Source organism: Streptomyces sp. ID05-39B, from assembly GCF_033794725.1.
Lineage (GTDB): Bacteria > Actinomycetota > Actinomycetes > Streptomycetales > Streptomycetaceae > Streptomyces > Streptomyces bobili.
Genome location: NZ_JARGEF010000018.1, coordinates 1 through 54,771, shown reverse-complemented (window position 1 = coordinate 54,771; position 54,771 = coordinate 1). Strand labels below are relative to the sequence as shown.

General features: G+C 72.2%; 57 protein-coding genes and 1 pseudogene. 34 read left to right on the top strand and 24 right to left on the bottom strand.

Features of this window, described 5'->3' with window-relative positions:
- Positions 1-86: 86 nt before the first annotated feature.
- Positions 87-839, bottom strand: a complete 753-nt coding sequence (locus P1P75_RS07215) for a Sir2 family NAD-dependent protein deacetylase (RefSeq protein ID WP_319252667.1) — start codon at positions 837-839, stop codon at positions 87-89.
- A gap of 77 nt (positions 840-916) precedes the next feature.
- Here P1P75_RS07215 and P1P75_RS07210 point away from each other — a divergent pair, with 77 nt between their 5' ends.
- Positions 917-1,117 (top strand): type II toxin-antitoxin system VapB family antitoxin, encoded by a 201-nt coding sequence (locus P1P75_RS07210; RefSeq protein ID WP_319252665.1) that lies wholly within the window; start codon positions 917-919, stop codon positions 1,115-1,117.
- Positions 1,118-1,196: 79 nt separating this feature from the next.
- On the opposite strand, the gene P1P75_RS07205 is transcribed toward P1P75_RS07210, so the two are convergent.
- Both P1P75_RS07205 and P1P75_RS07200 read right to left on the bottom strand, forming a co-directional pair.
- Complete coding sequence (locus P1P75_RS07205) at positions 1,197-1,688, bottom strand: NUDIX hydrolase (protein ID WP_319252663.1); 492 nt, start codon at positions 1,686-1,688, stop codon at positions 1,197-1,199.
- A gap of 147 nt (positions 1,689-1,835) precedes the next feature.
- Positions 1,836-2,912 (bottom strand): ADP-ribosylglycohydrolase family protein, encoded by a 1,077-nt coding sequence (locus P1P75_RS07200; protein WP_319252661.1) that lies wholly within the window; start codon positions 2,910-2,912, stop codon positions 1,836-1,838.
- Between the two features lie 246 nt (positions 2,913-3,158).
- On the opposite strand from P1P75_RS07200, the gene P1P75_RS07195 reads away from it, so the two are divergent.
- Positions 3,159-4,316, top strand: a complete 1,158-nt coding sequence (locus tag P1P75_RS07195; protein WP_319252659.1) for a glycerate kinase — start codon at positions 3,159-3,161, stop codon at positions 4,314-4,316.
- Between the two features lie 328 nt (positions 4,317-4,644).
- Here P1P75_RS07195 and pssA read toward each other — a convergent pair whose 3' ends face one another.
- The 9 genes from pssA to P1P75_RS07150 form a co-directional block, all read right to left on the bottom strand.
- Positions 4,645-5,463: a CDP-diacylglycerol--serine O-phosphatidyltransferase gene (gene pssA, locus P1P75_RS07190; protein WP_086767005.1), complete on the bottom strand. Its 819-nt coding sequence runs from the start codon at positions 5,461-5,463 to the stop codon at positions 4,645-4,647.
- Between the two features lie 22 nt (positions 5,464-5,485).
- The gene (locus P1P75_RS07185) at positions 5,486-6,142 is read right to left on the bottom strand and encodes a phosphatidylserine decarboxylase (protein WP_319252657.1); all 657 of its coding nucleotides are present in this window, start codon (positions 6,140-6,142) and stop codon (positions 5,486-5,488) included.
- Positions 6,143-6,312: 170 nt separating this feature from the next.
- Complete coding sequence (locus tag P1P75_RS07180) at positions 6,313-7,518, bottom strand: acyl-CoA dehydrogenase family protein (RefSeq protein ID WP_319252655.1); 1,206 nt, start codon at positions 7,516-7,518, stop codon at positions 6,313-6,315.
- A gap of 2 nt (positions 7,519-7,520) precedes the next feature.
- Positions 7,521-8,033, bottom strand: a complete 513-nt coding sequence (locus tag P1P75_RS07175; RefSeq protein ID WP_319252654.1) for a MaoC family dehydratase — start codon at positions 8,031-8,033, stop codon at positions 7,521-7,523.
- Between the two features lie 5 nt (positions 8,034-8,038).
- Entirely contained in the window at positions 8,039-8,998 is a 960-nt protein-coding gene (locus P1P75_RS07170; protein ID WP_319252652.1) for a CoA ester lyase, read from the bottom strand.
- Positions 8,995-11,058: a protein meaA gene (locus P1P75_RS07165; RefSeq protein WP_319252650.1), complete on the bottom strand. Its 2,064-nt coding sequence runs from the start codon at positions 11,056-11,058 to the stop codon at positions 8,995-8,997. The genes P1P75_RS07170 and P1P75_RS07165 overlap by 4 nt, the downstream gene beginning before the upstream one ends.
- Before the next feature lie 8 nt (positions 11,059-11,066).
- On the bottom strand, positions 11,067-12,410 hold the full coding sequence (ccrA, locus tag P1P75_RS07160; protein ID WP_319252648.1) for a crotonyl-CoA carboxylase/reductase: 1,344 nt from the start codon (positions 12,408-12,410) through the stop codon (positions 11,067-11,069).
- A gap of 435 nt (positions 12,411-12,845) precedes the next feature.
- Positions 12,846-13,676, bottom strand: coding sequence for a TetR family transcriptional regulator (locus tag P1P75_RS07155; protein WP_319252681.1), 831 nt, complete (start codon positions 13,674-13,676; stop codon positions 12,846-12,848).
- 118 nt (positions 13,677-13,794) lie between these two features.
- Complete coding sequence (locus P1P75_RS07150; RefSeq protein WP_319252646.1) at positions 13,795-15,600, bottom strand: 3-hydroxybutyryl-CoA dehydrogenase; 1,806 nt, start codon at positions 15,598-15,600, stop codon at positions 13,795-13,797.
- Positions 15,601-16,000: 400 nt separating this feature from the next.
- On the opposite strand from P1P75_RS07150, the gene P1P75_RS07145 reads away from it, so the two are divergent.
- The gene (locus tag P1P75_RS07145; RefSeq protein WP_319252644.1) at positions 16,001-16,576 is read left to right on the top strand and encodes an adenylosuccinate lyase; all 576 of its coding nucleotides are present in this window, start codon (positions 16,001-16,003) and stop codon (positions 16,574-16,576) included.
- A 57-nt stretch (positions 16,577-16,633) separates the two neighbouring features.
- Here the strand turns inward: P1P75_RS07145 and P1P75_RS07140 are convergent, their stop codons facing one another.
- The 4 genes from P1P75_RS07140 to P1P75_RS07125 all read right to left on the bottom strand — a co-directional run bounded on the left by P1P75_RS07140 (position 16,634) and on the right by P1P75_RS07125 (position 20,396).
- The gene (locus tag P1P75_RS07140) at positions 16,634-17,158 is read right to left on the bottom strand and encodes a GNAT family N-acetyltransferase (RefSeq protein ID WP_319252642.1); all 525 of its coding nucleotides are present in this window, start codon (positions 17,156-17,158) and stop codon (positions 16,634-16,636) included.
- Complete coding sequence (locus P1P75_RS07135) at positions 17,155-17,553, bottom strand: RidA family protein (protein WP_319252640.1); 399 nt, start codon at positions 17,551-17,553, stop codon at positions 17,155-17,157. Before P1P75_RS07135 ends, P1P75_RS07140 begins: the two co-directional genes overlap by 4 nt.
- Before the next feature lie 71 nt (positions 17,554-17,624).
- The gene (locus P1P75_RS07130; protein ID WP_319252638.1) at positions 17,625-19,205 is read right to left on the bottom strand and encodes an alpha/beta hydrolase; all 1,581 of its coding nucleotides are present in this window, start codon (positions 19,203-19,205) and stop codon (positions 17,625-17,627) included.
- A gap of 135 nt (positions 19,206-19,340) precedes the next feature.
- On the bottom strand, positions 19,341-20,396 hold the full coding sequence (locus P1P75_RS07125; RefSeq protein ID WP_319252636.1) for an Rv2578c family radical SAM protein: 1,056 nt from the start codon (positions 20,394-20,396) through the stop codon (positions 19,341-19,343).
- Positions 20,397-20,575: 179 nt separating this feature from the next.
- On the opposite strand from P1P75_RS07125, the gene P1P75_RS07120 reads away from it, so the two are divergent.
- The 13 genes and pseudogenes from P1P75_RS07120 (at position 20,576) to P1P75_RS07060 (ending at position 33,922) form a co-directional block, all read left to right on the top strand.
- Positions 20,576-21,019, top strand: a complete 444-nt coding sequence (locus P1P75_RS07120; protein ID WP_319252634.1) for an SRPBCC family protein — start codon at positions 20,576-20,578, stop codon at positions 21,017-21,019.
- 127 nt (positions 21,020-21,146) lie between these two features.
- A pseudogene (locus tag P1P75_RS07115) lies at positions 21,147-21,875 on the top strand (collagen binding domain-containing protein); the annotation flags it as partial.
- Between the two features lie 156 nt (positions 21,876-22,031).
- The gene (locus tag P1P75_RS07110) at positions 22,032-24,527 is read left to right on the top strand and encodes a SpoIIE family protein phosphatase (protein WP_319252632.1); all 2,496 of its coding nucleotides are present in this window, start codon (positions 22,032-22,034) and stop codon (positions 24,525-24,527) included.
- A gap of 158 nt (positions 24,528-24,685) precedes the next feature.
- Entirely contained in the window at positions 24,686-25,411 is a 726-nt protein-coding gene (locus tag P1P75_RS07105) for a class I SAM-dependent methyltransferase (protein ID WP_319252630.1), read from the top strand.
- A gap of 181 nt (positions 25,412-25,592) precedes the next feature.
- Entirely contained in the window at positions 25,593-26,255 is a 663-nt protein-coding gene (locus tag P1P75_RS07100; RefSeq protein ID WP_319252628.1) for a hypothetical protein, read from the top strand.
- Between the two features lie 173 nt (positions 26,256-26,428).
- A complete protein-coding gene (locus tag P1P75_RS07095; protein WP_319252626.1) occupies positions 26,429-27,061 on the top strand; it encodes a sigma-70 family RNA polymerase sigma factor in 633 nt (210 codons plus the stop codon).
- A 108-nt stretch (positions 27,062-27,169) separates the two neighbouring features.
- Positions 27,170-28,003, top strand: a complete 834-nt coding sequence (locus P1P75_RS07090; protein WP_319252624.1) for a M55 family metallopeptidase — start codon at positions 27,170-27,172, stop codon at positions 28,001-28,003.
- Positions 27,996-29,300, top strand: a complete 1,305-nt coding sequence (locus P1P75_RS07085; RefSeq protein WP_319252622.1) for a M20/M25/M40 family metallo-hydrolase — start codon at positions 27,996-27,998, stop codon at positions 29,298-29,300. Before P1P75_RS07090 ends, P1P75_RS07085 begins: the two co-directional genes overlap by 8 nt.
- Before the next feature lie 207 nt (positions 29,301-29,507).
- Complete coding sequence (locus P1P75_RS07080) at positions 29,508-31,499, top strand: prolyl oligopeptidase family serine peptidase (RefSeq protein ID WP_319252620.1); 1,992 nt, start codon at positions 29,508-29,510, stop codon at positions 31,497-31,499.
- Positions 31,496-32,419: an LD-carboxypeptidase gene (locus tag P1P75_RS07075; protein WP_319252618.1), complete on the top strand. Its 924-nt coding sequence runs from the start codon at positions 31,496-31,498 to the stop codon at positions 32,417-32,419. The genes P1P75_RS07080 and P1P75_RS07075 overlap by 4 nt, the downstream gene beginning before the upstream one ends.
- A gap of 306 nt (positions 32,420-32,725) precedes the next feature.
- On the top strand, positions 32,726-32,986 hold the full coding sequence (locus P1P75_RS07070) for a DUF1049 domain-containing protein (RefSeq protein WP_319252617.1): 261 nt from the start codon (positions 32,726-32,728) through the stop codon (positions 32,984-32,986).
- A gap of 20 nt (positions 32,987-33,006) precedes the next feature.
- Positions 33,007-33,588, top strand: a complete 582-nt coding sequence (locus P1P75_RS07065) for a GNAT family protein (protein WP_319252615.1) — start codon at positions 33,007-33,009, stop codon at positions 33,586-33,588.
- Between the two features lie 145 nt (positions 33,589-33,733).
- Positions 33,734-33,922: a hypothetical protein gene (locus P1P75_RS07060; protein WP_319252613.1), complete on the top strand. Its 189-nt coding sequence runs from the start codon at positions 33,734-33,736 to the stop codon at positions 33,920-33,922.
- Positions 33,923-33,946: 24 nt separating this feature from the next.
- Here the strand turns inward: P1P75_RS07060 and P1P75_RS07055 are convergent, their stop codons facing one another.
- Positions 33,947-34,297, bottom strand: a complete 351-nt coding sequence (locus P1P75_RS07055) for a VOC family protein (RefSeq protein WP_319252611.1) — start codon at positions 34,295-34,297, stop codon at positions 33,947-33,949.
- Between the two features lie 104 nt (positions 34,298-34,401).
- Here P1P75_RS07055 and P1P75_RS07050 point away from each other — a divergent pair, with 104 nt between their 5' ends.
- Entirely contained in the window at positions 34,402-34,896 is a 495-nt protein-coding gene (locus P1P75_RS07050) for a phage holin family protein (protein WP_319252609.1), read from the top strand.
- Positions 34,897-34,944: 48 nt separating this feature from the next.
- Here P1P75_RS07050 and P1P75_RS07045 read toward each other — a convergent pair whose 3' ends face one another.
- Positions 34,945-35,898, bottom strand: coding sequence for an LLM class F420-dependent oxidoreductase (locus P1P75_RS07045; RefSeq protein ID WP_319252607.1), 954 nt, complete (start codon positions 35,896-35,898; stop codon positions 34,945-34,947).
- Between the two features lie 224 nt (positions 35,899-36,122).
- On the opposite strand from P1P75_RS07045, the gene P1P75_RS07040 reads away from it, so the two are divergent.
- The 13 genes from P1P75_RS07040 (at position 36,123) to P1P75_RS06980 (ending at position 46,244) form a co-directional block, all read left to right on the top strand.
- The gene (locus tag P1P75_RS07040; protein WP_319252605.1) at positions 36,123-37,901 is read left to right on the top strand and encodes an FAD-dependent oxidoreductase; all 1,779 of its coding nucleotides are present in this window, start codon (positions 36,123-36,125) and stop codon (positions 37,899-37,901) included.
- A 4-nt stretch (positions 37,902-37,905) separates the two neighbouring features.
- The gene (locus P1P75_RS07035) at positions 37,906-39,762 is read left to right on the top strand and encodes a transketolase (RefSeq protein WP_319252603.1); all 1,857 of its coding nucleotides are present in this window, start codon (positions 37,906-37,908) and stop codon (positions 39,760-39,762) included.
- Between the two features lie 58 nt (positions 39,763-39,820).
- Positions 39,821-40,765 carry a non-homologous end-joining DNA ligase gene (gene ligD, locus P1P75_RS07030; RefSeq protein ID WP_319252601.1) on the top strand — a complete coding sequence of 315 codons (945 nt, stop codon included), beginning with the start codon at positions 39,821-39,823 and terminating at the stop codon, positions 40,763-40,765.
- Positions 40,766-40,905: 140 nt separating this feature from the next.
- Positions 40,906-41,304: a gas vesicle protein gene (locus tag P1P75_RS07025; protein ID WP_319252599.1), complete on the top strand. Its 399-nt coding sequence runs from the start codon at positions 40,906-40,908 to the stop codon at positions 41,302-41,304.
- A gap of 77 nt (positions 41,305-41,381) precedes the next feature.
- Positions 41,382-41,810, top strand: coding sequence for a gas vesicle structural protein GvpA (locus P1P75_RS07020; RefSeq protein ID WP_319252597.1), 429 nt, complete (start codon positions 41,382-41,384; stop codon positions 41,808-41,810).
- On the top strand, positions 41,807-42,559 hold the full coding sequence (locus tag P1P75_RS07015; RefSeq protein WP_319252595.1) for a GvpL/GvpF family gas vesicle protein: 753 nt from the start codon (positions 41,807-41,809) through the stop codon (positions 42,557-42,559). Before P1P75_RS07020 ends, P1P75_RS07015 begins: the two co-directional genes overlap by 4 nt.
- A 28-nt stretch (positions 42,560-42,587) precedes the next feature.
- Positions 42,588-42,851 (top strand): gas vesicle protein GvpG, encoded by a 264-nt coding sequence (locus P1P75_RS07010; protein ID WP_319252593.1) that lies wholly within the window; start codon positions 42,588-42,590, stop codon positions 42,849-42,851.
- The gene (locus P1P75_RS07005) at positions 42,848-43,495 is read left to right on the top strand and encodes a DNA primase (protein ID WP_319252591.1); all 648 of its coding nucleotides are present in this window, start codon (positions 42,848-42,850) and stop codon (positions 43,493-43,495) included. Before P1P75_RS07010 ends, P1P75_RS07005 begins: the two co-directional genes overlap by 4 nt.
- Positions 43,492-44,619 (top strand): SRPBCC family protein, encoded by a 1,128-nt coding sequence (locus tag P1P75_RS07000; protein WP_319252589.1) that lies wholly within the window; start codon positions 43,492-43,494, stop codon positions 44,617-44,619. Before P1P75_RS07005 ends, P1P75_RS07000 begins: the two co-directional genes overlap by 4 nt.
- Positions 44,616-44,957: a gas vesicle protein gene (locus tag P1P75_RS06995; protein WP_319252587.1), complete on the top strand. Its 342-nt coding sequence runs from the start codon at positions 44,616-44,618 to the stop codon at positions 44,955-44,957. Before P1P75_RS07000 ends, P1P75_RS06995 begins: the two co-directional genes overlap by 4 nt.
- Positions 44,954-45,775 carry a GvpL/GvpF family gas vesicle protein gene (locus tag P1P75_RS06990; RefSeq protein WP_319252585.1) on the top strand — a complete coding sequence of 274 codons (822 nt, stop codon included), beginning with the start codon at positions 44,954-44,956 and terminating at the stop codon, positions 45,773-45,775. The genes P1P75_RS06995 and P1P75_RS06990 overlap by 4 nt, the downstream gene beginning before the upstream one ends.
- Complete coding sequence (locus P1P75_RS06985; RefSeq protein WP_319252583.1) at positions 45,772-45,960, top strand: gas vesicle protein; 189 nt, start codon at positions 45,772-45,774, stop codon at positions 45,958-45,960. The genes P1P75_RS06990 and P1P75_RS06985 overlap by 4 nt, the downstream gene beginning before the upstream one ends.
- A complete protein-coding gene (locus P1P75_RS06980; protein WP_266464683.1) occupies positions 45,957-46,244 on the top strand; it encodes a gas vesicle protein K in 288 nt (95 codons plus the stop codon). Before P1P75_RS06985 ends, P1P75_RS06980 begins: the two co-directional genes overlap by 4 nt.
- Before the next feature lie 62 nt (positions 46,245-46,306).
- Here P1P75_RS06980 and P1P75_RS06975 read toward each other — a convergent pair whose 3' ends face one another.
- Together P1P75_RS06975 and P1P75_RS06970 are read right to left on the bottom strand one after the other, a co-directional pair.
- Entirely contained in the window at positions 46,307-46,477 is a 171-nt protein-coding gene (locus P1P75_RS06975; protein WP_319252581.1) for a hydrophobic protein, read from the bottom strand.
- Positions 46,478-46,520: 43 nt separating this feature from the next.
- On the bottom strand, positions 46,521-47,342 hold the full coding sequence (locus P1P75_RS06970; protein ID WP_319252579.1) for a class I SAM-dependent methyltransferase: 822 nt from the start codon (positions 47,340-47,342) through the stop codon (positions 46,521-46,523).
- 381 nt (positions 47,343-47,723) lie between these two features.
- On the opposite strand from P1P75_RS06970, the gene P1P75_RS06965 reads away from it, so the two are divergent.
- Positions 47,724-48,380 carry a histidine phosphatase family protein gene (locus tag P1P75_RS06965; protein WP_319252577.1) on the top strand — a complete coding sequence of 219 codons (657 nt, stop codon included), beginning with the start codon at positions 47,724-47,726 and terminating at the stop codon, positions 48,378-48,380.
- 71 nt (positions 48,381-48,451) lie between these two features.
- Positions 48,452-50,071, top strand: coding sequence for an ATP-binding cassette domain-containing protein (locus P1P75_RS06960; protein WP_319252574.1), 1,620 nt, complete (start codon positions 48,452-48,454; stop codon positions 50,069-50,071).
- A gap of 35 nt (positions 50,072-50,106) precedes the next feature.
- Here the strand turns inward: P1P75_RS06960 and P1P75_RS06955 are convergent, their stop codons facing one another.
- Positions 50,107-50,472, bottom strand: coding sequence for a hypothetical protein (locus tag P1P75_RS06955; RefSeq protein WP_319252683.1), 366 nt, complete (start codon positions 50,470-50,472; stop codon positions 50,107-50,109).
- A gap of 57 nt (positions 50,473-50,529) precedes the next feature.
- Between P1P75_RS06955 and P1P75_RS06950 the strand changes: the two genes are divergently transcribed.
- On the top strand, positions 50,530-50,862 hold the full coding sequence (locus tag P1P75_RS06950) for a DUF6158 family protein (protein ID WP_319252572.1): 333 nt from the start codon (positions 50,530-50,532) through the stop codon (positions 50,860-50,862).
- Positions 50,863-50,984: 122 nt separating this feature from the next.
- Here P1P75_RS06950 and P1P75_RS06945 read toward each other — a convergent pair whose 3' ends face one another.
- From P1P75_RS06945 to P1P75_RS06935, 3 genes are all read right to left on the bottom strand, one after another.
- Complete coding sequence (locus tag P1P75_RS06945; RefSeq protein WP_319252570.1) at positions 50,985-51,527, bottom strand: type 1 glutamine amidotransferase domain-containing protein; 543 nt, start codon at positions 51,525-51,527, stop codon at positions 50,985-50,987.
- 50 nt (positions 51,528-51,577) lie between these two features.
- The gene (locus tag P1P75_RS06940) at positions 51,578-51,958 is read right to left on the bottom strand and encodes a DUF2795 domain-containing protein (protein ID WP_319252568.1); all 381 of its coding nucleotides are present in this window, start codon (positions 51,956-51,958) and stop codon (positions 51,578-51,580) included.
- 94 nt (positions 51,959-52,052) lie between these two features.
- The gene (locus P1P75_RS06935) at positions 52,053-53,852 is read right to left on the bottom strand and encodes a thiamine pyrophosphate-requiring protein (protein WP_319252566.1); all 1,800 of its coding nucleotides are present in this window, start codon (positions 53,850-53,852) and stop codon (positions 52,053-52,055) included.
- A gap of 351 nt (positions 53,853-54,203) precedes the next feature.
- Between P1P75_RS06935 and P1P75_RS06930 the strand changes: the two genes are divergently transcribed.
- On the top strand, positions 54,204-54,635 hold the full coding sequence (locus P1P75_RS06930; RefSeq protein ID WP_319252564.1) for a hypothetical protein: 432 nt from the start codon (positions 54,204-54,206) through the stop codon (positions 54,633-54,635).
- Positions 54,636-54,771 lie beyond the last annotated feature (136 nt).

The window sequence follows — 54,771 nt, the reverse complement described above, 5'->3', positions numbered from 1 at the left end:
GTAGGGGCCGCATGTCCGCGCGCACAGCGGGCTTTCAGGAACCGTTTTCGACGCCCGGGGCACCCGGACCACGGGGGCCACCCAGCTCACTCACTCGCTCCCTCCAGCCCGCCCGGCATGCCCAGCCCGCCCAGCACCGAGGGCAGGGCCGTGCCGATGGGCTGCCGGATCACCTCGTCGGCGATCTCGTCGTACGGTGTCGGCTCGGCGTTGACGATGACCAGCCGGGCCCCGTGGTCGGCGGCGACCTGGGCGAGGCCCGCCGCCGGATGCACCTGGAGGCTGCTGCCGACGGCGATGAAGACCTGGCAGGCCTTGGTGATGGCGAGAGCCTCGCCCAGCACCACCGGGTCGAGGCGCTCGCCGAACATCACGGTCGCCGGCTTCAGGACGCCGCCGCAGCCCCGGCACGGCGGATCGTCCTCGCCGGCGTCGAGGCGGGCCAGGGCGTTCTCCATGGGCCCGCGCGCATGGCAGCGCGTGCACACGAACTTCCGTGCGCTGCCGTGCAGTTCGACGACCTTGCGGGCGGGCAGCCCGGCGAGCTGATGCAGCCCGTCCACGTTCTGGGTGACCACCCGCACCGGCACCCCCGAGCGCTCCAGCTCGACGATCGCCCGGTGCGCGGCGTTCGGCTCGGCCGCCAGTACGCCGTTCTGCCGCCGCATCCGCCAGGACCGGCGGCGGATCTCCGGATCACCCATGTAGTACGCGTAGGTGACGAGCTTCTCCGCCTCCGGGTCCCGCCGCCACAGCCCGTCCGGGCCGCGGTAGTCGGGGATGCCCGAGTCCGTGGAGATACCGGCTCCGGTGAGGAGGGCGACGAGGGGCTTGGTCATGACGGCGAGGGTAGGCCGGGCGATCCGGTGCCCGCGAACGGATATCGCACGGCCCGCGCCGGTGCTACCGTCCCGGCATGGCTAAGGTCACCATCTCCCTCGATGCCGATCTCGTCGTCGAGGTCATGGTGCTCACCGGTGTGGGCAGCCCTCAGGACGCCGTCGAACTCGTGGTGCGCGACTACATCGAGCGCGGTCACCGCACCGAGGCGCGGACCGCGACCCGCGACGAGGCGTTGCGCGCGGTGGACGTCAAGCCGCGTGACGTGGAGGGATGAGGCAGGCCCCGCACGGAGCCGCCGCCGGCAAGCCCGCCGCCCCCACGCCCGCCGCCGGCAGGCGCACCGCGCCCCCGGATCACACCACCCGTTGGCCGTTCTCCAGCTCCGCCGTCCCCGAGCCGGCCGCCAGGACGTCCAGCGCGGCCAGCACCCGATGACCGAGGGAACCCAGGAGGTGGTCGGTGATCTCCTCGCGTGGCACCAGCCGCCAGGACAGCAACTCCTCATCCTGCAGCCGGATGGACTTGAGCTCCTCCTCGTCGAGGACTCCGCCGTCGTACACGTATGCCACCAGCGGCGGCCGGTTCGGGCCCTGCACCCAGTCGACGGCGAGCAGCCGGCCGGGTTCGCGATCGAGGCCGATCTCCTCCAGCGTCTCGCGGCGCGCGCCCTGGCGCGGGGTCTCACCGTCGTCGGACTCGACCGTGCCGCCCGGAAGCGCCCACCCGGCACGGTAGTTGGGCTCGACCAGCAGCACCCGCCCCCGCTCGTCGCGGAAGAGCGAGGCGGCGCCGGCCAGGACGCGGGGCAGCGAGGCGATGTACGTGGCGTAGTCAGCAGTGGTCACCCTCGCAGGCTATCCAGTACCCGTGCGGCATGCGGAAGCGACCGGAACCCCAGGAAGCGGCCGGAAGTGATGGAAGCTAGAAACACGAAGTAACAGAATGGAAGCCGGATGGAGCCGGATAGCGGCGGATGGCGGCGACCGGCGTGATCATGGAACGTCCGCCCCCACCAGCCGCAGCGTGCGCTCCGCCAGCTCGCTGATCCGCACCCCGTCGAAGCCGAAGACGGCACTGCGCACGGTGTCCCGCAGCGGTTCGGTCCACTGCGCGGGGATCGCCGCCGCCCCCGTCAGCACCCCGGCCACGGAACCGGCCGTCGCCCCGTTGGAGTCGGTGTCCAGGCCGCCCCGCACGGTGAGGGCGATGGTGCGGGTGAAGTCCCCGTCGCCGTAGAGCAGTCCGGCGGTGAGGACGGCGGCGTTGGGGACCGTGTGGATCCAGCCCAGGCCCGCCGTCTCGCGAGCCACCGTGCTGAGGGTGTCCTCCCAGCTCAGGCGGGTGCCGTGGAGGGAGGTGACCCGGCGTACCGTCCGGGCGAGGCGGCTGCTCGCCGGTATCACCGCCAGCGCCTCGTCCACGGCTTGCCGCACCGTGGGCGCGGTGAACGCCGCCGACACCAGCGCCGCCGCCCACATGGCGCCGTAGACCCCGTTGCCTGTGTGTGAGAGCACCGCGTCCCGGCGGGCGAGGCCGGCGGCGCGGCGGGGGAGACCGGGACTGGTCCAACCGTGGATGTCGGCCCGGATCAGGGCGCCGATCCACTCCTGGCAGGGGTTGTCGTACGTCGCCGTCAGCGGCGGCTTCAGCCCGTTCGCGAGATTGCGGTACGCCGCGCGCTCCGCGGTGAACGTCTGCAGATACGGCAGCCGCAGCAGCCACAGGTCGCCGACCTGCTCGGTGCTGAAGCCGAAGCCGTGGGTCTCCAGGAGGTCAAGGCCGAGGATGGCGTAGTCGATGTCGTCGTCGCGGCAGCTGCCGTGGACGCGGCCGCGTACGCACTGGCGCCACTCGGGGCGCAGGGGCGGGCCGTCGTGGTCGGCGGCCGGTTCGGGCAGGTAGTCGGTGAGCGGGAGGGCGTCGGCCCGCCGCAGATAGCGGTCGATGCGCTCGCGCGTCCACAGGTCGCCCTCCTCGACCGGCTTGCCCAGCATGTTGCCGGCGATCCGGCCCAGCCAGCCGCCGAGGACGCGGTCGGGGAGTCCGGGCGCGTTGCCCACAGGGGTCATGCTTGCGGTCTACCCATTCCGCGGCGGCCCGCGCCACGCCCAGCCGCCACGCTCAGCCGCCACGCCCAGCCGCCGCGCCAGCCGTCGGCGCCCCCACGCCCGCCCCGGTCCAGGCGCGCTCAAGGCCACAGGGGAGGCCCTTCGCCGCTGTTCACGGCGCGGACAGGGCATGACGGAGGGGGCGTCCTGCGGTTAAGGTCGCAGCGGCGCGACTGGCCCCGATGTGCGGGCCCGGAGAGCAAGGGGATGCAAGTGGCGGACGCCGGAGGGCAGGGCACTCGCAGGGTGCTCGTGGCCGCGGACAAGTTCAAGGGCTCGCTGACGGCCGTGGAGGTCGCCGAGCGGGTGACGGCCGGACTGCGCCGGGCCCTGCCGGAGGTCGAGGTGGAGGCGCTGCCGGTCGCCGACGGCGGCGACGGCACGGTCGCCGCGGCGGTCGCCGCCGGATTCGAGCGCCGTGAGGTACGGGTCGCCGGTCCCCTCGGGCAGGAGGTCACCGCCGCGTTCGCGCTGCGCGGCGACACCGCCGTCGTGGAGATGGCCGAGGCGAGCGGGCTGCAACGCCTGCCGGCCGGCGTGTTCGCCCCGCTGACGGCCTCCACGTACGGCTCCGGGGAACTGCTGCAGGCGGCGCTGGACGCGGGCGTCCGCACGATCGTGTTCGGGGTCGGCGGCAGCGCCACCACGGACGGCGGCGCGGGCATGCTGACCGCGCTGGGCGCCCGCTTCCTGGACGCGGACGGTGAGCCCGTCGGACCGGGCGGCGGCGGACTCGCCGGCCTGGCGACCGCGGACCTCTCCGGCCTCGACGCCCGCCTCACCTCCGTCGAACTCGTCCTCGCCAGCGACGTCGACAACCCGCTGACCGGCCCGAAGGGAGCCCCGGCGGTCTACGGCCCGCAGAAGGGCGCCTCCCCGGACGACGTGGCGGCGCTGGACGCGGCCCTCGCGCACTTCGCCAAGGTGCTTCAGACCTCGGTCGGCCCGCGCGCCGCCGAGTACGCCGAAGCGCCCGGTGCGGGTGCCGCGGGCGGTATCGGGTACGGCGCTCTGCTGCTCGGCGCCCGGTTCCGCGCCGGCATCGAGGTCATGCTCGACGTGCTGGGGTTCGCGCACGCGCTGGAGCGGGCCGAGCTGGTGATCACCGGTGAGGGTTCCCTCGACGAGCAGACCCTGCACGGCAAGGCGCCCGCGGGAGTGGCCGCGGCCGCGCGCGCGGCCGGCAAGGAGGTCGTCGCGGTGTGCGGCCGCCTCGCGCTGCCGCCGGAGGCCCTGGGCCGGGCCGGGATCAGGCGGGCCTATCCGCTCACGGACGCCGAGCCGGACATCGCCAAGTGCATCGCCGAGGCCGGCCCCATCCTGGAGCGCGTCGCGGAACAGATCGGGCGCGACTTCCTGACGTGACGTGACGTGACCTGACGGCACCCGACGTCATCTGACCTGGGCAGACGAGACGCGGACGGGGGGACGGCCTCGGCCCCCAGGCCGCTACGCCAGCTCTGTGAGTTCACCGCACGCGTCCCTGAAGCAGTTGCCGGCCTTGTGGCCGTACACCGCTGCCGTTCTTGAACCACCGCTTCGAGACGTGGTGCACGGTCTTGGCGGTGACCTCCCACACCAGGCAGTGGCCCGCGTTGCCCGGCCAAGGGCACGGTGCGGATGCCCTCGAACGCGAAACGGGTGTGGCCCGGACCTCGAAGGCCCGGGCCACACCCGTCGAATCGTGCGAGCGCTACGGCAGCTGCGCCGCCCGCGCCTCGCGGCGGTTGCCACGGAAGTTGTTCACCCGGCGGGCCGTGGCGAACAGCGGGATGACCGCGCCCATGACCAGCTGGAGCGCGCAGCCCGTCTGCAGGAGCAGCTGGCCGCCGGGGGCGTCGAAGGCCCAGGCGGTCAGCAGGCCCATCGACAGCACGATCCAGCCGAGCATCGCGCCGGCCAGGCGGCCCCGCGGCTTGGGGTACTCGACCCGGCTCACCATCAGCCAGGCGGTGCCCAGGATGGCCAGGAGCGTCGCCACGAAGGGCAGCTCGAGGAGCACGATCGAGACGACCGTCAGCGCGCCGAACGGTGATGGCATGCCCTGGAACATGCCGTTCGGTGGTGTCACACAAGAGAAGCGCGCGAGTCTGAGCACCACCGCCAGCAGCACGACGATCGCCCCGACCGCGGCCACTCTCTGGTAGGCGCCGTCCGCCACCATGCCGTAGACGAGGACGAAGTACGCCGGTGCCAGGCCGAAGCTGATCAGGTCGGAGAGGTTGTCCAGCTCCGCACCCATCGGCGACGAGCGCAGCTTGCGCGCGACCAGGCCGTCGAACAGGTCGAAGACCGCCGCGCACAGCATCAGGATGACCGCGGTGGCCGCGCTGTTGCGCGCCATGCCCGATTCCTGGCTGCCGGTGAGGTCCGGGATGAGGATGCCGGTGGTGGTGAAGTACACCGCCATGAAGCCGCACGTGGCGTTGCCGAGGGTGAGGGTGTCCGCTATCGACAGGCGGAGCGAGAGGGGCATCTCCTCCTCTTCGTCCACCTCGTCGGCCTCGGGCACCCAGCCCGTCTGGGTTTCCGGGTCAATCACGGTCAATGCGAGTCACCCCTGCCACAGTCTTCTGCCCCACCTCGACCGCGACGTCCACGCCCTCGGGCAGGTAGATGTCGACACGTGAACCGAAGCGGATCAGGCCGATCCGCTCGCCCTGCTCGACCTTCGTGCCCTCGGGGAGGTAGGGGACGATACGGCGGGCGACGGCGCCGGCGATCTGGATCATCTCGATGTCACCGAGTTCGGTGTCGAAGTGCCAGACGACGCGCTCGTTGTTCTCGCTCTCCTTGTTGAAGGCCGGCACGAACCCGCCGGGGATGTGCTCGACCGACGTCACGGTGCCGGCCAGCGGGGCGCGGTTGACGTGGACGTTGAGCGGGCTCATGAAGATCGCGACGCGGGTCCGTCCGTCCTTCCACGGCATGATGCTCTGCACCACACCGTCGGCAGGGGAGATGACCCTGCCGGACGCGATCTCTCGTTCGGGGTCGCGGAAGAACCACAGCATGCCCGCCGCGAGAGCGGTGGCGGGCACGGCGACGGCCTTGGCGACGCCCGAGCGGCGGGCGCGGACCAGGCTGACGGCGGCGGTGGCGACGGTCGGGAGGAGCCACGGCGATGCTCCGCGCGCAAGGCGTACGCCGGCCAGGCTGTCGCGAGGTGCAGAGGTTTGGCTGTGGGGCATGGATGACCTTCGTAGCGAATGATGCCGCGCTTCGACGGGGGGACGGCGGCTTTCCCGCGATCGTAGCGGTTCGGGGCCGCAACTGGGTAAGCCGGAAAGCCGAGTCGATGGCGGAAGCGGGTTGACGGGGTGTGATCTTCTTCTCGAAGAAAACACCCCCAACCGGACATCTAGCCCTGGAATCGATACTCTTCGAGCAGCCTGCGGCCGATGATCATCTTCTGGATCTCGGCGGTTCCTTCACCGATGAGCAGCATCGGGGCCTCGCGGTAGAGGCGCTCGATCTCGTACTCCTTGGAGAAGCCGTAGCCGCCGTGGATCCGGAAGGCGTCCTCCACGACCTCCTTGCAGTACTCGGAGGCGAGATACTTCGCCATCCCTGCCTCAAGGTCGTTTCGTTCCCCCGAGTCCTTTTTGCGCGCGGCGTTCACCATCATGGCATGGGCGGCCTCGACCTTGGTAGCCATCTCGGCCAGTTTGAACTGGATGGCCTGGTGCTGGGCGATCGGCTTGCCGAAGGTGTGGCGCTGCTGGGCGTAGCTCACGCCCAGCTCGAAGGCACGCTGGGCGACGCCGCAGCCACGCGCGGCGACGTTGACGCGGCCGACCTCCACGCCGTCCATCATCTGGTAAAAACCGCGGCCGGTGACCCCGCCGAGCACGCGGTCGGCGGGAATGCGCAGGCCGTCCATGATCAGCTCGGTGGTGTCGACGCCCTTGTAGCCCATCTTGTCGATCTTGCCCGGGATGGTGAGGCCGGGGCGGACCTCGCCGAAGCCGGGCTCCTTCTCCACCAGGAAGGTGGTCATCGACTTGTGGGGCGCGGACCCCTCGGGGTGTCCTTCGTCACTTCGCACGAGAACGGCCACCAGAGAGGACGTACCGCCGTTCGTCAGCCACATCTTCTGGCCGTTCAGGACGTACTCCTCGCCGTCCTTCACCGCCTTGGAGGTGATCGCCGAGACGTCCGAGCCCAGACCCGGCTCCGACATCGAGAACGCGCCCCGGATGTCGCCGGCCGCCATCCGCGGCAGGAAGTGGTCCTTCTGCTCCTGCGTGCCGTGCTGCTTGAGCATGTACGCCACGATGAAGTGCGTGTTGATGATGCCGGAGACGGACATCCAGCCGCGGGCGATCTCCTCGACGCACAGCGCGTACGTCAGGAGCGACTCACCCAGACCCCCGTACTCCTCGGGGATCATCAGGCCGAACAGGCCCAGCTCCTTGAGGCCGTCGACGATCTGCTGCGGGTACTCGTCGCGGTGCTCCAGTTCGGTGGCGACCGGGAGGATCTCCTTGTCCACGAAATCGCGGACGGTGGCGAGGATCTCCTGCTGGACGTCGGTCAGACCTGCGGTCTGGGCGAGGCGCGCCATGACTACTTCTCCTGCTCCTTGAGCTGGGGGCGGCCGGGCTGCTCGCCGCCGCGCTCCTTGATGTACGTCTCGGTCGGCACCATCACCTTGCGGCGGAACACGCACACGAGCGTGCCGTCCTGCTTGTAGCCCTTGGTCTCGACGTGGACGATGCCGCGGTCGTTCTTCGACTTCGACGGCCACTTGTCGAGCACGGTCGTCTCGCCGTAGAGGGTGTCGCCGTGGAAGGTCGGCGCCACGTGCCTGAGCGACTCGATCTCCAGGTTGGCGATCGCCTTGCCCGAGACGTCGGGCACGGACATGCCGAGCAGCAGGGAATAGATGTAGTTCCCGACGACGACGTTCTTGCCGAAGTCCGTCGTGTGCTCCGCGTAGTTGCTGTCCATGTGGAGCGGGTGGTGGTTCATGGTGAGGAGGCAGAAGAGGTGGTCGTCGTACTCGGTGACCGTCTTCCCGGGCCAGTGCTTGTAGACCGCGCCGACCTCGAACTCCTCGTAGGTGCGTCCGAACTGCATCGCGCTCAGCCCTCCGGGATCTCGAACTTGGTGGTGCGCCGCATGCCGGCCGCGCGGCCCTTGCCGGAGATGACCAGGGCCATCTTGCGGCTGGCCTCGTCGATCATCTCGTCGCCGAGCATCGCCGAGCCCTTCTTGCCGCCCGCCTCGGAGGTGTAGTAGTCGTACGCGTCCAGGATCAGCTCGGCGTGGTCGTAGTCCTCCTGGGACGGCGAGAAGATCTCGTTGGAGGCCTCGACCTGGCCCGGGTGCAGCACCCACTTGCCGTCGAAGCCGAGTGCGGCGGCGCGCTGGGCGACCGCGCGGTAGCCGTCGACGTTGCGGATCTGGAGGTAGGGGCCGTCGATCGCCTGGAGGTCGTTGGCGCGGGCGGCCATCAGGATCTTCATGAGGATGTAGTGGTAGGCGTCCGCCGGGTAGCCGGGCGGCTGCTCGCCCACGACCAGCGACTTCATGTTGATCGACGCCATGAAGTCGGCCGGGCCGAAGATGATCGTCTCGATGCGGGGGCTGGCCTGGGCGATCTCGTTGACGTTGTTGAGGCCCTGGGCGTTCTCGATCTGCGCCTCGATGCCGATCCGGCCGACCTCGAAGCCCATCGTCTTCTCGATCTGGGTCAGCAGGAGGTCCAGCGCCATGACCTGCTGGGCGCTCTGCACCTTCGGCAGCATGATGCAGTCCAGGTTCGGGCCCGCGCCCTCGACGACCGTGACGACATCGCGGTACGTCCACTCGGTCGTCCAGTCGTTGACGCGCACGACCCTCGTCTTGCCCGTCCAGTCACCCTCGTTGAGGAACTTGACGATGGTGTGCCGCGCCTCGGGCTTGGCGAGCGGGGCGCACGCGTCCTCCAGGTCGAGGAAGACCTGGTCGGCCGGGAGGCCCTGCGCCTTCTCCAGGAAGCGGGGATTGCTGCCCGGAACCGCGAGACACGAGCGGCGGGGACGCAGACGGTTGACGGTCATGCGGGGACCTCCAGGGGGTCGAGCGTGAGCGGGTCGAGCTTGTTCGCTGTGCGGATCTCGTCGACTATGCGGCCGATGATCGCGGTGATGTCGAAGTCCTTCGGGGTGAACACGGCTGCCACTCCCGCGGCCCGCAGTTGTTCGGCGTCCCCGCCTGGGATGATGCCACCGGCGATCACCGGAATGTCTGTGGCACCGGCCACACGGAGCCGTTCGAGGACATCGGGCACCAGCTGGGCGTGCGATCCGGACAGGATCGACAGGCCGACGGCGTGCACGTCCTCGGCGACGGCCGCGTCCACGATCTGCTCAGGCGTCAGCCGGATGCCCTGGTAGACCACCTCGAAGCCGGCGTCACGCGCGCGTACGGCGATCTGCTCGGCGCCGTTGGAGTGCCCGTCCAGGCCGGGCTTGCCGACCAGGAAGCGCAGCTTGCCGACGCCCAGGTCCTGGGCGGTCAGGGCGACCTTGCGGCGCACCTCGGACATGGCCGAGCCCTCCTCGGCGGGGACCGCCACCGGCGCCGACGAGACGCCCGTCGGGGCGCGGAACTCACCGAACACCTCACGCAGGGCCCCGGCCCACTCGCCGGTCGTGGCACCGGCACGGGCGCACTCCAGGGTGGCCTCCATGAGGTTGCCGGTGCCCTTGGCGGCCTCCTTCAGCTTCTCCAGCGCCTTGCAGGGGCGCGGATGGTTGAAGGGCGGCTGGTAGCGGGTGTCGCGCCACTTCTGGAGGGAGGCGATCACCCGCGCCTCGACGGCCGGGTCGACCGTCTGGATCGCCGTGTCGAGATCGGCGGTCAGCGGGTTCGGCTCGGTCGTCTCGAAGACGTTGACGCCGACGATCTTCTCCTGGCCGGACTCGATACGGCCCCTGCGCTCGGCGTGGGAGGAGACCAGCTGCGACTTGAGGTAGCCGGACTCGACGGCGGCCATGGCGCCGCCCATCTCCTGGATCCGCTCGATCTCGGTGAGCGATGCCTCGACGAGCTCGCCCACCTTCGCCTCGATCACCTTCGAGCCCTCGAAGATGTCCTCGTACTCCAGCAGGTCGCTCTCGTAGGCCAGCACCTGCTGCATGCGCAGCGACCACTGCTGGTCCCAGGGACGGGGCAGGCCCAGCGCCTCGTTCCAGGCAGGCAGCTGCACGGCACGCGCGCGTGCGTCCTTGGAGAGGGTCACGGCCAGCATCTCCAGCACGATCCGCTGGACGTTGTTCTCCGGCTGCGCCTCGGTCAGGCCGAGGGAGTTGACCTGGACGCCGTAGCGGAAGCGGCGGTGCTTGGGGTTCTCGATGCCGTAGCGCTCACGGGTGACGCGGTCCCAGATGCGGCCGAAGGCGCGCATCTTGCACATCTCCTCGACGAAGCGGACACCCGCGTTCACGAAGAAGGAGATGCGGCCGACGACGTCGCCCATGCGCTCCTGCGGGACCTGGCCGCTGTCGCGGACCGCGTCCAGCACGGCGATCGCCGTCGACATCGCGTACGCGATCTCCTGGACCGGTGTGGCTCCCGCCTCCTGCAGGTGGTAGCTGCAGATGTTGATCGGGTTCCACTTGGGCATGTGGGAGACCGTGTACGCGATCATGTCGGTCGTCAGACGCAGGCTCGGCCCGGGCGGGAAGACATGGGTGCCCCGGGACAGGTACTCCTTGACGATGTCGTTCTGGGTCGTGCCCTGGAGCAGGGTGATGTCCGCACCCTGCTCCTCGGCGACGACCTGGTAGAGCGCCAGCAGCCACATGGCCGTGGCGTTGATCGTCATCGAGGTGTTCATCTGCTCCAGGGGGATGTCCTGGAACAGCCGGCGCATGTCACCGACGTGCGCGATCGGCACGCCGACCCGGCCGACCTCGCCGCGGGCGAGGACGTGGTCGGAGTCGTAGCCGGTCTGGGTCGGCAGGTCGAACGCCACCGACAGGCCGGTCTGGCCCTTGGCGAGGTTGCGCCGGTACAGCTCGTTGGACGCCTCGGCGGTGGAGTGGCCGGCGTAGGTCCGCATCAACCACGGCCGGTCCTTTTCCCTCCGTGCACCGGAGGACTGACGCTCTGTCATCTTCGACCTCAGATGTTCCGGAAGCGGTTGATGGCGTCGATGTGCTGCGCGCGCTTGGCCTCGTCGCGCACACCGAGCCCCTCCTCGGGGGCCAGGCAGAGCACGCCCACCTTGCCCTGGTGGAGGTTGCGGTGCACGTCGTAGGCGGCCTGGCCGGTCTCCTGAAGGGAGTAGACCTTCGACAGCGTCGGGTGGATCTTTCCCTTCGCGACGAGCCGGTTGGCCTCCCAGGCCTCGCGGTAGTTGGCGAAGTGCGAGCCGACGATCTTCTTGAGGGACATCCACAGATAGCGGTTGTCGTACTCGTGGTTGTAGCCGGAGGTGGAGGCGCAGGTGACGATGGTGCCGCCCTTGCGCGTGACGTACACGGAGGCGCCGAAGGTCTCGCGGCCCGGGTGCTCGAAGACGATGTCCACGTCCTCGCCGCCGGTCAGTTCGCGGATGCGCTTGCCGAAACGCTTCCACTCCTTGGGGTCCTGGGTGTGCTCGTCCTTCCAGAACTTGTAGTCCTCGGCGGTGCGGTCGATGATCGCCTCGGCGCCCATGGCCCGGCAGATGTCCGCCTTCTGCTCGCTGGAGACGACACAGATGGGGTTGGCGCCGCCGGCCAGCGCGAACTGCGTGGCGTAGGAGCCGAGTCCGCCGCTCGCGCCCCAGATGAGCACGTTGTCGCCCTGCTTCATGCCGGCGCCGTTGCGGGAGACCAGCTGCCGGTAGGCGGTGGAGTTGACCAGGCCCGGGGCGGCGGCCTCCTCCCAGCTGAGGTGGCCGGGCTTGGGCATCAGCTGGTTGGACTTGACCAGGGCGATCTCGGCGAGGCCGCCGAAGTTGGTCTCGAAGCCCCAGATGCGCTGCTCGGGGTCGAGCATCGTGTCGTTGTGGCCGTCGCTGGACTCCAGCTCGACGGACAGGCAGTGGGCGACGACCTCGTCGCCGGGCTTCCAGGCGTTGACGCCGGGGCCGGTGCGCAGGACGACGCCCGCGAGGTCGGAGCCGATGATGTGGTACGGCAGATCATGGCGCCTGGTCAGCTCGCTGAGCTTGCCGTAGCGCTCCAGGAAGCCGAAGGTGGCCATCGGCTCGAAGATCGACGTCCACACGGAGTTGTAGTTGACCGAGGAGGCCATCACGGCCACCAGGGCCTCACCCGGGCCGAGTTCCGGCACCGGCACGTCGTCCAGGTGGATCGACTTGCGGGGGTCCTTGTCGCGGGTGGCGAGCCCGGCGAACATCTCCGTCTCGTCCTTGTGCACGGTGATCGCGCGGTACGACTCGGGGAGCGGCAGAGCGGCGAAGTCGTCCGGGGTCGAATCCGGCGACTGGATCGCGTCCAGGATGTCCTTCACGGTCACGGTATTGCCTCCGGCGGTGAGCGCCCTGAGGGAGGGGCGCTGAGGGTTACGGCGGTGCTGCTGAGGGTGGATGGGGGTGTGCCGTCGGTTCGGCGGGTGTGTGGTCCGGCAGCGCTTTGTGGCGCGGGAGGTTGCCTGTGACGCAGGCGTCCGGGCGCGCAGGCCATGAGCTTGCGGGGACAGCCGGCGTACGAAAGGTCTCTGCACGCCGGCCGCCCGGACTCCTTCAACGTATGACACGGCGTGTCACCTCGCAAGGCACTGAGTGCCAGAACTTCCCCTCAGATGAAATCTTTACGTAACAAATGAGCGATGATCGATCGAACGGCCTCGGAAATCCGCGCGAAAAGGGGCTCTGACATGCCAAAACGGCCACCCCGTGGGGTGGCCGTCGTCACAGGCGTCCTGTGCTGGTGAAGGGTCCTGAGAGGCGGTTCAGCGCTCCTTGAGGGCCTGCTCGATGGTCCGCATGACCTCGTGCAGGGGGGCGTCGGTGCGGGCGACCGTCACCAGGACTTCACCGCGCGCGGAGACGGACGCGGGAGCCTGACGGGCCGGGGCCATGCTGCGTCCGGCGCCGATGCCGTTCCCGAACGTCTTCTGCACGATTGCGAAGGCGTGGTCGAGCTGGGCCTCCACATCGCCCTGGCCGCCGGCCCGCAGCCAGCGCCGCAGCACGTGGTTGTGGGCGGTGACCACGGCGGAGGCGGCGACCTCGGCCAACAGCGGATCGTCGTTGGCGTCGTCGTCGTGGGCGTGCTCGTCGAAGTGGCCCAGCAGATAGCGGGTGAAGAGCCGCTCGTAACGGGCCACCGACGCGATCTCCGCCTCACGCAGGGTGGGCACCTCGCGGGTGAGCTTGTAGCGGGCGACCGAGATCTCCGGCCGCGCCGCGTACATCTTCATGACTTCCTTGATGCCGCGGCACACCGTGTCGAGCGGATGCTCGTGCGCGGGAGCCGCGTTCAGCACCGCCTCCGCCCGGATCAGGGTGTCGTCGTGATCGGGGAAGATCGCCTCTTCCTTGGAACGGAAGTGGCGGAAGAAGGTCCGGCGGGCGACCCCGGCCGCGGCCGCGATCTCGTCGACGGTGGTGGCCTCGTACCCCTTGGTCGCGAACAGCTCCATCGCCGCGGCCGCCAGCTCGCGGCGCATCTTGAGGCGCTGGGCCGCCGCACGGGAGCCCGCGGCACTCTCCGGCGCGTCGGGCGTGGCGGGTGTACGTGAGGACTTGGCGGGCTGGGGCATGCCCTGAACGTACTGCATGTGCGCAGCTCGGTGCGCCTGTCCGGTCCCCTCCCCGCCCCAGGCGGGCGGGGAGGGGACCGTCGTGCCGAGCAGCCCGCCCCAGTCCTCGACGGCCCCCGGCCGGTCGCCGGCGCCGTCAGCGGCGGGCATGTTCGCGGAAGCCCCGGCCCGTCTTGCGGCCGAGGCAGCCCGCGGCCACCAAGTGCTCCAGGAGCGGCGCCGGGGCCAGCCCGGGGTCGCGGAACTCGCGGTGCAGCACCTTCTCGATCGCCAGCGAGACGTCCAGCCCGACGACGTCCAGCAGCTCGAAGGGGCCCATCGGATAGCCGCCGCCCAGCTTCATCGCCGCGTCGATGTCGTCGAGGGAGGCGTAGTGCTCCTGCACCATCTTGATCGCGTTGTTGAGGTACGGGAACAGCAGGGCGTTCACGATGAAGCCCGCGCGGTCGCCGCAGTCCACGGCGTGCTTCCTGATCCTGCCGCAGACCTCGTGGACGCTCGCGTGGACGTCGTCGGCCGTCAGCACCGTGCGGACGACCTCGACCAGCTTCATCGCGGGCGCCGGGTTGAAGAAGTGCATGCCGATCACGTCCTGCGGACGCGAGGTGGCGCGGGCCAGCGCGACGACCGGCAGCGAGGAGGTCGTCGTCGCCAGCACCGCACCCGGCCTGCACACCTTGTCCAGCGCCGCGAACAGCTGCCGCTTCACGTCCAGGTCCTCGGCGACCGCCTCGACGGCCAGATCGACGTCCGCGAAGGCGTCGTAGGAGCCGGCCGGGGTGATCCGCTCCAGGGTCTGGGCGGCGGCCTCGGCGGTGAGCCGGCCCTTGTCGACGGAACGCGCGAGGGACTTGCCGATCCGCGCCTTGGCGGTCTGCGCCTTTTCCTCGCTGCGGGCGGCCAGGACGACGTCGTAGCCCGCCTTGGCGAACACCTCGGCGATGCCGGAGGCCATCGTGCCCGAGCCGGCCACGCCGACACTGCGCACGGTACGGCCGGGGGTCCCGGACGCGCCGGCCGCGGGCGTCAGGGCGTCCGGCACGACCGTCGAGCCGCCGGGGGCGTCGTAGGTGTAGAAGCCGCGGCCCGACTTGCGGCCGGTCAGGCCCGCCTCGCCGAGCTGCTTGAGGATCGGCGCGGGGGCGTGCAGCCGGTCGTGGGACTCGGCGTACATGGCCTCCAGGACCGTGCGGGCGGTGTCGATGCCGATCAGGTCGAGCAGCGCGAGCGGGCCCATCGGCAGGCCGCAGCCCAGCCGCATCGCGGCGTCGATGTCCTCACGGGAGGCGTACTTCGCCTCGTACATCGCGGCGGCCTGGTTGAGGTAGCCGAACAGCAGCCCGTCCGCGACGAAACCGGGGCGGTCGCCGACCGCGACCGGCTCCTTGCCCAGTTCGAGGGCGAGGTCGGTGACCGCGGCGACGGCGGCCGGGGCGGTCAGCACCGAGGAGACGACCTCGACCAGCTTCATCGCGGGCGCCGGGTTGAAGAAGTGCAGGCCCAGCACGCGCTCGGGGCGCGCCGAGTCGGCGGCGAGCCGGGTCACGGACAGCGCGTTGGTGCCGGTCGCCAGGATCGCCTCGGGCCGCACGATCCCGTCCAGCTCCCGGAAGATCTGCTGCTTGATCTCGTACGACTCCGGCGCCACCTCGATGACCAGGTCGGCGTCGGCCGCCGCCGCGAGGCCGGTGCAGGTGCGGACCCGGGCGAGGGCGTCGGCGCGCTCCTGCTCGGTGAGCCGGCCGCGCTCCACGGCGCGGGCGGTGGAGGCCTCCAGGGCGGCGAGCGAGCGCGCGGCCTGGGCCTCGCTGATGTCGATGCCGATCACCTCGCGGCCGGCCGTGGCCAGGACCTCGGTGATGCCGGTGCCCATGGTGCCGAGACCGACCACGGCGATCGTCCGCAGGGCTGAGGAAGGGGCGGGGGACAGGGGAGCGGCCATCGCGGACTCCAGGAATGAGGGTGACGACTGGAAGCGGCCCCGGGTGCGCCCGGCGGCCCCGAAGGGCGGCCAGGACGCACCGGGGGTGCGTGAAGAGGAGTGCTCGGTGCGGGTGTTGCCGGGCTGCGAGCGCACACGCCCGGGGCCGTCGCAGCGGACGTGCACACGTCCGGGGAACGGTGGAGAACCGACCGGCCCTGTCCCGTGGCCGGGTCGTACAAGCGGTACCTGAGGTACCGAACCGACTCCGCCGTGGCGGCTGCGTCACCAGGCCGTCACGAACGGGGGTGCGAGTGGGTAACTCGCTCGTATGAGCTTAACCGGTGGGTAACGAGCGCGCCAGCCCCCGGGTTTGTGATGTAGCTCCCGACGCCGTCACCACCGCTCTAGGCTCCCCTTCATGGACGACGAGTTGCGAACGCTCACGGAGCGCTTACGGCAGGAGTCGGGAGGAACCGCCCGCTTCGAGGAACTGGCGGCCACCGGGGACCGGGACGCGCTCGCCGAGGTGCTCACCGCCGCCGGGCAGCCCCTGTGGGCCAGGGAACTGGCCGCGTTCCGCCTCGGGCTGGCGGGGGACCGGCGTGCCTTCGAGGCACTCGTGCTGTTCCTCAACCACCGCGACCCGGACCGCTGCGCCGGTGCCGCCCACGCCCTGGCCCGCCTCGACGACCCCCGGACAGCGCGGGCGGCGGCCACCCTCGCCACCAACGAACTGCGCGTCGCCTACGCCCTGCACCCCGTGCGGCTCCTGGTGGAACTGCGCGCGCCCGAGGCGGTACCCGCGCTGATCACGACCCTGCGGCGGCGGCTGCGCCCGCACGACCCCTACCGGCGGGTCGCCCTCGCCTGCGTGGACGGCCTCGGCAGCCTCGGCGACGGCCGCGCCCGGCCCGTGCTGACCGACGCACTCGCCCACCCGGTCCTCGCGGAGGCGGCGGTGCGGGCGCTGGCGCGCATTCCCCGCCAGCGATGAGCCGCCGGGCCGGCCGCGGTGGGTCAGTCGGTGAGCCGCCGGGCCGTCGCGGTGGGGTCAGGCGGTGAGCCGCCGGGTGTACCGCACCTCCGGCACCTTCACTCCGTCCACCTCGAAAGGTTCCTGCGCGCCGTCCGCGTGGAAGCCCGCGCGCTCGTAGAAACGACGGGCCGCCGTGTTGCCCTCGACCACCCACAGGTGCATGCGAGGGCGGCCGGCCGCCGTGCTCCGCCGGACCGACTCGGCGAGCAGGGCCTGGCCGATGCCGGCGCCGAGACGGGCCGGGTCGACGTAGATGGCGTACAACTCGGCGTCATCGGTGCGCACTTCGCCTTCGCGGTAGGCGCCGTGGGCCGCCCAGCCCACCACCTCGCCACCGCTGTCCGCGACCAGGTTCACCACGCTGCCGTCGCCGCGCGCGAACCACCCCCGGCGGCGCTCGGCGTCCTCGGACACGCTCAGCGCGTCGAGGTACGACTGCGGCATCAGGCCCCGGTAGGCGCTCTGCCAGCCGCGGATGCGGATCTCCGACACACGGCCGCAGTCGGCGAGGGTCATCTCGCGTATGCCGAGCACCGTCATGCGCCGATCACCGCGAACGCCTCGATCTCCATCAGGAACTCCGGCCGGACCAGCGCGGCGACCTGCACGGCCGAGGCGGCCGGCAGCCGGTCGTCGGGTATGTGCGCGGCGCGGGCCACGCGGATCGCCGGCATGTGCGCCATGTCCGTGACGAAATAGGTGAGTTTGACGACGTCGTCGAAGGTCGCTCCGGCGGCGGCCAGGCAGCGCCGCAGATTTTCGAAGACCTGGGCGGCCTGGGCCCCCGGATCGCCCGCGCCGACCAGACGGCGGTTCTCGTCCAGGGGGAGCTGACCGGAGACGGCCACGAAACGGCCCGTGCCCAGCACCACATGCGTGTACTGAGCGGCGGCGGCGACGCCGTCGGGGGCGGGAATCCTGGTCAGTTCGCTCATGCGTCCATGGTGGACCATGGGTCCGACAACGCCCCCGACGGGTCGCGGCCGCGCCGAGCGGCCCCGGTGCGTCAGCCGCGGAAGCCGAGCAGCCCGTGCAGCGTCGAACCGTGCGCCGTGCCCGTGGCGACCTTCGCGGTCAGCGGCTTCGGGTCGGGCAGCGCCTCGCACACCGCGTCCACCGCTCCGGTCCCGCGCGGCACCGTGCCGTCGGCCAGGTAGGCCGCCAGATGCCTGTCCAGGCAGGCGTTTCCGCTCAGTGTGATGCCGTGGTTGCCGCCGCCCTCCTCGACGACGAGGCGGGACCCGCCGAGCAGGGCGTGCATCATCGCCCCGCCCTGGTAGGGGGTGGCCGCGTCGTCCGTCGCCTGGAACAGCAGGACCGGCGGAAGCTGCCCGTTGGCGACGTTGACCGGACCACGCGAGCGGGTCGGCCAGAACGCGCACGGCGCGTTGTACCAGGCGTTGTTCCAGGTCATGAACGGCGCCTTCCGGTACGCCGACCAGTTGTCGGAGCGCCACTCGTGCCAGTCGCGCGGCCAGTAGGCGTCACGGCACTGCACCGCCGTGTAGACGCTGTAGCCGTTGCCCCCGGCGGCATCGACCGCGCCGAAGTTCTCGTACGTCTCGACCAGGGGCCCGGCGTCGTGGTCGTTGGCGTACGCGGCGAACGCCTTGGCCAGATACGGCCAGTAACCGTTGTAGTAACCGCCCGGCATGAACGTGTCCTCCAGTTCGGAGGGGCCCACCCTGCCGCCCGCCGGCTTCTTCGCCAGCGTGGCCCGCATCGCGTACCAGCGCGCCTCGACACGGGCCGGGTCGGTACCCAGCCGGTAGGTGGCGTCGTGCTTGGCGATCCAGGCCATCAGGGCGCGGTGGCGGTCGTTGAACGCCTGGTCCTGCGTGAGGTTGTTGTCGTACCAGACACCGGTGGGGTCGACGATCGAGTCGAGGACGAGGCGCCGCACCCGCTCCGGGTACAGCTTGGCGTAGACCGCGCCGAGGTAGGTGCCGTACGAGTAACCGAAGTAGTTCAGTTTCTGCGCGCCGACGGCCCGGCGGATCAGGTCCAGGTCCCGGACCGCGCTGAGGGTGTCGATGTACGGCAGCACGCTCGCGTACTTCTTGCCGCAGTTCTCGGCGAAGGACCTGACCCGGTCGAGGTTGGCGCGCTCGGCCTCGCCGGTGGAGGGGACGGAGTCCGGGCGCACCGGGGCGAAGTGGTCCGGCCGGCAGTTCAGGGCCGGCGTGCTGCGGCCCACCCCGCGCGGGTCGAAGCCGATGACGTCGTACTGCGCGGCGACCTTCTTCGGCAGCGACGAGGCGACGAAGGGAGCGAGGGTCAGTCCGCTGCCCCCGGGGCCGCCGGGGTTGACCAGCAGCGGCCCCTGGTAGGTCTTCGCGGTGTGCGGGACGCGGGACAGCGCGAGCGTGATCTGCCTCCCGCCCGGGTTCGCGTGGTCGAGCGGCACCTTCAGGGACGCGCACTGCAGGGTCGGGTGGTCGGTGGTGGCGCACTTCTTCCAGGCCGGCCTGGCGGCCGGCAGGGCCTCGGCGGCGGGCGACGGGCTCGCGCCGGCGGGCACGGCGGTCAGCGCCCCGGCGACGACGACGGCGGCGGCACCGCACAGCACGGCTGCGCGCTTCCTCATGGGGTCCTCCCAGGACGGAGGTCGACGGACCGCGTGGATCACGGTCCTCGGCGCATCGTCCCGGAATCGGAGCCCGGAAGAACCTGTTCTGGTGATACTTGACCCGATTGGGCCGCCGGTTGCCCTCGAACGCGCTCAGAGCAGCGTGAGTTGGGTCGGTCCGGCCTCGGCGGGCTCCGTCGTCGTCTCGGTCCGCCGGATCCGGCGGGGCATCTCCGCGCGCGTGGGGCCGATGCCGTACTCCTCGGCGAGGTCGTGGACCTGACGGGTGATCCGGCGCTGGTACCACTTGGGCGCGTAGGCGCCGTCCGCGTACAGCCGCTCGTAGCGGCGCACCAGATGCGGGTGGTGCGCTCCCAGCCAGGCCATGAACCACTCGCGGGCGCCCGGCCGCAGATGCAGCGCCAGCGGAGTGACGGAGGTGGCCCCGGACGCGGCGATCGCCCGTACGGTGGCCCGCAGTTGGGCCGGCTGGTCGCCGAGGAAGGGGATCACCGGCGCCATCAGCACACCGCAGCCGATGCCGTGCTCGGTGAGGGTCCGTACGACGTCCAGGCGCCGCTGCGGGGCCGGGGTGCCCGGCTCGACGGTGCGCCACAGCTCGGTGTCGGTGAAGCCGACCGACACCGAGACGCCGACGTCGGTCACCTCGGCGGACTGCTTCAGCAGGTCGAGGTCGCGCAGGATCAGGGTGCCCTTGGTCAGGATCGAGAAGGGGTTCGCCCGGTCGCGCAGGGCGGTCAGGATGCCCGGCATCAGCCGGTAGCGGCCCTCCGCGCGCTGGTAGCAGTCGACGTTGGTGCCCATCGCGACGTGCTCGCCGTGCCAGCGGGGCGAGGCGAGCTGGCGGCGCAGCAGCTCCGGGGCGTTCACCTTCACGACGATCTGGGTGTCGAAGCCGATGCCGGTGTCGAGGTCGAGATAGCCGTGCGTCTTGCGGGCGAAGCAGTACACGCACGCGTGCGTGCAGCCACGGTAGGGGTTCACCGTCCATTCGAACGGCATCCGGGAAGCGCCCGGCACCCGGTTGAGGATCGTGCGGGCGCGGATCTCGTGGAAGGTGATGCCGGCGAATTCAGGGGTGTCGACGGTCCGGACCGTGACCGCGTCCGCGCCGAACAGCGCGGGGTCGGCCGGCCGGTCGTGACGGGGTTCCGCGGTGGGTTCCGCGGTGAGGTTCTCCCAGCGCATGGCGCCTCCTCGGTAGCACTGGCCCCACAATAGAACACTTGTTCCCATGATCGTGCGAGGACCCTTTCCGACCGGCCCGCGACCGCTTCGGCAACCCCGATTTGGGCGGCCGGGGACCGGGGTGGTTGGCTTGCCCCGATCCGAGGAACCACCGAGCAACAAGGACCTGGAGGAACCCCATGGCGCAGGTCGAGGCCACCACCGAGCGGGTCGTCGCGGCGGCCCCGGACACGGTGTTCGACGCGATCGCCGACTACAGCGGCACGCGCGCGAAGCTGCTGCCGGAGCAGTTCAGCGAGTACGAGGTGCGCGAGGGCGGCGACGGCGAGGGCACCCTCGTCCACTGGAAGCTCCAGGCCACCAGCAAGCGCGTCCGTGACTGCCTCCTGGAGGTCACCGAGCCCACCGACGGCGAGCTGGTCGAGAAGGACCGCAACTCCTCGATGGTCACCGTCTGGCGGGTCACCCCGGCCGGGGAGGGGAAGTCGCGCGTCGTCGTGACCACGACCTGGACCGGCGCGGGCGGCATCGGCGGATTCTTCGAGAGGACCTTCGCCCCCAAGGGTCTCGGCCGGATCTACGACGCGATCCTCACCAAGCTCGCCACCGAGGTCGAGAAGTAGCTCAGGTCAGCACGTTGCCCCAGGTCGGCAAGCACCTGGGGTCGACACGTGGTCAGGGTCCGGAGATGGCTCACGAGCGGTCAAGAGCCCGACGGCTCCTGACCGTTGCTCCACCTCACCGGTTCGAGTGGTTCTCGTCGACGTCGCCGGACAGCAGATCGGGGCGCGGCGCCAGCAGCGAGGACGGGCGGTACGCGCCGGCCACCCCCGGCTCCGGCTCCTACGTCCTGATCGCCGCCACCGGCGGGCACCAGCCGCAGGCCGTCTCCGTGACCGTCGGCGAGCGCCCCGTCGAGCCGGACGTCGTCCCCGGTGGCGCCGGACGCCTCGCCGGGGCCGCCCGCACCGCCGACGGCACACCCGTGCGGGACGCGGCCGTCACCCTCACCAACGTCCACGGCGAGGTCGTCGCCGGCACCCGCAGCGGACGCGAGGGCGGGTATGTCATCAGCGAGCCGGTGGCCGGCGAGTACACCCTCGCCGCCAGCGCCCCCGCCTTCCGCCCGGCCGCCCGGCCGCCCTGCCGCCCTGCCGGTCTGCCGGTCTGCCGGTCTGCGTGCAGGCCTTGCGGGAGACCCGGCAGGACGTCGAACTCGCCGGCGGCGCCGTCCTGTGCGGCACGGTCCGGGCCGCCGGCGCACTGCCCGTCGAGGACGCGCGCGTGACGCTGCTGGACGCCGCGGGCAACGGGGTGGACACCCTCACCACGGGCCCGGACGGCACCTTCCGCTTCATCGACCTCTCCTGCGGTGAGTACACCGTCATCGCCGCGGGTCACCCGCCGGTCGCCACCGTGCTGCGCATGGCCGGCGGCGGGCGCCCGGAACGTGATCTGCCACTGGGTCACGGGGACTGAGTCCGACCGTCCGGGGAAACACCGGGGAGGGCCGTTACCCAGCACTTCCCCGGTGAAACCAATTCCAGAATTGCCGCACATCCGAAGTGGCGGGCGCCGTACGGTGGTGGCTGCGGGGCAGATCTTGTGCAGCTCTGGGGAGAGAGGGTCTGGGCCATGGACCGTGGCACCGAGCGGGACACGCCTCCCAGCCGCGGAGCCGGGAGCGGTGCCGCGACCGAAGCCGCGGACACCGGACGCATCCCCCTCGCGGTGGTCGTCGTCGACCGGGCCGGCCTCGTCTCCCACTGGAGCAGCGGCGCCCGTCGGCTGTTCGGCGTCAGCAAGGACGAGGCGATCGGCCGGTACGCCATCGACCTGCTCCCCGTCTCCGGCGCCCTCCCCGACATCGACGACGGCCCGCCGCACGAGGAGTACGCGCCCTACGACGGCCTCGGACCCGGACTCGGGACCTCCCTCGACGGCGGCCTGGGCTACCCATCGGCCGGGCGGGCCCGGCTGACCGTGCCCAGCGGGACGGAGGTCCCCCCGGCCGACGTCTGCGGGAGGAACCGCGTCGACGTGCTGTGGTGGGCGTACCCCCTCGTGGGACCCGGCAGCGAGCGGCTGCTCGTGCTGGCCGCCGACGCGCAGGCCCTGCACCGGCCCGACACCGAGGACGGGAGGATCGTCGAGCGCGTCGCGCCCGGATTCGCCCTGCACACCGACTTCCCCGGCGCCGAGAACCTGGCCCGCAGGCTCCCTGAGATCCTGCCCAGCATGAGCGTCGGTGACAGCGCCCGCATCGTCTCGCAGGTACTCGAACTCGGCTACCCCGTGCTGGAGTTCAGCCAGAACGACCGGGTTCCCGTCACCCCCGACTGGGGTGTCGCCCGGCGCGCCCGGCGCAGCGCCCGCCGCGAGCGGGCGGCCCGCGCCGCCGCCTCCGGCCGGCCCCTGCCCAAGGAGCCCGACGACGAGGGCGAGGACCTCGAGTACGCCGCCGTCCGCGAGCGCCTGGAGTTCCTCAACGAGGTCAGCGGGAGGATCGGTACCTCCCTCGACCTGGCCCGCACCATCGGCGAGGTCAGCAGGGCCGTCGTGCCGCGCTTCACCGACGTCGCCGGCACCTATCTGCGAGAACAGGTCGTCGCCGGCGAGGGGTTCCCCGACGGCGTGCCGGACACCAGGACCATGTGGCACCGGGTCGCCCTGGAGCACACCGACGAACCCGGCCGCTGGGACGACGTGGTGCCCGTCGGCGAGGCCATGCCCTTTCCGGCACACACGCCGTTCTTCCAGTGCATGACCAGCGGCGAACCCGTCCTCGTGCCGCGCATCAGCGAGCAGTTGGGGCATGCCATCGCCTCACAGTTCGACAAGCGCGACATCCGGCCCCTGATCACCGGCCGTTCGATGCTCGTCGTCCCGCTGAAGGCACGCCACGTCGTCCTCGGCTTCATGATCCTGCTGCGCCACCCCGAGCGCGTCGAGTTCAACGACATGGACCGGGTCACCGGCGCCGAACTCGCCGCCCGCGCGGGCCTGGTGCTCGACAACGCGCGCATGTACACCCACCAGGAGAACGTCGCGGAGACCCTCCAGGACAGCATGCTGCCGCACATACCGCCGCGGATGGCGGGCTGTGACATCGCCACCCGCTATCTGCCCGGCACCCTGCTGGGGCGTATCGGCGGCGACTGGTTCGACTCCGTGAAACTGCCCGGCGCCCGCACCGCGCTCGTCGTCGGCGACGTCATGGGCCACGGCCTCAACTCGGCGGCCATGATGGGCCAGTTGCGAACCGCCGTGCAGACGATGGCGGCCCTCGACCTGCCGCCCGCGCGACTCCTGCGCAACCTCGACGACCTGGCCCAGCGCCTCGGTGAGACCTACCTCGCCACCTGCCTGTACGCCGTCTACGACCCGATCGCGGGCGAGCTGCACCTCGCCAACGCGGGCCACATCCCGCCCGTGCTGGTGCGCGCCGGCGACGGGCGCAGCGAACTCCTCGACCTGCCCACCGGCGCGCCCATCGGCGTCGGAGGAGTGCCCTTCGAGGCGGTACGCGTGCGCGTGGCGCCCGGCGACCGGCTCGTGATGTGCACCGACGGCCTCGTCGAGATGCGCGGCGAGGACATCGGCGTGGGCCTCGCGACGCTGTGCGAGTCGGCCGCCCACCCGGCCGCCTCCATGGACGACGCCTGCGACACCATCATCCGTGCCCTCAACACGCGAGGGGGCCGCAAGGACGACGTGGCCCTGCTGCTGGCCCGGCTGGCCGGCATCGAGCCCGACGACGTCGCCGAGTGGACCTTCCCCCTCGACCCCGCCCAGGCCGGCCGGGCCCGCGCCGTGGTCCGCGAACAGCTCCACGACTGGGGGCTCGCCCAGCTGGTCGGCCCGGCCGAGCTGATGGTCAGCGAGGTGGTCACCAACGCCGTACGGCATTCGCACGGCCGGCCGGTGACGATGCGGCTGGTGCGTGGGGACACGCTGCTGTGCGAGGTGGACGACGACGACCACGAGCTGCCGACCCTGCTGAGTGCCGGACCCGACGACGAGGCCGGGCGCGGACTGCGCGTGGTGAGCACGCTGGCGCGGGAGTGGGGCGCCAGCCGCACCGCCGCCGGCAAGTCCGTCTGGTTCGAACTGACTCTCCCCAGACGCTGACCAGCGCCTTTCGCGGTCGTGGGGGGCGCACAACGGCGTACGCCCGTCGAACGAGGCGTGAAGGAATGTGTACGGCGCTTGTCCGCGCCACCGGGGAGCGATACACCGTACTGGCCCGTCACTTACGGCGGATCGGCGCCACACCTGGGGAGTTGGGCATGAGCGTGACGAGTCGGTACCGGGCGGCCTGGGAGGGCTTCTGGCGTGAGGCCCCCCGGGAGACGGGGGCGGTGTTCTGGGACGCGGACCCGGCGGTGACCGCCGCCCGCCACCTCGCCTTCTTCGAGCCGCGGCTGCTCGACCCCGTGCTGCCACTGGTGGACCTCGGCTGCGGAAACGGCACGCAGACCCGTTTCCTCGCCGACCGCTTCCCGCGCGTCATCGGCGCCGACCTGGCCGTCGCGGCGCTCGACCACGCCCGCCGCGCCGACCCCGCGGGGCAGGCGGCGTACCGGCTGCTGGACGCGGCCGAGCGGGACGAGGCGGAGCTGCTGCACGCCGAACTCGGTGACGCCAACGTCTATATGCGGGGCGTCCTGCACAGTTGCGAGCCCGGCGACCGGCAGGCGCTGGCCGACGGCACCGCCGCGCTGCTGGGGGAGCGCGGCCGGGCCTTCCTGGTCGAGCTTTCGGAGGCCGCCCGGCCCGTCCTGGGCGGCCTGGCGCAGAGCCCCGACGGCCCGCCGCCGAAGCTCGCGCCGGTCTTCCGGCACGGCATCGCACCCGGCGAGGTCGCCGACGCGGCGGTGCCGGTGTATCTGGCGGCGGCCGGCCTCACCGTTCTCGCCTCCGGTGAACTCCCGCTGGTCACCACCGAGTTCGCCTCCGACGGCACCCGGATCGAGCTGCCGTCGAAGTGGGTCCTGGCGGGCCGGGAGATGTGACCACGAATCAGGCGACAGCAGCACCGTCGGCCCGTCACCCTCACGCGGCGCCGTGTGAGGGTCTCCCGCCGCTCGTCGGGGGCGGTGTGACGCGCGCCACAGGGTGCGGACCGAGTGCAGGCGGGGTCGTCTCTCGTACCCGGGGGCGAGGCGGAGGCCCCTGATGCGAGGATGAGGCGCCATGACAGCAGGGCGGTGTTCCCGCACGGTACGGGCCGCGGTGTTCGCCGCCGTCTGCGTGCTGCTCGCCGCCCTCGGCCACGTCCTGATGTCCGGCGACCGGGTGCCCTGGTGGGCGCTGGGCGCGGGCGCCGCCGCGACGGGCGCCGCGGGCTGGGGCCTGGCCGGCCGTGAGCGCGGACTGCCGCTGATCGTGACCGTCGTCGTCGCGGCACAGACTGCCCTGCACACGGCGTTCTCGCTCGCCCACCCGGCGGCCCGGGCCGCGGGACCGGCCGGCACCCATGCCCATGCCGACATGGACATGGGCATGGGTGCGGCCCACGGGCACGTGCCGCACGCCCCGGACCTCATGGGTTACACCGGTGCCGTCGCGGAGGGGGGCGGGCCGTCGTCGTACGGCATGCCGGCCGCTCATCTGCTGGCCGCGCTGCTGTGCGGGCTGTGGCTGGCGCACGGCGAGCGGGCCGCCTTCCGCGTCCTGCGGGCCTTCGCCGGACGGCTGGCGGCCCCGCTGCGGATGCTGTTCGCCGTCGTCCCGGCCGCCCCGGAGCGGCCACGCGCACGAGTGCGGCGCCGCGGCACGGACCGGGCGCCGCGGCTGCTGCTCCTCGTCCACGCGATCACCTCCCGGGGTCCGCCCGCGGGGACCGCTGTCGCCTGACGACAGCCGGTGCCCCGAGGCAGCCCCTGCGCGCCTCGGGCCACGGCCGTACGCCGGCGCGGGCGTCCCCGGGACGCCCGGCGCCGCCGTGCGGCCGTCTCCCCGTGCACCGGACCGGCCGCGCCCTCGCGCGCCGCCGGCCCGGAATCCGACCTCGCGAAGGACACCAGGTCATGGACTCCTCCCTGCCCTCCTCCCTGCCCGCTCCCCGCCGTCCCGCGGCCGGGAGACCGGCGGCGGCCGACGCCTCGACGACCGCGCTGGCGCTGGCCGCGCGCGCGGGCGACGCGGAAGCCGTCGACCGGTTCGTGCGCGCCCTGCACCGTGACGTCCTGCGCTACGTCGCCCACCTGGGCGCCGACCCGCAGACGGTGGACGACCTCGCGCAGGACACGTTCCTGCGGGCCCTCGGCAGCCTGCACCGGTTCGAGGGCCGCTCCTCGGCGCGGACCTGGCTGCTGGCGATCGCCCGGCGCGCGGTGATGGACAGCCACCGCCACGCCGCGACCCGGCCGCGCCCGGCGTACGTACCGGACTGGCGGCCGGCCGTCGAACGCGCCCAGCCGCGCGGACTGCCCGGCTTCGACGACGGAGTCGTCCTGATGGACCTGCTCGCCGCGCTGCCCGCGGACCGGCGCCGGGCGTTCGTCCTGACCCAGCTCCTCGGTCTGTCCTACGAGGAGGCGGCTCGCCGTGCCGGCTGTCCCGTCGGCACGGTGCGCTCCCGCGTGGCTCGCGCCCGCGCCACCCTGACGGGCCTGCTGGCCGAGGCCGAACGGCGGGCGGCGGCCCCGGCGGCGGCCTGAGCGGGGCGGACGGGCGCGGTGCGGCGTGCCAGCTTGGGGCGCTCCCGCGGGCGTGGTGAGGGGGCCCGTTAAGCTCAGGGGGTTTTCCCGGAGAGGACGGTCGTGGGTATGAAAATCCTGATCAGCGCGGACATGGAGGGCGCCACCGGTGTCACCTGGCCGGCCGACGTGCTGCCGGGGACGCCGCAGTGGGAGCGCTGCCGGGAGTTCTTCACCTCCGACGTCAACGCCGCCGTTCTCGGGTTCTTCGACGGCGGAGCCGACGAGGTGCTGATCAACGAGGCGCACTGGACGATGCGCAACCTGCTCCTGGAGCGGCTCGACGAGCGGGCGCAGATGCTGACCGGCCGGCACAAGTCGCTGTCCATGGTGGAGGGCGTCCAGCACGGCGACGTCGACGGCATCGCGTTCGTCGGCTATCACGCGGGCGCCGGCGCGGAGGGTGTCCTCGCCCACACCTACCTCGCCAACTCCATCACCGGGGTCTGGCTGAACGGCGAACGGGCCAGCGAGGGGCTGCTCAACGCGCGGGTCGTCGCGGAGTACGGGGTGCCCGTCGTCCTGGTCACCGGTGACGACGTGGCCTGCGAGGACGCCCTCGGGTACGCGCCCGAGGCGATGAAGGTCGCCGTCAAGGACCATGTGTCGCGGTACGCGGCGGTCTGCCGGACCCCGGCCAGGACCGCCGCCGACATCCGGGCCGCCGCCGAGGAGGCAGCGCTGCTGGCGGTCCGTCAGGAACCGGTGGCCGGGGGGCCGTTCACCGTGGCCCTGGAGTTCGACGCCGAGCATCTGGCGATGGCCGCGACGGTGGTGCCCGGCGTGGCGCGGACCGGGGAGCGCAGGGTCGCCTACACCAGCGGCACCATGTACGAGGGCATTCGCACGTTCAAGGCGGTCACGACACTCGTCTCGGCCGCGGTGGAGGAACAGTATGGCTGACGGGCAGGCGCGGGACGAGGTCGTGCGGTTCACCTCCGACCTCATCCGGATCGACACGACCAACCGGGGCGGCGGGGACTGCCGGGAGCGGCCCGCCGCCGAGTACGCGGCGCGCCAGCTCGCCGGGGCGGGCCTGGAACCGACGCTGCTGGAACGCACCCCGGGCCGCACCAACGTGGTCGCCCGCATCGAGGGCACCGACCCGTCCGCGGACGCCCTGCTCGTCCACGGTCACCTGGACGTGGTGCCCGCCGAGGCCGCCGACTGGAGTGTGCACCCCTTCTCGGGCGAGGTGCGCGACGGCGTCGTATGGGGGCGCGGCGCGGTCGACATGAAGAACATGGACGCGATGATCCTCGCCGTGGCCCGGTCCTGGGCCCGCGAGGGCGTCCGGCCCCGGCGTGATCTCGTCATCGCCTTCACGGCCGACGAGGAGGCCAGCGCCGAGGACGGTTCCGGTTTCCTCGCCGACCGCCATCCCCACCTCTTCGAGGGCTGCACCGAGGGCATCAGCGAGTCGGGCGCCTTCACCTTCCACGACGGCGCCGGGCGCGAGATCTACCCGATCGCCGCCGGGGAACGCGGCACCGGCTGGCTGAAACTGACCGCGCGCGGCCGGGCCGGGCACGGCTCCAAGGTGAACCGGGAGAACGCGGTGACCCGGCTGGCCGCCGCGATCACCCGCATCGGCGAGCACGAGTGGCCGCTGCGGCTCACTCCGACGGTGACGGCCGCGCTCACCGAACTCGCCGCCCTGTACGGCATCGAGGCCACCCTGGACGATGTGGACGCCCTGCTGGAGAAGCTCGGCCCGGCGGCCAAGCTGGTCGAGGCGACCGTCCGCAACAGCGCCAACCCGACCATGCTGGACGCCGGTTACAAGATCAACGTGATTCCGGGGGAGGCCGTGGCGTATGTCGACGGCCGGTATCTCGCGGGCTGCGAGGACGAGTTCCGCGCCACCCTCGACGCGTTGACCGGCCCGGACGTGAGCTGGGGGTTCGAGCACCGCGAGGTCGCGCTGCAGGCGCCGGTGGACTCGCCGACGTTCGCCAGAATGCGTGCGGCCGTCGAGGAGTTCGCACCGGAGGGGGCCGTGGTGCCCTACTGCATGTCCGGCGGCACGGACGCCAAGCAGTTCTCGCGGCTCGGGATCACCGGCTACGGCTTCGCGCCGCTGAAGCTGCCCGAGGGCCTCGACTACCAGGCCCTCTTCCACGGGGTCGACGAACGGGTCCCGGTCGAGGCGCTGCACTTCGGCGTCGACGTGCTCGACCGCTTCCTGCGCACGGCCTAGGGTCTTTCGGTTGGATCCGGCCGGATCAGGGAGCGGGGTGGGTGCTGGGGGTACCTCCCACGCCTTTCGGGCAGTGGGGGAGCATCGCAAGGCGGAGGAGGGAGTCAGGGCGGAACCCTGGCGAGTGACGACAACGCGGCGAGGTGCGGTGCCGGACCCCGCGAGCCCGGCATGATCCAGACGAAAGACCCTGAGGAGCGGACAGACATGCGGATCCTGCCGTACGGTTCCTGGCCCTCGCCCCTGGACGCGGCGCTCGCCGCCGCGCACGACGGGCGTCCCGAGTACGTCGGTTTCGTCGGCGACGAGGTGTGGTGGACGGCGCCCCGCCCGGCCGAGGGCGGCCGGCGCACCCTGGTGCGACGCCGCGAGGACGGCACGCAGGAGTCCGTCCTGCCCGCGCCGTGGAACGTGCGCAGCCGGGTCCACGAGTACGGCGGACAGCCCTGGGCGGGCGAGGTGCGAGAGGGCCGGACCCTGGTGGTGTTCGTGCACTTCGCCGACCAGCGGCTGTACGCCTGGGAGCCCGGCGCCGAGCCCCGTCCGCTGACGCCCGTGTCCCAGGTGGGCGGCGGACTGCGCTGGGCGGAACCGCAGGTGCGGCCCGGTCTCGGCGAAGTGTGGTGTGTGCTGGAGGAGTTCACCGGCGAGGGACCCACCGAGGTGCGGCGGGTCCTGGCCGCGGTGCCGCTGGACGGCTCGGCGGCGGGGGACCGCGGCGCGGTGCGGGAACTCACCGACGACCGGAGGCGGTTCGTCACCGGGGCCCGGCTGTCGCCCGACGGGCGGCGGGCCGCGTGGCTGGCCTGGGATCATCCGCTGATGCCGTGGGACGGGACGCGGGTGCTGGTCGCCGAGGTCGGCGCCGACGGCACGTTCGGCGAGCCCGAGGTGGTGGCGGGCGGGCCGGAGGAGTCGATCGCCCAGGTCGAATGGTCGACAGATGGCTGCCTACTGTATGCAAGCGACCGTATGGGCTGGTGGAACCTGTACCAGGACCACCACCCCGTCTGTCCGCGCGAGGAGGAGTTCGGCGGACCGCTCTGGAAGCTCGGCCAGCGCTGGTTCGCCCCACTGGCGGACGGCACTGTCGCCGTCGTGCACGGCCGCGGGGCCGCCGCCCTCGGCGTCCTGGACCTGGAGACCGGCGAAATCGTCGACGTGGCCGGACCCTGGACCGAGTTCGCCTCCACCCTCGCCGTGCACGGCGCGGCAGGCGAGAGCGGGATCCCCTCCGCCCAAGGGCCGGGCAGGGTCGTCGCCGTCGGCGCCAGCCCCCGCAGCGCCCACGAGGTCGTCGAACTGGACACCCGGACCGGCCGCGCGCGGGTGATCGGCGCCGCCCATGACGACATCGTCGATCCCGCCCACTACCCCGAGCCCCAGATCCGTGTCTTCACCGGCCCCGAGGGCCGCGAGATCCACGCCCACGTCTACCCGCCGCACAACCCCGGCTGCGTCGCCCCCGGCGCCGAACTGCCGCCGTACGTCATCTGGGCGCACGGCGGGCCCACCGACCGGTCCCCGCTGGTGCTGGACCTGGAGATCGCCTACTTCACCTCCCGCGGCATCGGCGTCGCCGAGGTCGACTACGGCGGGTCGACCGGCTACGGGCGCGCGTACCGGGACCGGCTGCGCGGGCAGTGGGGCGTGGTCGACGTGGAGGACTGCGCTGCCGTCGCCCTCGCCCTCGCCGACGAGGGCACCGCCGACCACGGCCGGCTGGCCGTCCGGGGCGGCAGTGCGGGCGGCTGGACCGCCGCCGCCTCGCTGACCGGCACCGACGTCTACGCCTGCGGCACGATTCTCTACCCCGTCCTCGACCTCACGGCCTGGGCCACCGGCGAGACCCACGACTTCGAGTCCCGCTATCTCGACACCCTCGTCGGCCCCCTCGACGAGGTGCCCGCCCGCTACGCGCAGCGCTCGCCCGTCGAACACGCCGACCGGATCGGCGTACCGTTCCTGCTGCTCCAGGGCCTCGACGACGTGATCTGCCCGCCCGCGCAGGCCGAACGGCTCCTCGCCCGCATCGCGGGACGCGGGGTGCCGCACGCCTACCTCGCCTTCGAGGGCGAGGGGCACGGCTTCCGGCGGGCCGAGACGGTCGTGCGCGCCCTGGAGGCCGAACTGTCCCTGTACGCGCAGGTCTTCGGGCTGCGGGTGCCCGGCATTCCCACCCTGGAGCTGGCGAAGTGAAGGACCTTCTGCGGCCGTCCCGGCTCGCCCCCGGCGCCCGTGTGGCCGTCGTCGCGCCCAGCGGACCCGTCGTCGAGGAGCGGCTCCAGTCGGGCCTCGACCTGCTGCGGGGCTGGGACCTCGACCCGTTCGCCGCACCTCATGTCCTGGACCGGCACGGCGAGTTGGGTTACCTGGCCGGCACCGACGCCGAGCGGGCCGCCGACCTCCAGCGCGCCTGGTGCGACCCGTTCGTCGACGCGGTGATCTGCGCGCGCGGCGGCTACGGCGCCCAGCGCGTGGTCGACCTCCTCGACTGGGACGCGATGCGGGCCGCCGGGCCGAAGGTGTTCCTCGGCTTCAGCGACAGCACCACCCTGCATGAGGCGTTCGCCGTCCGCCTCGGCCTGGTCACGCTGTACGGGCCCGTCGCCGCCGGCATCGACTTCGTGAAGAACGCCCGCGCCCAGGACCACCTGAGGGCCACCCTGTTCGCCCCGGAAACCGTCCGCACCCTCACCTCGACCGGCACCGCCCTCGCCCCCGGCCGGGCCCGCGGCGTCACCCTCGGAGGCTGCCTCGCCCTCCTCGCCACCGGGTACGGCACCCCGCACACCCGGCCCGGCGCCCGCGGCGGACTGCTGTTGTTGGAGGACGTGGGGGAGCGGCCGTACGCCGTCGACCGGGCGCTCACCCAACTCCTGCGCACCGGCTGGCTCGACGGCGTCGCCGGGATCGCACTGGGCTCCTGGGCGCAGTGCGGCCCCTACGAGGAGCTGCGCCCGGTGCTGGCCGACCGGCTCGGCGCGCTCGGTGTCCCGGTCGTCGAGGAACTCGGCTTCGGCCACTGCGACGGGGCCCTCACGGTGCCCTTCGGCGTCACCGCGGAACTCGACGCCGACGCCGGCACACTCACCCTCGACGCGCCGGCGCTGCGCTGACGCGGGCGGCACCCGCCCGGCAACCGGATGCTGTGGGCGACCCCCGCCAAGCCGGGCAAGGGGAGACCAGGGCCGGGGAAGCGCCGTGGAACCGGCAGTTCGCCGGCCCCCGTTCCGCCGATCAGCGTCCGCCGAGCGGATTCGCCGACAGCCTCGTCACTCCCCGGACGGCTCCGCGCGCCGGCGCTGGATGGCCCCGACAGGTCACCCGAAGCGGCGGTGAGCGCCGACGCGGGCCGCCCCGGGCGTCACCCGTGGGCAGCCCTCGCCGCGCGTGCGGGCGCCCGCGGGCCCACCCTGGTCGCTATGAGTCCGATGACCTCCGAGAGCGGCGGGGCGAGCGGCGGGAAGACCGGCGGCAAGGGTGGCGCGCCGGCGCCCGTCCGGATCACCGTCCTCGCCCTCGTCGTCCTCGCCCTGATCTTCGTCTTCGAGAACACCGGTGCCACCCGGATCAGGCTGCTGGTCCCCGAGGTGACGGTGACGGTGCCGCTGTGGACGGCGCTCCTGGCCACCGGGGCCATCGGCGCGCTGTGCGGCGCGTACGCCGCCAGACGGCGCGGCTGACCCCGTCGTACGCTGGCCCGATGCCGCACATCGCATCCCGCCACCTCGCCGAGGGCCCCCGCGTGGGCATACGCCACTTCACCTACGCGGACGGGGACGAGTTCACCGCACGGGCCCGCGAGAGCAAGGACCTGCACCGTCCGTGGCTGTTCCCGCCCACCGGCACCGAGGCGTACCGGGCCTACGCGGGACGGCTGATCGAGGACCCCACGAAGGCCGGGTTCCTCGTGTGCACCCTGGACGACGGGGCCGTCGCCGGGTTCATCAACATCAACAACATCGTCGAAGGCGGTTTCCAGTGCGGCGCCCTCGGCTACGGCGCCTTCGCGCACGCCGCCGGGCGCGGACTGATGCGCGAGGGCCTCGGCCTCGTGGTGGGTCACGCCTTCGGGCCGATGCGGCTGCACCGGCTGGAGATCAACGTGCAGCCCGGCAACGCGGCCTCGATCGCGCTGGCGCGGTCCTGCGGGTTCCGCCTGGAGGGCTTCTCCCCGAAGATGATCTACATCGACGGGGACTGGCGCGACCACGAGCGGTGGGCACTCACCGCCGAGATGCGCTCCGCGCGACCGCCGCGCTCCGCGGCGCGCCCTTCCGGGTGAGCCTGGGGCCGCGCCCGCCCGCCCCCGGCACCGGGCCCGGCTGCCGGTCAACGCGCCGGCCCTCGCCTCCGACACCCTCCGGCTCGCCGACCGGGTCGAGCGGCACAGGGTCCACCTGGACGCAGACGTCCTCCACCCGACGGTCATGCCCGCCGTCGACAGCCCGGCCCCACGGCCTCTTCCCCGACGAACTCGTCGCCGTGCCGCGGCCGTTGGCGACACGGCGCACTGTGCGGGCCTCAACGTCACGATCTACGACCCCGACCCGGACCCCGACCGCACCGCGGGCGCGCTCCTCTCCGACCCCGTCGTGGCCGCCCTCGGCCGCTCCTGAGCCGGCGGGCCGACGGCCCCGTCCTCACGCCGGACGGCGGTCCACGTACTCGTACACGGAGCCGTCCGGGTGCCGCACGATCAGGTTGCGGCCGGCCGGGGTCGCCACCGGGCCCGCGATGATGTCCGCGCCCAGCTCGCCGAGCGTTCTGAGCGCCTCGTCGACGTCCGTCACGGCGATCGTCGCCGCGACCTTGCGCAGCACCTCCAGTTCCATGGCGGGACCGCTCATCAGCAGGAAGCAGCCGACCGCCGCGACCTGCACGCCGCCGCGCTCGAAGCGCAGTGCCGCAGTACCCGCGAGGCGCTCGTAGAAGGGGACGGCGGCTTCCAGATCATCGACGCAGACACGCAGGGTGGCTCCCAGAATGTTCATGCGGGGGAGCCTAGTTGGGCAGGCGGGCGGTGGAGATCTCTTCACCCGATCCCCCCGGCGGCGCGGCGGCGTTACCGGCCGGGGGCCCCGGGTACCCGCACGGTATGGAGCGTATCGATCACCTGGAGCATCTGGACAAGCATTTCGTCGACGAGCTGGCGCAGGTGGCGCGCGAGACCATCCGCGAGGAACTGCGCGAGCAGACCCGCAAGCAGAGGCGTACGGCGACCCTGTACGCCGCCTCCGGCGCGCTCGCCCTGTACGCGGGGGCCGCTCTCGCGCTCGCCGTCGGCCTCGCCCTCGGCATCGGGCTGCCCGGCTGGGCCGCAGCACTGATCACCGCGGCCGTCCTCGGCGTGCTGGCGTACGTCCTGCGCGGCGCCGCCCGCCCGCACTCCCGTCCGGCGCACCCCGGCCGCCCGGCCGACCCCGGCGGCGCGGACGCCGCACAGCCGGCGCCTGTCGTACCCCCCGTCGTACCGCCCGCCGGAGCGGCCACCGGCCTCGGCGCGCCCTACCCGCCGATGCCGCCGACCCCGCCGGACGAGGCGCCGCGGCCCGGCGGCGTCGACCCCGAGGCGCCGCACCACCGGGCCTGACGCCGAGTGCCTCCGGGAGAGTGCCTCAGCGTTGACCGCTTGATCGCCTCACGGCAGTTGCGGCAGCACCTTCGTGCGGTAGAAGTCGAAGAAGGCGCGCTGGTCGGGGCCGATCTGGTTGACGTAGATCCGGTCGAAGCCCGCGTCGGCGAACGCCTTGAGCGTGCTCACGTGGTCGTCCACGTCGTCGCCGCACACCGTGTTCTCGGCGACCATCTCGTGCGTGATCAGCGGCTCCAGCTGCTCGAAGTGACGCGGTGTGGGCAGCACCTGGCCCATCTCGCCGGGCAGCAGCTGGTTCGACCACAGCTTGCGGACCGTACGGACCGCCTCCTCGCGGTCGAGGCCGTAGCAGACCTTCGTGCCGCCGCTGACGAGCTTGGCGCCGCCGCCGCCCTTGCGGAACTGCTCCACCATCGCCTCCTGCGGCATCATCGTGATGTAGCCGTCGCCGACCCGGGACGCCAGCGAGGTCGCCTTGGGGCCGAAGCCGGAGATGTCGATGGGGACCGGTTCGTCGGGGACGGTGTAGAGGCGGGCGTTCTCCACCGTGTAGTGGGTGCCGGCGTGGTTGACCTCCTCGCCGGTGAACAGCCGCCGCATGACCTGGATCGCCTCCTCCAGCATGTCCAGACGGACATGCGCGGGCGGCCACGCGTCGCCCAGGATGTGCTCGTTGAGCGCCTCGCCCGAGCCGACGCCCAGCCGGAAGCGGCCACCCGTCATCACCGCGCTCGTCGCGGCGGCCTGCGCCACCACCGCCGGGTGCATCCGTACGGTCGGGCAGGTCACGGCCGTCTCGATGGGCAGCGACACCGCCTCCGACAGCGCGCCGATCACCGACCAGACGAAGGGACTCTGGCCCTGCGCGTCGTTCCACGGGTGATAGTGGTCGGAGATCCAGAGCGCCGTGAATCCGGCCTGCTCGGCCATTCGCGCCTGTTCGACCAGGTCCGCGGGGCCGAACTCCTCGCAGGACAGGAAATAGCCGTACTCGGGCATGGGGGATACCTCCGCTGTGGTGCGGCGGGTGGGCGGTCGCGGTCCGGGTTACCCCGCGGGCGGGCCGGAAACCGGGCCGACGACGGGGGACCCGGCGGGCCGGGCGGGCCCGGTGCGGCGGGCCCGGCGAAACGTTTGGCCGGCCCGGCCCGGGGGACGCGGAAAACTCCCGTACGACACACTTCCCCGCGGCCCCGACGGCGTGGGGGCCATCGGAGGCGAACGTGAGTCGACCCCGCATCGTGATCGTCGGAGCCGGCTTCGCCGGATACCGCACCGCCCGCACCCTCGCGCGGGCGGCCTGCGGCCGGGCCGAGATCACCCTGCTGAACCCGACCGACTACTTCCTGTACCTGCCCCTGCTGCCCCAGGTGGCCGCCGGCATCCTCGAACCGCGCCGGGTCACCGTCTCCCTCGCCGGCACCCTGCCCGACGTGCGGCTCGTGCTCGGCGAGGCCGGCCGTATCGACCTCGACGGGCGCACCGTGCACTACACCGGCCCCGAGGGGGAGCGGGGCAGCCTCGGCTACGACCGGCTGGTGCTGGCCGCCGGCAGCGTCAACAAGCTGCTGCCCATCCCCGGCGTCGCCGAGCACGCGCACGGCTTCCGCGGCCTGCCCGAGGCGCTCTACCTGCGCGACCACGTGACCCGCCAGGTCGAACTGGCCGCCTCCGACGGCGAGGGCCCGCTCTGCTCCGCGCGCTGTACGTTCGTGGTGGTCGGCGCCGGCTACACCGGCACCGAAGTCGCCGCGCAGGGGCAGCTGTTCACCGACGCGCTGGTGCGCGCCCACCCCCTGCGCGAGGGCATGCGGCCGCGCTGGCTGCTCCTCGACGTCGCCGAGCGCGTCCTGCCCGAGCTGGACGAACGGCTCTCCGGCACCGCCGACCGGGTGCTGCGCGAGCGGGGCGTCGACGTGCGGATGGGGACCTCCGTGAAGGAGGCCACCCCGGACGGAGTCCTGCTCACCGACGGCGAGTTCGTCGGCACCCGCACCCTCGTCTGGTGCGTGGGCGTACGGCCCGACCCCCTCGCGGAGTCCCTCGGACTGCCCATGGAGCGCGGCCGGCTCCTCGTCGAGCCGACCCTCCAGGTGCCGGGCAGGCCCGAGGTGTTCGCCTGCGGTGACGCAGCCGCCGTACCCGATCTGGAGAAGCCGGGGGAGTACACGCCGATGACGGCGCAGCACGCCTGGCGGCAGGGCAAGGTCGCCGGGCACAACATCGCCGCCTCGCTGACCGGGCGGGAGCTACGGCCCTACCGGCACAAGGACATGGGCTTCGTCGTCGACCTCGGCGGGGTCAAGGCCGCCGCGAACCCGCTCGGCATCCCGCTGTCGGGGCTGCCGGCCGGCGCGGTCACCCGCGGCTACCACCTGGCCGCCATGCCCGGCAACCGGGTGCGCGTCGCGGCCGACTGGCTGCTCGACGCCGTACTGCCGCGCCAGGCCGTCCAGTTGGGCCTCGTACGGTCCTGGTCGGTACCGCTGGACACGGCGTCGCCGGAACTGGCGCGGGTGCCGGACGGGCGCGAGCGGCGGGAGACGGACACGGCGTCCGGCGGGGCCGGCGCCCCCTCGCCCGGCGGCCGCAAGGCGGTGGGCGGAGGCGGCGGTGACGACACCTCCCGCACGATCACCTCGCCGACACCCGAACCGGTGCAGAGCGAGCCCGCGAAGAGGAACCGGCAGGGCGCGGAGCCCGCGGAACCCCGGCGGGGCGCGGAGCCGGCGAAGAACCAGCCGGGTGGTGAGCCGGCGAAGAACCAGCCGGGTGGTGAGCCCGCCAGGAACCAGCCCGGTGGCGAGCCGGCGAAAAAGCAGCCGGGTGGTGAGCCCGTGAAGAACCAGCCAGGTGGCGAGCCCGCTAGGAAGCAACCGGGCCGTGAGCCCGCGAAGGGCCGGCCCGGCTCCGAGCCGGCCGCCGGGGAACAGCCGCGCCCGCAGCCCGCCCCCACGCGTTCCGCCCCGACGCGTTCCGCCCCTCAGGAAGGAGACCGGTAACCCGATGGACACCGCCGAACTCACCGAACTCGGACAGCAGTTGCGGGTGGACGGCGTCCGCGCCTCCGCCGCCGCGGGGTCCGGGCATCCGACGTCCTCGATGTCCGCCGCGGACCTGATGGCCGTCCTGCTGGCGAACCACCTCCGCTACGACTTCGACCGCCCAGCCCACCCGGCCAACGACCGCTTCGTCCTCTCCAAGGGCCACGCCTCCCCGCTGCTGTACGCGGCGTACAAGGCGGCCGGAGCCATCGACGACGACGAACTCCTCGGCTTCCGCAAACTCGGCAGCCGTCTCGAAGGGCATCCCACCCCGCAGCGCCTGCCCTGGGTGGAGACGGCCACCGGCTCCCTCGGCCAGGGGCTGCCGGTGGGCGTGGGCATCGCCCTGGCGGGCAAGCGGCTGGACCACTCCGAGCACCGGGTGTGGGTGCTGTGCGGGGACAGCGAGATGGCCGAGGGGTCGGTGTGGGAGGCCGCCGAACACGCGGGCCACGAGCACCTCGACAACCTCACCGTGATCGTCGACGTCAACCGGCTCGGCCAGCGCGGCCCCACCCGGCACGGTCACGACCTCGACGCCTACGCCCGCCGCTTCCAGGCCTTCGACTGGCACACCGTCGAGGTCGACGGGCACGACGTGGACGCCGTCGACCGTGCGTACGGCGAGGCGGTCTCCACCAAGGGCCAGCCCACCGCGATCCTCGCCCGCACCCTCAAGGGCAGGGGCGTCGAGGCCGTCCAGGACCGCGAGGGCCTGCACGGCAAGCCGCTGCCGGACGCCGACGAGGCCATCGCGGAACTCGGCGGGATCCGCGACCTGCGCGTGCGGGTGCACGAGCCGCCCGCCACCCGCATGCTGCACTCCGTGCCGACCGGCCGCCTCGACCTGCCCCGCTGGGAGAAGGGCGACCCCGAGAAGGGAGTCGCCACCCGGGACGCCTTCGGGCAGGCGCTCGCCGCCCTCGGCACCGCCCGCGGGGACGTCGTGGCCCTGGACGGCGAGGTCGGCGACTCCACCCGCACCGAGTTCTTCGCCAAGGAACACCCCGACCGATTCTTCGAGTGCTACATCGCCGAGCAGCAGCTCGTGGCGAGCGCGGTCGGCATGGCCACCCGCGGCTGGGTGCCGTACGCCTCCACCTTCGCGGCCTTCCTGACCCGCGCCCACGACTTCGTGCGGATGGCCTCCATCAGCGGAGCCGGGATCAACCTGGTCGGCTCCCACGCCGGGGTGGCGATCGGGCAGGACGGGCCCTCGCAGATGGGCCTGGAGGACCTGGCGATGCTGCGGGCCGTGCACGGCTCGACCGTCCTGTACCCCTGCGACGCCAACCAGACGGCCCGGCTGGTGGCTGCCATGGCCGGACTCGACGGCATCCGCTATCTGCGCACCTCGCGCGGCGAGAGCCCGGTGATCTACGGGCCCGACGAGGAGTTCCCGGTGGGCGGCAGCAAGGTGCTGCGTTCCTCCGGCGGCGACCGGCTGACCGTCGTCGCGGCCGGTGTCACCGTGCACGAGGCGCTCAAGGCCGCCGACGCCCTCGCCGCCGACGGCGTCCCGGTCCGGGTGATCGACCTGTACTCGGTCAAGCCCGTCGACCGTGCCACCCTGCGGCAGGCCGCCGAGGAGACCGGCTGTCTCCTGACCGTCGAGGACCACCACGAGGAGGGCGGCCTCGGCGACGCCGTCCTCGACGCCTTCACCGACGGGCGGCCCGTGCCCCGCCTGGTGCGGCTGGCCGTGCGCATGATGCCCGGCTCGGCGACGCCGGGCGAGCAGCTGCGCGCTGCGGGCATCGACGCCGACGCGATCGCCGCCTCCGCCCGGCTGCTGGTGGAGACGGCGGTCGTCCCGTGAGGAGGCTGCGGCTGCCGGTGGAGACGGCGGCCGTTCGATGAGCGACGACGATGGTTCGATGAGTGACGGTGGTCGTCCGGCGGGCGGCGGCGTCCGGGCGCTGCGTGCCGGACGCCGCACGGTCGAGGTCCACCGGCCGGACAAGGTGCTCTTCCCGGCCGGTGCCGACGGCAGGGAGTACACCAAGGGCGACCTGGTGGCGTACTACCGGTCGGTGGCCGCGTTCATGCTGCCGCAGCTGCGCGGCCGGCCGCTGATGCTCGAACGGCATCCGGACGGCGTCGACGGCCCCCGGTTCATGCAGAAGAACACCCCCGAGCACTACCCGGAGTGGATCACCCGGGTGGAGGTCGACAAGGAGGACGGCACCGTCCTGCACACCGTGTGCGACGACGTGGCCACCCTCCTCTACCTCGCCGACCAGGCCTGCCTCACCCTGCACCGCTGGCCGGCACGGGCCGGCCGGGTCGACCGCCCGGACCTGATGATCTTCGACCTGGACCCGTCCGGCGACGACTTCGAGGCCGTGCGCGAGGCTGCCCGACAGCTCGGCGAACTGCTCGACGAGGTGCGGCTGCCCTCGGCGCTCATGACCACCGGCTCACGCGGACTGCACGTCGTCGTCCCGCTGAACGGACGGCACGGCTTCGACGAGGTGCGGGCCTTCGCGCGCGACGCCGCCGACCTGCTCGCCGCCGAGCACCCGGACCGGCTGACGACCGCCGCCCGCAAGAAGGACCGCGGCGGGCGGCTCTACCTCGACGTGCAGCGCAACGCTTACGCGCAGACCGCCGTCGCCCCCTTCACGGTGCGCGCCCGGCCGGGCGCCCCCGTCGCCATGCCCCTCACCTGGGAGCAGCTCGACGACCCCGGCCTCGGCCCGCGCCGCTGGACCATCGCCGACGCCGTCGAGCAGGCCCGCACCGAGCCGTGGTCCGGGGTGAGCACCCGTGGCCGGGCCCTGGGACCCGCCCGGCGCCGACTCGACGCGCTGCGTGGCTGACGCGTACACCGTCCGTGCACACCCCCCCGTCCAGACCCCCGTCCGCACACCGTCCGTTCGCGGGCCGTCCGGCCCGCGTCGCGGACGCGTACGCCTGTGAAGGTTTGGCGAGGGACCTTGCGGCCACCCGGAAGGGAGAGGTGGTCATGGCGAACACGAGAAGCACCAAGGGTGCGACGGAGAAAAGGACTTCACCGAAGGCCCCGACGGGCGGGGCCCGGGACGACGACGACCCCGAAGGCAAGGAAGACACCGTGACGGACGACCGGCCGAGCCCCATGGACGTGCTGCGTCAGGCGCGCGCCCAGCTCGCCGAGCTGACCGGCATGACCGCCGAGAGCGTCTCGTCGTTCGCGCAGACCGAGGACGGCTGGTCCCTGGAGGTCGAGGTCCTGGAACTGGAACGGGTGCCCGACACGATGAGCCTCATGGCCAGCTATGAGGTCGAGCTCGACCCGCAGGGGCAGCTCACCGGCTACCGCCGCGTCCGCCGGTACGAACGCGGGCGGGCCGACGCCCACCGGCCCGGCGGCCGGTAGGCCCGCAGGCCCGTACGTCCGGTCGGACACGGTACGGGTTCGAACACCACTCACCCATACAAGGAGGTGCGGTCGGCATGACCGTGGTCCCGGCACAACAGTCCGGTGGCGGAGGCGGCTCCAGCGGCCTCTACGACGTACTGGAGCTCGTTCTCGACAGGGGGCTGGTCATCGACGCCTTCATACGGGTCTCTCTGGTCGGCATCGAGATACTGAAGATCGACGTGCGTGTCGTCGTGGCCAGCGTCGACACCTATCTGCGGTTCGCCGAGGCGTGCAACCGCCTCGACCTGGAGGCGGGCCCGCGCAAGAGCCCCGGCCTGCCCGAGATCGTCGGAGAGGTCACCGAGTCCGGCGCGCGCGGCAAGTCGAAGGGCGCTCTGTCCGGTGCCGCCGAGACCATCTCCGGAGCCTTCAAGCAGGCCCGTGAGGAGAGCGGCGAGCCCGAGACCAGGCCGCGTCCGCGCAAGGCGACCTCCGCGCGCCGGAAGGAGGAGCAGGAGTGAGCACCTATGTCTACGGCGTCACCGCCGCTTCGCACCCGGCCCTCCCGGAGGGTCTGACAGGAGTGGGAGAGCCGCCGCTGCCGGTGCGGGTGCTGCGCGCGGGAGAGCTGGCGGCGATCGTCAGCGACGCCCCGGAGAACCTGCGGCCCAAGCGCCGCGATCTGCTCGCCCACCAGACCGTCCTCGGCGAGACGGGGGCGTCGGGCTGTGTGCTGCCCATGCGGTTCGGCAGCGTCGCCCCCGACGACGACGCGGTCACCGGAGTGCTCACCGAGCGTGCCGACCACTACCTGGAGCGACTGCGGGCCCTGGAGAACAAGGTCGAGTACAACGTCAAGGCCTCCCATGTGGAGGAGGCCGTACTGCACCAGGTGATGGCGGACAGCCCCGAGCTGCGCGCGCTGGCCGAGGCCAACCGGCAGGCGGGCGGCGGCACGTACGAGCAGAAGCTGCAGCTCGGCGAGATGGTGGCCGCGGCGGTCAAGTCCCGGGAGGCGGAGGACGCGGCGGAGATCCACCGGGTGCTGGAACCCCTGTCGACGGGTGTCGAGCCGGGTCCGGAGTCCACCGGCTGGCTCGCCAACGTCTCCTTCCTCGTGGACCGCGACGAGGCCGCGCGGTTCCTGGAGACGGCGGAGGGGCTGCGCGAGTCCCGCCCCCACCTGGAGGTGCGGGTGAACGGCCCGCTGCCTCCGTACAGCTTCGTCGAACCCGGCCCCGCGAAGCCGGCCGTCCCGGCGGCCGAGTAGGGGGCGCGCAAGCGGAAGGAGAAGGGAGATGGGCCTGATCTCAGAGGTGCTGCTGCTGCCGTTCGCCCCGGTGCGAGGTACCTCCTGGGTGATCCAGCAGGTCGTCCGGGAGGCCGAGCGGATCTACTACGACCCCGCCACGGTGCGGGCCGAACTCTCCCGACTGGAAGAGCAGTTGGGGGCCGGAGAGATCACGGAGGAGGAGTTCGACCGGATGGAGGACGAACTCCTCGACCGGCTGGACATCGCCATGAGCAGAAATGCGGGAACCGACGACGGGACGGCACGATGAACCGAGTGGGACTGGGCCTCGCGATAGGGGCCGGATATCTCCTGGGACGTACGAAAAAGATGAAACTGGCCTTCGCCGTGGGTTCGATGGTCGCGGGCAAGCGGCTGAACCTGACGCCGCGCGCGCTGGCCGAGGTGGTCTCCCAGCAGTTGAAGGACAACCCCCAGTTCAAGGAGATCGGTGACGAGCTGCGCCAGGACCTGCGCGGGGTCGGCAAGGCGGCCTCAGGCGCGATGGTCGAGCGGCAGATGAACGCCCTCGCCGACCGGCTGCACAGCCGTACCGGCCAGGTCCGCGACCAGCTCCAGGGAGTCGTCCCCGACGTGGACGCCCAGAAGAACGCCACGGACGACAAGGGCCGCACGGGCGGCAACGACGACAGCGCCACGGACGAGGAGTACGACGAGCCGGAGTCCGCGCGCGACGAGGACGAGGAAGAGGGACGGGACGACGAGGACGCCGCGGACGACAGCGAGGAGCGTCCGCGCAGGAAGGCGCCGGCGAAGAAGGCGGCGGCCAAGAAGACCGCCAAGAAGGCCCCGGCCAGGACGTCGCCCGCGAAGAGGACCGCGGCGTCGGCCCGCAAGACGGCCGAGAAGACCGCGTCGCGGGGCCGGCGCCCGAAGGGAGGCGGTGAGCGATGACCGAGACCCTCGGATCGGCCACGTCGGCGGCCGGCGGAACGGCAGGCAAGGCGGCCGGCAAGGCGGACGGCGGCAACCCGCTGACGGGGGTCGCGCAGAGCGAGGCCGCCGACCGGTTGAAGGCGGAGGTGCAGGAGTACCTCGCCGCGCAGACCGAGCGTGTGCTGGCCGGCGTGGGCCGCAAGCTCGGCGAGACGACCCTCAAGCTGAACGACATCGCCGAGGGCAAGAGCCCCGGCTTCGCCAAGCTCGCCCTGGACGGCGGCCGCAAGGTGGCCGAGGGCAAAGGCCCGGTGCGTACCGCGCTGGAACTGGGCGCCTCCCACGCCAAGGACAAGGTGACCGGCGCCCTGAAGAACCTGGGCGGCGGCAAGGGCAAGCGCAAGGGCGGCTCGGGCAGCAAGCCCACCGTCATCATGGAGCAGATCGACGTCGGCGTGCCGCTGCGCACCGCCTACGACCAGTGGACCCAGTACCAGGACTTCAGCACCTTCGCCAAGGGCGTCAAGAGCGCGAGCCGCGCCGACGACACCACGAGCGACTGGCAGCTGAAGGTGTTCTGGTCCAACCGGAGCTGGAAGGCGACGACCACCGAGCAGCTCCCGGACGACCGGATCTCCTGGACGTCGGAGGGTGCCAAGGGCACCACCAAGGGCGTCGTCTCCTTCCACCGGATCGACGACAACCTCACCCGCGTCCTGCTGGTCATCGAGTACTACCCGGTCGGTCTGTTCGAGAAGACCGGCAACATCTGGCGTGCCCAGGGCCGCCGTGCCCGCCTCGACCTGAAGAACTTCGCCCGGTTCGTCACACTCAAGGGGGAGGCGGAGGACGGCTGGCGCGGCGAGATCCGCGACGGCGAGGTCGTCCGCTCCCACGAGGACGCGCTCGCCGAGGAGGAGAGCGAGTCCGAGGAGTCCGACGAGTCCGAGGAGACGTACGACGAGGACGGGCCGGAGGCCGGGTACGACGAGGAGGAGGAACCCGAGGGCGAGTACGAGGAAGACGACGAGACCGACGAGACCGACGAGACCGAGGAGGAGGGTGAGCCGGAGGACGAGTACGAGGAGGCCGACGAGTACGAGGACGAGCCCGCGTCCGACGAGGACAGGAGTCGGCGATGAGCGTCCCGAGCCGGATGCCGGAACCGTACGGCCAGAGCAGCGGCGCCAACCTCGCGGACATCCTGGAACGGGTCCTCGACAAGGGCATCGTCATCGCCGGTGACATCCGGATCAACCTGCTCGACATCGAACTGCTCACCATCAAGCTCCGGCTCATCGTCGCCTCGGTCGACAAGGCCAAGGAGATGGGCATCGACTGGTGGGAGGACGACCCGGCGCTGTCCACCCGTGCCAGACGCGACCAGCTCACACGGGAGAACGCGGAGCTGCGCGAGCGGCTGGCGCGACTGGAGGAACTGCAGCCGGGCCGTGCGCCCGCCAGGGAGGAGGCACCGTGACCGCACTGCGGTACGTGTACGCCGTCTGCCGGCCCCTCGCAGCGCCGCTCCAGGCGGAGTTGACGGGAGTGGCGGGCGCACCGGCCAAGCTGCTGCACCACCACGGCCTGATCGCCGTCGTCAGCAACGTGCCCGAACGCGACTTCGCCGAGGAACCCCTCCGCGCCCATCTGGAGGACCTGGACTGGCTCGCCGCCACCGCGCGCGGTCACCAGCAGGTGATCGACGCGCTGACGGCGGTCACCACGCCGCTGCCGCTGCGGCTCGCCACCGTGTTCCGTGACGACAGCGGCGTCCGCGTCATGATCGAGGAGCGTGAGGAGGTCTTCCTGCGCACCCTGGACCGGCTGGAGGGGCGCGTGGAATGGGGCGTGAAGGTGTACGTCGAGCCCACCGGCCAGGAGGAGACCGCGGGCCCGGACCGGCCGGCGCCGAAACCCGCCTCGGGCCGTGACTATCTCCGGCAACGGCGCATGAAGGCGCGGGAGCACGAGGACACCTGGCAGCGGGCGGAACAGTACGCCGGCCGGCTGCACTCCCTGCTGTCGGAGCACGCCGACGCGGCCCGTCTTCACGCACCGCAGAACTCGGCCCTCTCCAGGGCCTCGGGACAGAACGTGCTGAATGCCGCCTATCTGGTGCCCCGTGCGAAATCCGAGGAATTCGTGGAAATCGTGGACCGCACGAAGGGCGAGGAGCCCGGAATGCGCGTCGAACTCACGGGCCCGTGGGCGGCCTATTCCTTCGTGGAGCCCGCGGCGGCCGAGGGAACGCAGGCCGCCGAGGAGGCCGGGAGTGCAGGGGAGGAGGGCTCATGACCGTCGTGGAGCGCCGCGAGATCGCCCTCGTCGACCTGCTCGACCGGCTGCTGGCGGGCGGCGTCGTCATCACGGGCGACATCACCCTGCGGATCGCGGACGTCGACCTGGTCCGTATCGACCTGAACGCCCTGATCAGCTCCGTGAACGAGAATGTTCCGTCGCCCTGGAGGGACCTTTCGTGAGCACGCCGCGCAAGCGTCATCTCGATCTCGAACCCGACACCGTCGAGCGCGATCTGATCAAGCTCGTCCTGACCGTCGTGGAACTGCTGCGCCAGCTGATGGAACGGCAGGCGCTGCGCCGCTTCGACCAGGGTGATCTGTCCGAGGAGCAGGAGGAGCGGATCGGGCTCACGCTGATGCTGCTCGACGACCGGATGACGGAACTGCGCGAGCGGTACGGCCTGCGGCCCGAGGACCTGAATCTGGACCTCGGGCCGCTCGGACCGCTGCTGCCCCGGGAGTGAGAAAGTCTCCGAATGGTCAAGATATTCGGACCTTCAAAACCTCCGAGGTTCCCGGAGCTAATTCACCACCTGTACCAACGGCCCCGGCCGCCCGCCGCGGTGGTTCCGCGCATAAGGAATCCGAGGAGCCAGATGACGAGGACCGCGATCGCGATCCACCACAGCACATCCACCGCGAATCCGGCACCGAAAAGAATCAGCACCAGTAGCAGTACCAGCAGAATAGGAACCATAGTTTCGAACCTCCTGCTGTCCGTGTTTCCCTGAATTCGCGATTCAGGCATCCTTTCTGCACAGAATTTCTCCGTGCAGAACGGCGAACCAGCCGTCGTCCCGCTTTCCCCATTCCCGCCAGGCGTCGGAGACGGCCCGCAGTCGTGCGGCGTCGGCGTGGCCGCCCGCGGTGGCGCGTTCCGCGTAGGCGGAGGCCAGGGTGCGGTCGGCCCACAGGCCGCTCCACCAGGCCCGTTCGTGGGCGGTGGCGAAGGTCCAGGTGGCCGAGGTGGCGGTGATGTCGGTGAGGCCCGCTTCCAGGGCCCAGGACTTCAGCCGGCGTCCGGCGTCGGGTTCCCCGCCGTTGGCGCGGGCCACCGTGCGGTACAGGTCCAGCCAGTCGTCCATCCCGGCGGAGGCGGGATACCAGGTCATGGCCGCGTAGTCCGCGTCGCGGACGGCCACGTACCCGCCAGGGCGGGTGACACGGCGCATCTCGCGCAGCGCCTGCACGGGGTCGCCGACGTGCTGGAGCACCTGGTGGGCGTGGACCACGTGGAACGTGTCGTCCGGGTACTCCAGGGCGTGCACGTCTGCGACCGCGAAGTCGATGTTGGTCAGGCCGCGGCCGGCGGCCGTGGAGCGGGCCTGCTCCAGGATGCCGGGCGCGTGGTCGACGCCCGTGACATGTCCGTCGGGGACCAGGGTGGCCAGGTCGGCGGTGATGGTGCCCGGACCGCAGCCGATGTCCAGGATCCTCATGTGCGGCTTCAGTGAACCGAGCAGGTACGCCGCCGAGTTGGCGGCGGTCCGCCAGGTGTGCGACCGCAGTACCGACTCGTGGTGTCCGTGCGTGTAGACGGCGCTCTCCCGTGCTCCCGGCATGGCTCAGCCCTTTCTCGACGGCCCCGTCCCCGGGCTCGGGGTGGCCCGGGGGCTGACGTGTGCCACCGTACGCAGGCATTCGCATGTTGAGACAGATCATTCTGAAATATGGACTGACGTACCGTCAGGGACGGGGTCGGAACGGCGAGTCCGGGCTCAGCGGGGCGAGCCCGCGGGCGACGGCCCAGGTGAGGGCCGACGGTGAGGGCCCACGGTGAGGCCCAGCCCAGTCCGGCGGCCGGGTCCGACGGCGGCGGACGAGGGGGAGGTCCGATCCGATGGGCGGGGGCCGTCGGCCCGACGTCCGGGCTCATGGCCCGCGGGTACTCTTCAGGGGCCGGTTCCTGAGCGCGGGGCGGCACGACATCAAGGGGTGAGCGCATGCGTCTGCTCCTGGTCCGCCACGGCGAGACTCCCTCCAACGTGGACCGGCTCCTGGACACAGCCGTCCCCGGCCCCGGCCTGACGCGGCTCGGCGAACGGCAGGCCGCCGCCCTGCCCGAGGCCCTCGCCGGCGAGGACATCGACGCCCTGTACGCCTCCACCCTGGTGCGTACCCGGCTCACCGCCGCGCCGCTGGCCGCCGCCCGCGGCGTGGACATCCTCGTCCGCGACGGCATCCGGGAGATCACCGCCGGTGACCTCGAACTCCTGCCGGGCGACGCCGGGCCGGGCGAGCGGTACATGCGCACGGTGTTCGCCTGGGCGGCCGGGGACGTACGGCTGCGCATGCCGGGCGGCGAGAGCGGCACCGAGTTCCTGGAGCGCTACGACGCCGTGGTCGCCGAGGCCGCTGCGAGCGGGGCCCCTACCGTCGCCCTGGTCAGCCACGGCGCCGCGATCCGCACCTGGACGGCCGCCCGCGCGCTCAACGTCGACGTGCCCTTCGCCGCCGCCCACCCACTCGCCAACACCGGCGTGATCGTCCTCGACGGCTCCCCGTCCGACGGGTTCAAGGCCCTCACCTGGGCGGGCGCGACCGTGACCCCCGCGGGTGAGGGCGGACCGGCCGGCGAGCCGTACGACCCGGCCGGATGATCTCCGGCCTGCGCGGACCACGCCCATAACGGTTTGCCGCATCCGGTGCGCGGACCGCAGAATGCACCCTCATGGGACATCTGGAAGCGGCGCACCTCGAGTACTACCTCCCCGACGGGAGGACCCTGCTCGGCGACGTGTCCTTCCGGGTGGGTGAAGGGGCCGTCGTCGCGCTGGTCGGACCCAACGGCGCCGGCAAGACAACCCTGCTGCGGCTGATCTCCGGCGAGCTGAAACCGCACGGCGGGACGGTCACCGTCAGTGGCGGGCTCGGTGTGATGCGTCAGTTCGTCGGCTCCGTACGGGACGAGACGACCGTACGCGACCTGCTCGTGTCGGTGTCCTCGCCGCGCATCCAGGAGGTGGCCAAGGCCGTCGACAAGGCCGAGCACGCGATCATGACCGTGGACGACGAGGCCGCGCAGATGAGCTACGCGCAGGCCCTCTCCGACTGGGCCGAGGCGCACGGCTACGAGGCCGAGACACTGTGGGACATGTGCACGACCGCCGCCCTCGGCGTGCCCTACGACAAGGCGCAGTTCCGTCAGGTGCGCACCCTGTCCGGCGGTGAGCAGAAGCGGCTGGTGCTGGAGGCGCTGCTGCGCGGCACCGACGAGGTGCTCCTGCTCGACGAGCCGGACAACTACCTGGACGTGCCCGGCAAGCGGTGGCTGGAGGAGCGGCTGAAGGAGACCCGCAAGACGGTCCTCTTCGTCTCCCACGACCGCGAACTCCTCTCCCGCGCCGCCGAGAAGATCGTCTCCGTGGAGCCGGGACCGGCGGGCGCCGACGCCTGGGTGCACGGTGGCGGCTTCGCCACGTACCACGAGGCCCGGCGGGAACGCTTCGCCCGCTTCGAGGAGTTGCGCCGCCGCTGGGACGAGAAGCACGCCCAGCTGAAGAAGCTCGTCCTGAACCTCCGTCAGGCCGCCTCCATCAGCCACGAGTTGTCCTCCCGCTACCAGGCCGCCCAGACCCGGCTGCGCAAGTTCGAGGAGGCCGGTCCGCCGCCCGAGCCGCCGCGCGAGCAGGACATCACCATGCGCCTCAAGGGCGGCCGGACCGGCGTGCGGGCCGTCACCTGCAAGGGACTTGAGCTGACCGGCCTGATGAAGCCGTTCGACCTGGAGGTCTTCTACGGCGAACGGGTCGCGGTTCTCGGCTCCAACGGCTCCGGCAAGTCCCACTTCCTGCGCCTGCTGGCCGGCGACACCGTGGCCCACACGGGGGAGTGGAAACTGGGCGCGCGGGTCGTCCCCGGCCACTTCGCGCAGACCCACGCGCACCCCGAGCTGCTCGGCCGGACGCTGCTGGACATCCTGTGGCAGGAGCACTCCCAGGACCGGGGCGCGGCCATGTCCCGGTTGCGCCGCTACGAGCTGACCCAGCAGGCCGAGCAGGCCTTCGACCGGCTGTCCGGCGGCCAGCAGGCCCGGTTCCAGATCCTGCTGCTGGAGCTGGAGGGCGTCACCGCCCTGCTCCTCGACGAGCCGACCGACAACCTCGACCTGGAGTCCGCCGAAGCCCTCCAGGAAGGACTGGAGGCCTTCGACGGCACGGTCCTCGCCGTCACCCACGACCGGTGGTTCGCCCGCTCCTTCGACCGCTACCTGGTCTTCGGCAGCGACGGGCGGGTCCGCGAGACCCCGGAGCCGGTCTGGGACGAACGCCGCGTGGAGCGCGTCCGCTAGAACGCGGCGTCAGATCTGCCGGCGGACGCGCGCAGTCACGTCCGGCGCGGCAGCGCGCCCGGGCCGCCCGCCGGGGTTTCCTCGCCGGCCTCCGTCACCAGGAGGACGGGGGCGCCGGCGGCCACCGCGGAGCGGATCCAGCAACTTGTCGACGCGGCGTTCACGAGCCGCCTCGACCGGCGCCCGGAACCCCTTCCGCGGCCCGCCGCGCCCCTGACCGCCAAAGGCGCGCGCGGCCCGGAGCCGCGCACTGCCCCGCCGGCCGCCGGCCGCCGGACCAGCGCGGACGCGGTGAGGTGACGCTCGTCAGGGGTGCCTTCGGTGTGCCGGGAGGTGTCGACGTGGACGGAGGCCCAGGAGCCGGAATGTTCGTACAGTGGATGCAGAAACGCGAGATTCATGGCCACTCCCGGACATCGGCCGGATGTCTGTGCTCCTCCGGCGGGTACTCGGGCCCCATGGACGAACACGACGAACGGGGCACCACGATGACCGGAGTCGACCCCGACCGGCTGGACGACCAGCAGCTCATGAAGGAGCTGGAGACGATCCACCGCACCCGCCACGACACCCTCCTGCACGGCTCGAACGACGCCCTGCGCGCCCACAACGACCGGATGGCGAAGCTGGAGGGCGAGTACCTGCGCCGCAACCCGCGCCGCTTCGTCTCGCCGGGCCGCACCCGCGACGGCGCCCGGGAACGCACCGGTCAGGCCGACGGTACGGACCGCTCGGGCACCCCGGTCGGCAAGTGGGGCCCCGGCACGGCGAACGGTTCCGGCAGGGCCTGAAACGCCTGCCGGAACCGCTTTGTCGAAGTTGCCCGATGCCTTCTCGGCCTTCTCGACCACCTCGGCCGGCCGGGCCCCGGAGGACCAGCGGCCGGCCGGGGCCCGGGAGGCCGCTCAGCAGCTCAGGCGGCTTCCTGGGCGAACACCTCCGGATACGTTGCGCAGAACGCCTTCAGATCGTCCGGCTTGCGGCTGGTCACGAGCTTGTTCGGCCCGTGGTCGCAGACCTTGACCTGCTCGTCCACCCAGGTACCGCCCGCGTTGCGGATGTCCGTCCGCAGGCTGGGCCACGAGGTCAACACCCGGCCGCGTACGACGTCCGCCTCGACCAGCGTCCACGGGGCGTGGCAGATCGCGGCGACCGGCCGGCCCTGCTCGAAGAACGCCTTGACGAACGAGACCGCCTGCTCGTCGGTACGCAGGAAGTCGGGGTTGGCGACCCCGCCCGGCAGGACGAGCCCGCCGAAGGAGTCCGCGGACGCCTGGCCGGCCACCTCGTCGACGGGGAACGTGTCCGCCTTGTCGAGGTGGTCGAAGGCCTGGACCTCACCCGGCTCGGTCGACACCAGCACGGGCTCGTGTCCCGCGTCCTTCGCCGCCTGCCAGGGGTCGGTCAGCTCCACCTGCTCGACGCCCTCGGGAGCCGTCAGAAACGCGATGCGCATGATCGTTCAACGTCCTTTCCTGGTATGCCCGTGACCCTGACTCCGACTGCTCACGTCCCGCCTTTCGTCAGGGTCTGGGCCAGTTCCTGCACGGTGGTGTAGCGCTGCTTGTCCGGGAGCCGGCGGACGGCGTCGACGAGAGCGTCCGGCGCGTGCTTGCGGCGCAGGGTCCGGGCCAGCTCGTGAGGGCCGGCCGGGAAGGCGCTGCGGCCCAGGATGCGGGCCAGCTCCAGACGCACCGTCGCCAGCGACGCCCGCGCGTCACCCGGCACCACCGGTCCGCCCCAGACCGCCGGATCGTCCTCGGCGGACGGCTCGGGGTCATGCCATTCCTCGGACCGCGTGGGGTGCCCGGACCTGAGCAGACCCTGCAGTTCGTGCTTCATCTCGTCGTCCCGGTGGACACTCAGCCGGTCGCTGCCTCGCTGCATGTGTCTCCCTCCAGATCCTCGGGTGCGGGCCCACCGCGTACCCGGCGCACGGCAACCGACACGAGGTCCCGCCCGCCGAAGCCCGCGGACGCGCTCACCTGCGCTCGCGCCCCGGCAGGAACTCCTGCACCTTCGCCTTGAAACCCTGCTTCAGCACCGAGCCCCGGTCCGCGTCGCCCCGCAGGATCGACGCGGCCGTCGACTCCATCTGCTCCCAGGTCGCGTGCGGCGGGACGGGCGGCACCGCCGGGTCGGTGAGGAACTCCACGACCGCCGGCCCGTCCGCCTCCAGCGCCGCGCGCCAGCCCGCCGCCACGTCCTGCGGCTTCTCCACCCGCACCCCGGTCAGCCCGAGGGAGCGGGCGAACGCCGCGTACTGCACGTCGGGCAGCTCCTGCGACGGCAGGAACGAGGGGGCGCCCCCCATGGCCCGCAGTTCCCACGTCACCTGGTTGAGATCCTGGTTGTTCCAGACGGCGACCACGAGGCGCCGGTCCGTCCAGCGGTCCTGGTACTTCGCCGCCGTGATCAGCTCCGCGAGTCCGTTCATCTGCATCGCTCCGTCCCCGACCAGCGCGATCACCGGCCGGTCCGGATGGGCGAACTTCGCCCCGATCGCGTACGGCACCCCGCAGCCCATCGACGCCAGCGTGCCCGACAGCGAGCCGCGCATGTCGCCGCGCATCGTCACGTGCCGCGCGTACCAGTTCGCCACCGAACCCGAGTCGGAGGTGAGGATCGCATCCTCCGGCAGCAGCGGGTCCAGGACCCGCGCCACGTACTCCGGGTTGACGGGGTCGGCCGACACCTGCGCCCGCCGGTCCAGCACGTCCCGCCAGTGGCGGACGTTGTCGCACACCGTGTCGAACCACTCGCGCCCCCGGGTGTCCTCGGACGCCAGCATCGGGATCAGCCGCCGCAGCGTGTCCCGCGCGTCACCGACCAGGTTCACCTCGTACGGATACCGCATCCCGACCATGTGCGGATCGAGATCGATCTGCACTCCCCGCGCCTTGCCGAACTCCGGCAGGAACTGTGTGTACGGGAAGGAGGAGCCGATCGTCAGCAGGGTGTCGCAGTCACGCATCAGCTCGTACGACGGCCGGGTGCCGAGCAGGCCGATCGAGCCCGTGACGTACGGCAGCTCGTCGCTGAGCACGTCCTTGCCGAGCAGCGCCTTGGCCACACCCGCGCCGAGAAGCCCGGCGATCCGCTCCACCTCCACGCGGGCCCCCGCCGCCCCCTGGCCCACCAGGATCGCCACCTTGTCACCGGAGTCGAGGATCTCAGCCGCCCGCCGCAGGGACTCCTCCGAGGGCACCGTCGTCCACTCGCTGACGTCCAGGCTGGAGGGCACCATCTTGAACTCGTGCGTGGGCGGCGAGTAGTCCAGCTCCTGCACGTCGCCGGGGATGATGACCGCGGTCGGGCAGCGGCGGGCGTACGCGGTACGGATCGCCCGGTCCAGGACGTTCGGCAACTGTTCGGGGACCGTCACCGTCTCCACGAAGTCCGAGGCGACGTCCTTGAACAGGGTGTGCAGGTCGACCTCCTGCTGGTAGGAGCCGCCCATCGCGGAGCGGTGCGTCTGGCCCACGATCGCCAGCACCGGCACATGGTCCAGCTTCGCGTCGTACAGGCCGTTGAGGAGGTGGATGGCGCCCGGTCCGGAGGTCGCCGCGCACACGCCGAGGCGGCCGCTGAACTTCGCGTAGCCGACCGCCTGGAACGCCGACATCTCCTCGTGCCGGGACTGCACGAAACGCGGCTGGTCCTCGGCCCGGCCCCAGGCGGCGAGGAGCCCGTTGATGCCGTCGCCGGGATAGCCGAAGACCTGCTCCACACCCCACTCGCGCAGCCGTCGCAGGACATGGTCGGAGACCTTGGTGCTCATGGCGGGCCCTCCCTGGGCGTCGGGGCACGGGAACAAGGGCGTGCGCGTGTGTGCCCCGTCCCGAGTGACCCCGCGAGACCGCCGAAAACCAGCGAGGACGGGTTGCCGCAACGGTTGCCGCAACCGGTTCCCGCAACCGGTTCCCGAGACGCTGCGTGAGGAAGCGCGGAGTAGGGAAACGCGGCGTAACCGCTGTCGTTCGTTTCCGTCGCCCCGGCGAGCGGGTCACCCGAACGGCTGCGGCCGTCGCGCCAATGGACCGTGGCCACGCGCGCCGGCGGGCGGAGCGGGCTGTGATGGCCGTGGGGCACGGACATGTGCCCCGCAGTCGTCGGCCGAAGGAGCCGTCCCATGCGCCGCACCGCCCGTGTCCTGTCCGTCGCCGCCCTGGCCGGTGCCGTGCTGGCCGGCGTCGCCCCGGCCGCGTCCGCGGACCCGGCGGTGGAGGTCAGCCCGGCCACGGCCGCCCCGGGAAGCAGCCTCACCGTCACCGTCACCTGCGACCCCCTCGGCGCGCCCGCCCCCCAGGCCATCGAGGCCGTCTCGGACGCCTTCGAGGACGGCACGCTCGAACTCACCCTGGAACCCGGCGGCGACGAGCTGACCGGCCCCTCCTACCGGGGCACCGCCCGCATCGCCCCGGCCGCCGACCTCGACGCCCCGGCCGCCGACCTCGACGCCCCGGCCGCCGACCTCGCCGTACCGGCCGACGCCCTCGGCACGGACTCCGCCTGGACCGTCGACGGCACCTGCCCGGCACCGCCCGCGCGGGGGACGTCGTAGGTGGCGCCCCCCCGGCCGGCGTCGGCGCCGGGCGGGGCGGCGCGGGTGCCGTGGACGGGGCGGGAGGTGGGCGGGCGCAGGGCGGGTGCGCGTACAGGCGAGACGGCGGCGAGGGGGGCGCGGTCGGGGGGAGGGA

Bases quoted from the DNA above. Each gene is read 5' to 3' on its own strand.
- P1P75_RS07170 (WP_319252652.1), bottom strand. From the start codon at position 8,998: ATGACCGTCAACCGTCTGCGTCCCCGCCGCTCGTGTCTCGCGGTTCCG.
- P1P75_RS07195 (WP_319252659.1), top strand. From the start codon at position 3,159: ATGCAAGTGGCGGACGCCGGAGGGCAGGGCACTCGCAGGGTGCTCGTG.
- P1P75_RS06995 (WP_319252587.1), top strand. From the start codon at position 44,616: ATGAGCGTCCCGAGCCGGATGCCGGAACCGTACGGCCAGAGCAGCGGC.
- P1P75_RS07210 (WP_319252665.1), top strand. From the start codon at position 917: ATGGCTAAGGTCACCATCTCCCTCGATGCCGATCTCGTCGTCGAGGTC.
- P1P75_RS07175 (WP_319252654.1), bottom strand. From the start codon at position 8,033: ATGCAGTTCGGACGCACCTACGAGGAGTTCGAGGTCGGCGCGGTCTAC.
- P1P75_RS07150 (WP_319252646.1), bottom strand. From the start codon at position 15,600: ATGGCCGCTCCCCTGTCCCCCGCCCCTTCCTCAGCCCTGCGGACGATC.
- P1P75_RS07005 (WP_319252591.1), top strand. From the start codon at position 42,848: ATGAACCGAGTGGGACTGGGCCTCGCGATAGGGGCCGGATATCTCCTG.
- P1P75_RS07070 (WP_319252617.1), top strand. From the start codon at position 32,726: ATGAGTCCGATGACCTCCGAGAGCGGCGGGGCGAGCGGCGGGAAGACC.
- P1P75_RS06950 (WP_319252572.1), top strand. From the start codon at position 50,530: ATGGACGAACACGACGAACGGGGCACCACGATGACCGGAGTCGACCCC.
- P1P75_RS07085 (WP_319252622.1), top strand. From the start codon at position 27,996: ATGGCTGACGGGCAGGCGCGGGACGAGGTCGTGCGGTTCACCTCCGAC.
- P1P75_RS07135 (WP_319252640.1), bottom strand. From the start codon at position 17,553: ATGAGCGAACTGACCAGGATTCCCGCCCCCGACGGCGTCGCCGCCGCC.
- P1P75_RS07055 (WP_319252611.1), bottom strand. From the start codon at position 34,297: ATGAACATTCTGGGAGCCACCCTGCGTGTCTGCGTCGATGATCTGGAA.
- P1P75_RS06940 (WP_319252568.1), bottom strand. From the start codon at position 51,958: ATGCAGCGAGGCAGCGACCGGCTGAGTGTCCACCGGGACGACGAGATG.
- P1P75_RS06970 (WP_319252579.1), bottom strand. From the start codon at position 47,342: ATGCCGGGAGCACGGGAGAGCGCCGTCTACACGCACGGACACCACGAG.
- P1P75_RS07095 (WP_319252626.1), top strand. From the start codon at position 26,429: ATGGACTCCTCCCTGCCCTCCTCCCTGCCCGCTCCCCGCCGTCCCGCG.
- P1P75_RS06960 (WP_319252574.1), top strand. From the start codon at position 48,452: ATGGGACATCTGGAAGCGGCGCACCTCGAGTACTACCTCCCCGACGGG.
- P1P75_RS07185 (WP_319252657.1), bottom strand. From the start codon at position 6,142: ATGCCCCACAGCCAAACCTCTGCACCTCGCGACAGCCTGGCCGGCGTA.
- P1P75_RS07000 (WP_319252589.1), top strand. From the start codon at position 43,492: ATGACCGAGACCCTCGGATCGGCCACGTCGGCGGCCGGCGGAACGGCA.
- P1P75_RS07155 (WP_319252681.1), bottom strand. From the start codon at position 13,676: ATGCAGTACGTTCAGGGCATGCCCCAGCCCGCCAAGTCCTCACGTACA.
- P1P75_RS06985 (WP_319252583.1), top strand. From the start codon at position 45,772: ATGACCGTCGTGGAGCGCCGCGAGATCGCCCTCGTCGACCTGCTCGAC.
- P1P75_RS07065 (WP_319252615.1), top strand. From the start codon at position 33,007: ATGCCGCACATCGCATCCCGCCACCTCGCCGAGGGCCCCCGCGTGGGC.
- P1P75_RS07145 (WP_319252644.1), top strand. From the start codon at position 16,001: ATGGACGACGAGTTGCGAACGCTCACGGAGCGCTTACGGCAGGAGTCG.
- P1P75_RS07120 (WP_319252634.1), top strand. From the start codon at position 20,576: ATGGCGCAGGTCGAGGCCACCACCGAGCGGGTCGTCGCGGCGGCCCCG.
- P1P75_RS07110 (WP_319252632.1), top strand. From the start codon at position 22,032: ATGGACCGTGGCACCGAGCGGGACACGCCTCCCAGCCGCGGAGCCGGG.
- P1P75_RS07100 (WP_319252628.1), top strand. From the start codon at position 25,593: ATGACAGCAGGGCGGTGTTCCCGCACGGTACGGGCCGCGGTGTTCGCC.
- P1P75_RS07105 (WP_319252630.1), top strand. From the start codon at position 24,686: ATGAGCGTGACGAGTCGGTACCGGGCGGCCTGGGAGGGCTTCTGGCGT.
- P1P75_RS06935 (WP_319252566.1), bottom strand. From the start codon at position 53,852: ATGAGCACCAAGGTCTCCGACCATGTCCTGCGACGGCTGCGCGAGTGG.
- P1P75_RS07090 (WP_319252624.1), top strand. From the start codon at position 27,170: ATGAAAATCCTGATCAGCGCGGACATGGAGGGCGCCACCGGTGTCACC.
- P1P75_RS07180 (WP_319252655.1), bottom strand. From the start codon at position 7,518: ATGGCGCGCCTCGCCCAGACCGCAGGTCTGACCGACGTCCAGCAGGAG.
- P1P75_RS07035 (WP_319252603.1), top strand. From the start codon at position 37,906: ATGGACACCGCCGAACTCACCGAACTCGGACAGCAGTTGCGGGTGGAC.
- P1P75_RS06930 (WP_319252564.1), top strand. From the start codon at position 54,204: ATGCGCCGCACCGCCCGTGTCCTGTCCGTCGCCGCCCTGGCCGGTGCC.
- P1P75_RS07140 (WP_319252642.1), bottom strand. From the start codon at position 17,158: ATGACGGTGCTCGGCATACGCGAGATGACCCTCGCCGACTGCGGCCGT.
- P1P75_RS07050 (WP_319252609.1), top strand. From the start codon at position 34,402: ATGGAGCGTATCGATCACCTGGAGCATCTGGACAAGCATTTCGTCGAC.
- P1P75_RS06945 (WP_319252570.1), bottom strand. From the start codon at position 51,527: ATGCGCATCGCGTTTCTGACGGCTCCCGAGGGCGTCGAGCAGGTGGAG.
- P1P75_RS06975 (WP_319252581.1), bottom strand. From the start codon at position 46,477: ATGGTTCCTATTCTGCTGGTACTGCTACTGGTGCTGATTCTTTTCGGT.
- P1P75_RS07200 (WP_319252661.1), bottom strand. From the start codon at position 2,912: ATGACCCCTGTGGGCAACGCGCCCGGACTCCCCGACCGCGTCCTCGGC.
- P1P75_RS07010 (WP_319252593.1), top strand. From the start codon at position 42,588: ATGGGCCTGATCTCAGAGGTGCTGCTGCTGCCGTTCGCCCCGGTGCGA.
- P1P75_RS07045 (WP_319252607.1), bottom strand. From the start codon at position 35,898: ATGCCCGAGTACGGCTATTTCCTGTCCTGCGAGGAGTTCGGCCCCGCG.
- P1P75_RS07130 (WP_319252638.1), bottom strand. From the start codon at position 19,205: ATGAGGAAGCGCGCAGCCGTGCTGTGCGGTGCCGCCGCCGTCGTCGTC.
- P1P75_RS07165 (WP_319252650.1), bottom strand. From the start codon at position 11,058: ATGACAGAGCGTCAGTCCTCCGGTGCACGGAGGGAAAAGGACCGGCCG.
- P1P75_RS07080 (WP_319252620.1), top strand. From the start codon at position 29,508: ATGCGGATCCTGCCGTACGGTTCCTGGCCCTCGCCCCTGGACGCGGCG.
- P1P75_RS06955 (WP_319252683.1), bottom strand. From the start codon at position 50,472: ATGAATCTCGCGTTTCTGCATCCACTGTACGAACATTCCGGCTCCTGG.
- P1P75_RS07125 (WP_319252636.1), bottom strand. From the start codon at position 20,396: ATGCGCTGGGAGAACCTCACCGCGGAACCCACCGCGGAACCCCGTCAC.
- ligD (WP_319252601.1), top strand. From the start codon at position 39,821: ATGAGTGACGGTGGTCGTCCGGCGGGCGGCGGCGTCCGGGCGCTGCGT.
- P1P75_RS07020 (WP_319252597.1), top strand. From the start codon at position 41,382: ATGACCGTGGTCCCGGCACAACAGTCCGGTGGCGGAGGCGGCTCCAGC.
- P1P75_RS07215 (WP_319252667.1), bottom strand. From the start codon at position 839: ATGACCAAGCCCCTCGTCGCCCTCCTCACCGGAGCCGGTATCTCCACG.
- P1P75_RS06965 (WP_319252577.1), top strand. From the start codon at position 47,724: ATGCGTCTGCTCCTGGTCCGCCACGGCGAGACTCCCTCCAACGTGGAC.
- P1P75_RS07060 (WP_319252613.1), top strand. From the start codon at position 33,734: ATGCCCGCCGTCGACAGCCCGGCCCCACGGCCTCTTCCCCGACGAACT.